Raw genomic sequence first — 55,953 nt, 5'->3', positions numbered from 1 at the left:
GTTTAATAATACCCGTCGCTCATGGCCTTGCGTTCGCTTATGGAGTGTTTCAACATTTTCGAAAAACACGGTCCCGGCCCGTCCCGTTATTGGCGTAATGTCATGTTGTAGCGATGTGTAGGCGTCTTTGTCGCTCATGCCTCCATCAAGGAGTGTACGAAGTGTTATACGTTTATGTGAGCCAGCGATAGCCACATGATGGGAGCTTGTTATGCTGACATCGGTCAGATAGACAAAGACGTTGAGCGACTGCCAGCCTGCGTAATCGAAATGAAAGTGATTTTGAGAAAGCGGTTTTTTACCGGCCTCAGGGTTGGTGACAAATAGAGACGATTCAATCAGCACCGGTTCACATTGTAAATATTCACTGACCACATTGAGGATTGCAGGGTCGCTGGCAATTTTCGCCACATGCTGGCTGACCTCGTGGGACTGGTGATATTCAGCGGCTGGAAGCTGGTCTGTGATTTTTGTCATACTTTGTGTAAACGACCGCGGCAACGTACCCGCTTTGTACACGCCGTTGGTGTGAAGTGCAGATGCGATTGTCTTGGCATTGAGTCCGTGCATCAGCGACACGTTGGTAGGACGCCAGCGGGCCGGACCGCGAAAAAACTGAATCAGGGCAATGATGCTGTATCGCCATGGTCCGAAGTGGATAAGCTGACGAGCAATTCGGATGGTTTCTGACAGATGAAAACGTCGTGTGGTGCGACGTGCCCAGTTAAATAACCGGGAAAAGATTCTCGTGCGAGAGGCGGGATAGTAAAACATAGTGCCGTTCCGTGGTACAACGCATCTTCCTGATGCAAACTGGCTACTAGCTTGTGTGAAAATCAATCAAAAAGCAATAGAAATGCGTTCAGTGACAGCTATGTGGAAAACGGCCTTCCATGGCAGTTTTCATCAATGACAACAATCAGACTGAGAAGGTGATGAACGAAAGTGTTCTCTTGCCTGAGAGACCACTGTTTTTGCCATTAGTAATGCCAGTGCGATAGCACTCGCGGCATAAAGAAACTGCGTATTGTCGCCATGTTCGTGCACGCTGCCGGCAGTTACAATCAGCGATTGCCAGGAAAAGGCGGATACTGCCCAGTTCAGGGCGTAGCCCAGCCCGATACTGGCGGTAAAGACGGCGAAGAGGTACAACATCAGTGAGCGCCGGCCCAGCTCTTTTACTATCATTCCCATGGTCGATACGTTAGTCGCCGGGCCCGCCAGTAAAAATACCAGCACCGCGCCGGGCGACAGGCCTGCCGCCAGAAACCCAACTGCCAATGGCGTTGAGGCGGTGGCGCAGATATACATGGGAATACCGATAACTGCCATGATTATCATAGCTAGCACGCCATCACCCCATTGAGTGAGAAAGTCGGTCGGAACCCAGGTTTGGATCGCGGCAGCCAGTGCCAGACCGAATAGCAGCCAGACAGTAATGTCCGATAGCAATTGACCTGTACCAAATTCCCACATCGCTTTGGCTTTATCCTTTGCCGGTGTTTGCCTTAGCGTTGGATGACCGCTGCTGCACGAAGTGGATGATGCTTCTTCGGTGTCACAGCAGCTGGCTGTTGTGACCGCTGGCTCAGACGCCGCACTACTACAGCATGAAGATGTGTTTGCAGATGCTGCCACGGGTGTCGCTGGCTTATCGGCAGGCGCAAAAAATTTAACTAATAAGCCGGCATAAATCGCACTGAAAATGGCGGCAAACGGGCGCACGATAGCGTATAGCGGGCCAAGCAGGGCATAAGAAACTGATACAGAATCAACACCTGTTTCCGGCGTAGAGACGAGAAACGACACGGTGGCCGGTTTTGATGCACCACTTCGACGCAGCCCCACCGCAGCAGGGATGACACCACAGGAGCACAGCGGCAGCGGCGCGCCGATAACCGCAGCTTTGGCAACCGCGCTCATACTGTTACTTCCCATATGACGTTGCAAGAGCGACACCGGAACCAGTTCATGCATGATAGCGGCAACCAGTAAGCCCAGCAGCAGCCAGGGGGCTGATTCCATAAATAGCGCAATAAAATTTTCAGCTAACAAATACAGATCATTCATAACGGGTTATCCGACTCCAGTAACTGCAGAATTGAGCAATGTTGAGCGCTTTGCGCGCCTCCGCCACAGGCGGCATAGAGCGTTTTTAGTGAGCGCTGAATGCGTTCAAGCTCAGCGATTTTTTCACTGACTGTCTGAAGTTTCTGCGCAGTACGCTGCTTAACTTCTTCACAGGTATGATCATAAGGGTGAAGTTTTAAAGCGAGTAATTCGCCAATTTCATCTAAGGTAAATCCGAGCTGTTTGGCACGCTGGATAAATAACAGGCGCGCTTTATCCTCGTCACTAAACAGGCGATATCCGCTGGCTGATCGCATGGTTGCGTTAATCAGCCCTTTGCTTTCATAAAAGCGAATAGTATCCACCGAGACGTTTGCCTGCCGGGCCAATTCGCCAATTTTTAACGTAGCCACAGTATTCATGGTGGCAAGTATAAACCCTGGAGTAAACTCCAGGGTCAACAAAAATTATTAAATTAGTGATTTTTACTGCTGGCCGAAGACCAAAATGCTATAGGGCAGCAAGGTGGTACTACCTTCTTCGACAGCCAGTGTGTCGGTCACATCCTGATGTTGCCAGGCGAACAGACATTGTGGTTTCTCGGGTAAACCGGATAATGAATAATTGTCCAGTTCGCGGTTAGCCAAAGAAATATATACCCATACCGGTTGAGCGTTATGCTCATCAGTACGCATAAAGCCCACAACTTTGTTTTCATCATCCTGATGTACGATTTCGGTAAATGCACCGGTTAATCCGGCGCTGTTTCCATTTTCGTTGGTACGCAGGTTTATCAGTGCGGTAAATGCGGCAACGATGTCATCAAACTGTTCGCGTCGTTCCCAGTCGATATCATGATCATCACTAAACCAGCCGTGCTGCTTAAACTCCTGCCCCTGAAACACCATCGGAATGCCGCATGAGGTCAGCACTAAGGCAGCTGCGACCACCGCTTTGTTGTGCGCAAAAAAATCATCATCGACATTGCCGGGTGCGACTTCCTCTACAACCCTTGCGCGACCGTTGGCTACTTCATCGTGCGATTCCGTGTAGACCACTCTGGAAAACGGGCGTTGGCTGTAAGTATGTGAGATAGCCGTCACTACCGCATTAACATCAATTGCGCTGTCATCGGTGGCGATAAGTGCCTCCCTTATCGGGTGCACAAAGCCAGCATCCCATTGCGCGGTGTAGCCGCAGCCATCCGGCGGCGGGTCGGTAATAAAGTGATGACTGTGCAGGTCTTCGGCGATAGTCACTTTGTTATCAAACTCATCAGCGACCATCTGGTTGATTTGCTTAATCATGGTGTAGGCTTCAGGAATGTCGTCACTGCCATCATCAATGCCTGATACGCTGCGCATATAGGGCACCATATCCATACGCAGGCCATCAGCTCTGAATTCACTTAACCACATGCGCGCATTATCGATAAAGTAGCGACGTACTTCCTCGCGTCCGTAATCCGGCCGGGTGTCACCCCACGGTGTACTGCTGCGCTCGTCATTGTAGAAGTAAATGCCGCCTTTATCATTTTCACTCCAGCCATCAAACTGCCAAAGATCCAGATCGCTGGGGCCAAGGTGGTTATACACCACATCTAGAATCACGCCGATACCACGCTGGTGGGCAGCATCAATGAAGCGTTTGAGTCCGTCCGGTCCTCCATAGGCTTCTTCTACCGCGAAGGGATAGGCCGGGTTGTATCCCCAGCTTTGGTCGCCGGCAAATTCATTGACTGGCATTAGTTCAATCATTGTAATACCAAGCTTTTTCAATGCATCCAGACGGCTGATAACCGAGTCGAATGTGCCGAAGGTATCACCGTTTTTACCAAAGGTGCCGATGTGCATTTCGTAAATAACATGCTGATGAAGGGCAGGTGGCTGAAATTCCCGGGTCTGCCACTGGTAATCATCATCATAAATAAGACTGTTGCCGACGCTGTTGGTCAGATGCCGGGCCCTGGGATCGTTTTTCTGACTCTTATTGCCTGCGCTGTCTTCAATAACAAACTTATATTCATGACCATTGCGGGCGGCGTCGCTGACGCACCACCAAATCCCGCCTTCAGCAGGTTCCATCGGCTGGTCTTCCCAGTCATTAAATGTGCCTGTCAGAGCGACAGCGTTTGCATTGGGGGCCCATACTGAAAACTGATAACCATTTTCAACAGGGATAACGCCGAGTTGTCCATCAAACGCAGACATGATTGTTCTCCAAATAATACGCCACAGGTCGGCGTGGATTTGCTCAGCAATTGTGGTGCCACTGATGAAGTGAGGGGAAATTGCTTTAGTTTCAGGCTACGGCGTGCTCAGCGCGGAGGTGTGCCGTTAGTCATACTGCAATAACGGCACAGTAAACAGAATAATTTACCGAAGATACTGTGTAAAAATTCGCCCTTATCCGTCAGTGTCCAGCACCGTTTTTTCCTTGGTTTGTTTGCTGTGCGAGAGGGCATGATTCATTTCGCTGAAGGGGAAAAGGACCGGGTCATCCACGACTATAAGGCCTGTCTGAATATCTTCAAGCAATGACTCACCATCTTTCATCAGCGCTGTCCAGGCAGCTTCGTCGCCATACTGGTGAAGCGCACCAAGCGCTACCTCATGGTAAGAAATCGTACGTGTGAATGCCGGGTCGACAGGTTTTTCAATTCTTCCCTGGATACACACAATATGACCGTTCGCCTGAAGCCGCGATACGAGCTTTGTTGCGTTGTCGGCGCTTACCGCATCAATCACGGCAAAATATTGCTGTGGTAAATCTTCGGCATCGCGAAAGACCGATGTAATACCCAGCGCATTCGCCTCACTCTCTTCCAGACTTCCTGATAAGGCGTGCACCTCGTAATCGGCACGCTTTAAAAACTGAACCGTAAGCTTGTTCACCGCGCCCATACCAGCTACCAGGACTTTTGCACCCGGGCTTGGCGGCAGCTTGCTCACTGCCTGCCATGCGGTCAGCATGGGGCAGGGAAGAGCCGCCGCAAACTCAAACGACATATTGTTCGGCAACTGCATCACCCTGTTGGCCTTAACAACGGTGAACGCTGCAAAACTGCCATCATGTTGCAAGGATTGGTGGTAGGTGATCTGCTGACCAATCATCGCTTCATCAATACCGGCGCCTGTTGCCACCACTTCGCCGGCACCGTCCACACCGGGAATGCGTCCTTTGGGCCAGTTTAGCGGGTCATCTTCAATGAATTTCCAGTCTACCGGATTTATACCACTGGCTTTGTTTTTAATAAGGATCTCGTCCGACGCAAGGTCGGGCAGTGTCGTGTCTTCCTGATAAAGCGCGCGTCCTGCCCGGTCAAAATGCCAGGCCTTATTCGTTGTAACAGTCATATTAGAATTCCTGACAGCGGCACGGTGCATAGCGCAGTACCGCTGTGTGTTGGTGTTAACGATATCTGTTACTTAAACGGACGACATTGCCCGGTCGATTTATCCTGAACGTAAATACTTTTTTAGATTCAGGCTTTGGCTGGCACGAAACTGCCAGCTTCGCGTTGATCAAGATACCCGGAAATCCGTGTTAACAGCAGCGCGCTGAACGTAATGATTGCACCAATCCAGGTGGTATCTGATAACGACAGCTGTTCAACTATTGCGCCGCCAGTGACAGAGCCGATGGCAATGCCGACATTAAACGCAGCGATATTAAGCCCTGATGCCACATCCACTGCATTGGGCGTAAAGCGCTGTTATCGGACCGTGCTTATCAGTCAGCTGTCCGCTCGGATATTTCCGCTGGCAACCGATACACCGTAAATCAGCGCTATGATTGCGGTCGCCGATGCGGCTAAGCCGGTCTCCTCGCTTTAAAATAGGCGTCAGATAGGTGAACGCTGTGAATGTGACGCCATAGCACAGCGCGGAAGTAGGCAAAACCAGTAACAGCCGTTTTTATAGGAATAGCTGTAACTGTTCAGTTAGCGTAGATGGCTGTGTTTAAACGGTCAGGGCATTGCGCTGCTGTCCAACTTTATGTGTCGTGATGATATTAACCAGCACCGTCTAACAGAAGTGCTGCCCGCGCAAATAGCCAGCCCTAACCGCCGCGAATCGGTCAATGCGGTATTTTATAAAAACAGCGCTGTATCGTCGCGCATCAGTGCATTTTTAGACTTCATACAGCCAAGGTTAACACTGTAGGTAGACAGTGCTGCGCATAACAAATATGATATTCCATATATCTGGTTTTTCGTATTTGTTCTATGTCACCCTTATTGTTCTATAAATGTCTGGCGGATGACACCCGTCTGAAAATTTTGCTATTGCTGGTCTCGCATACTTCTCTATGCGTGTGCGATCTGATTGACGCACTCTCGCTCAGCCAGCCGAAAATCTCGCGCCATCTGGCATATCTTAGAAAATGCAATATTGTTCAGGCCGAGCGGCGAGGTAAATGGATGTATTATGCGCTCAACAATGCCTTGCCCGAGTGGGCCTTTTCAGTTTTAAAAACAACGGAATTCGCGAATCAGGAATACGTGAAAGAAGCGAATAGTCGATTAAAAAATGCCATGTCTACTAACTGTCAGGATTCATCATCATGAAGATTCTATTTATCTGCACACACAACCGCTGTCGAAGTGTGCTAAGCGAAGCCATTGTAAACAAAATCGCCGATGGTGAGATCGTCGCTAAAAGCGCGGGCAGTGAGCCTGCCGGAGAGGTGCACCCGTTAACATTAAAGTTCCTGGATGAAGCCGGTTACCCGACAAAGGGTTTGAAAAGTCAGTCGTGGGATGACTTTGAGCAGTTTCAGCCCCGTGTTGTTATTACCGTGTGTGACGCTGCAGCGGGCGAGACATGCCCGATGTACTTTTCCCGCGCACTCAAAGTGCACTGGGGGCTGCCCGATCCATCAAAGGTCACCGGTTCTGATGAACAGAAAAAACGTGCGTTTGAAGATGTGATCAGTGAAATTGAAACGCGCGCCCGCGATTTAATAGCGATTGCCCGGGCGGATTTGGAAGGGGATGCATTACGTGTGGCCCTGAATAAATTAGGCGCGCAGTAAAAGGAGCTGTAAATGGGTTTTTTCGAGCGCTATTTGTCGTTGTGGGTAGCTCTTTGTATTGTAATTGGCGTGGTGGCAGGCACTGTGGCTCCCGATTTTTTCGCCGCAGTCTCACAGTTTGAGGTTGCCCATGTCAATCTGGTGGTGGCAGTGCTTATCTGGCTAATGATTTACCCCATCATGATTCAGGTCGATTTTGCCGCGCTTAAGGATGTGGGCAAAAAGCCAAAAGGGCTGATGCTGACTCTGATAATAAACTGGTTGGTCAAGCCGTTTACCATGGCATTGCTGGGGTGGCTGTTTTTTAAAGGGTTGTTTGCCCAGTGGGTCGACCCGCAAACCGCCAGTGAGTATATCGCCGGTATGATTTTACTGGGTGTGGCGCCTTGTACGGCGATGGTGTTCGTATGGAGCCATCTGACCCGGGGGGATGCTAACTACACCCTGGTTCAGGTGTCGGTAAACGATGTCATTATGATTTTTGCGTTTGCGCCTCTGGCCGGTCTTTTATTGGGCGTATCAGATATCACAGTGCCATGGGATACGTTGCTCTTATCTGTGCTGCTTTACGTGATATTACCGCTAGTGGCAGGATTTATTACCCGTACTCTTCTGCTAAAACGCGGAGAGCAGACAGTTATTTCGCTGGTTGATAAGTTAAAGCCGCTTTCCATTGTAGGATTACTGGCGACATTAATACTGCTTTTCAGTTTTCAGGCGAATACGATAATTGAAAAGCCGCAGAGCATAGTACTTATTGCGATACCGCTATTGATACAGACGTACGGAATCTTTGCTATTGCATACTATCTGGCGAAACGCCTGAAGTTACCGCACAATGTGGCAGCTCCCGCTTGCATGATAGGCACATCAAACTTCTTTGAACTGGCCGTTGCTGTGGCCATTTCACTGTTTGGGCTGCATTCAGGCGCCGCGCTGGCAACCGTGGTGGGTGTGCTGGTGGAGGTGCCGGTGATGTTATCGCTGGTCTGGTTTGCAAACCGTACCCGCCACTGGTTTGCTTAATAGCCGCGGGGACGGAGTTTTCCCCGTTTCCAGAATGAGGCGCCTTCATAGGGCGCTTCATCCTCTACTTCAAATGTCTTGTCAGCGACGATTCGACCGTCCAGTTCCAGCGTCATCCTCCAGGGACCCGTTTTATTGGCAACAGGCTCCCACAACGTATCGCCCAGATAAAAATCCCAGTCGTTATTACCTACGAACTCTGTGCCGTCGAATGGTGGCATGGGGGTACCGTCTTCATCAGGGATATCCGGGTGGTAAATGCAGTATCTGAGTTTCGCGTTTTTTGCCCGCTTGATATTAACAATATAGCCAAACTCTATATCCAGTTCGCAGGGGATTTGGGTAGTAAACCGGTCAATTTTAGGTAAGGCTTTAGAGTTGGCATCCCAGTGTTTATAAATACCATAACTAACTATTTCAACAGTGGGTTTTTGTTTGGCCATACCGCGCTGACTCCTGTGCTGGTGAGCGAGAGAGTATAACAAAAGCTGATGGTTGGAACGAGAATGCCCGGCACAAAGCATACCGGGCATAATACTTAGTTAACCCATTTTTCCGTCACTTCAAGCACGCGCTTGGCATAAGCTTTGGCGGTATCCAAATCGCCCTGACAAGGAGCTTCGTCTGCATCGGCATCTGCCGGCGATTGGGCCATTAACCCGATAAATGCACCGACGTAGTTGATGTCGTTACGATCAGCATCTTTGGTATTGGCAGGCTTCATGCCCATATTTGCCCACATCATGCCATGCTGACCCGCCAGCGTGACAAAATAGTGTAGGGTTGAATGCTTATCGCCATTCATCGAGCCTGAGTTGGTGAAGCCGCCTGCCACCTTGTTGCGCCATTTATCTTCAAACCATCTTTTGCTGGATTGGTCAGCAAATTTCTTAAATTGCCAGGATGCCATGCCCATATAAGTGGGTGAGCCGAAAATGATGGCATCAGCATCATCCAGCACAGACCATTGGCCGTCGGTGATATCCCCATTCTCGTCGATTTCAATTAACGTATTTTGGGCAGCGTCGTGCTGCTCCAGCTCTTCGAAAAATGCATTGGCCAAACGTTTTGTGTGGCCATAACCACTGTGAAACACCACTGCTATCTTCATATCGTAACCCTCCAATTAACATTGTTAAGCCATTACGAATCAGATGAGAAAATGGTGCTTATTTCGACATAAATGTGGAAGGAAACGGACTATCCTTGATGCAAGCAGATTTTACTATCAAAACAAAAAAAGCCGCGCTAATGCGCGGCTTTTTAATTATCCTTCATCAAACTATTAGTTTGATTTACCCTGATTAGCGACAGAGTTTACCATCTTCTTAATTTCTTCCGGATCGCCCAGATACTCTTTGGAAATAGGCTTCATATCGTTGTCCAGTTCATATACCAGTGGTACACCAGTAGGGATGTTCAGCTCCAGTACTTCCTCTTCACTCATGCCATCCAGATATTTCACAAGTGCACGTAAACTGTTCCCATGAGCAGCAATGATTATACGCTTGCCATCCTGAATGCTTGGGCGAATGACATCATGCCAATACGGCAGAACGCGTTCAATGGTTAGTTTCAGACTTTCCGCCCGCGGCAAAATCTCAGGGTCGACATTGCTGTAGCGACGATCGTGGGCTGGGAAGTGTTCGCTGTCGGTGTCCACTGACGGCGGTGGCACATCGAAACTACGACGCCACATTTTAACCTGCTCATCACCGTGTTTTTCAGCCGTTTCTGCTTTGTTCAAACCCGTCAGCGCCCCGTAGTGACGCTCGTTCAGACGCCAGTGGCGCTCAACAGGCAAGTAGTGCTGACCCATTTCTTCCAGGGCCAGGTTCAACGTTTTGATAGCACGAAGCAGCACGGATGTATAAGCCAGATCAAATTCAAATCCTGCCTCTTTTAACAACTTACCAGCGTTAGTTGCCTGTGCGATACCGGTGTCTGTCAGATTCACGTCATGCCAGCCAGTGAATCGGTTTTCAAGGTTCCATTGGCTTTCGCCGTGGCGGATAAGTACCAGTTTATACATATAAAATGACCCTTTGAGGCTTAGTTTGAAGAAAAAATTTGCCCGGAATGCATGTAAATTTCCAGTCTGATTCTTTAAATCAGACTATCATCTACTATAGTGGCTGAAAAATCCAGCCAGCACCATGCGAGTTACCGTGGCACAAGTACTGCATAGTCAATAGCGTTAGATAATAAAATAGTTTACGTCAGCTAGGTTCTCTCCGACGACATCGAGCGTTTAACCGGTCTGCTCGATGCGCAAAGTGTAATCAGGACCGGTAGATTTATCAGCTTACGCACCACAGCAGCGAAAGCTGATGCCATGGGCAGAGGTAGTTATGTGTTTTCGATATACGTTAAGCAAATCCCAGGTACGCGAGCCAGTAGAGTCAGGCGATGAAGCTCAGGTATTAAAGGCGGCAAAACGCTACCATTATCGTCCCAGGGGCACCCGAACGTCTCCAGTGGTGAGAAAACCGGTTAAAAAACAGGTTAAACGCCCACACTAAACACGAGTGCAGGCTGGGGCACAAATAAACACCTGATGCGATTATTTCTCGGATGAGGAATCAGCCGGGTCGCTACCTTGCGACTTCCTCACAACCGCCTCTAAGAATGGCGATTTGAATCTGTCGAAATCTTCAATGTGCGGCAAATGTCCCAGATCTTTTAGTTCAACAACAGTAATCTCCGGATTCCTTTCTTTTACTTCTGCGCCCAGTTTGTCATAACGACCTAATTCCCGGCTCACGCCCGGTTTTTTAAGATCTCTGCCCGGCGCTGTTCGGTCACGTGTACCAAGAATCAGAGTGACCGGCATATCAAGATATTTAAGGTCCTCAATCACTGGCTGGGTCAACAGCATGTCGTAGGTCAGGGCACTGACTTTTGCCAGTATTGGCCAGTCCGGGCCCTGAACCCAGCCAATCAGAAACTCTGCGTGTTCGGCAAAGCGGTCATTCCAGCGCCCATCGTAATAGTTCTTTTTCTGATAGCTGATAATGTCTTCCGGCATTTTCTTAAGTTCACTACGATAAAAGTTGTTTACATCGCGATACTCTTCGTACACCAGATAATTTTCTAATCCGATAGGGTTAACCAGTACGAGACGCTGGGCGGTTTTACCAAACATCAGAGAAAAACGGGTAGCCAGCATGCCTCCCATAGAATGACCGACTACCACGGTCTTGTTAATGTTTAATTTTTCCATCAGCGCTTTGGTGTTATTGGCCAGCGCTGCAAAGCTATATTGATAATCGGTCGGCTTGGATGACTTGCCGAAACCGATCTGATCTGGCATCAACACGCCGTAACCCTGATCGTGCAGCCAGCTGGCCGTTTTCTGCCAATAAGCACCGTTAAAATTTTTGCCATGAAATAGCGTTACCACCGGAAAATCATCTTTAGGCGGAAGATACATATAGGCCATGGTCAGATCGCTTCCCTGTGAGCTCAGCGCAAACTCGCTGACTTCAAAAGGATAGGGCATGCCCGTTAGCTGAGCATCATATTTAAGCTGCTCGTAAGCATTTGCTTCATTTTCTTTTTGTGCCTGTGCCGGCATTATCAATAAAAGGCTCAACAGCCCGATATACCATGCTTTCATTTTCTTTCCCTGGGCGATCTAATAATCCATTTATACCAAAATCAGTAACCGAGGTTCATTTTGCCAGCCAAATAAATACGCGAAATATAGCGAAAAGAATAGTGAAAACGGCCTCTTAGCAATCCGTACGGAGACATTAGCGCGTACCTAAGCATAATGACGTTAACTTTAATGAGGATCCAATGTCCGATAACTATCATTATTATGAGCCCATCAAGGGTCATGGTTTGGCCCATGACCCTTTCAATGCCATTATCGCCCCTCGTCCAATAGGCTGGATCGCCAGTCAGGATGATGCGGGTCAGGTGAATCTGGCACCATACAGCTTTTTCAATGCTTTTAACTATGTACCGCCGATTATCGGGTTTGCCAGTGTCGGGTATAAGGACTCTGTCAGAAATATCGAACAAACCGGAGAGTTTTGCTGGAATCTGGTAAGTGAACCATTAATGGAAAAGATGAATCAGACCAGTGCTTCGGTAGACCAAAATGTGGATGAATTTGATGTAGGTAACCTCAAAAAAGCGTCGTCCCGATGCGTGGCCGTGCCGCATGTTGCCGATAGCCCGGTAATAATGGAATGTAAAAAAACGCAAATTGTCCGGTTAAAAGACAAAGCGCAGCATGATGTTGATACCTGGATGGTGTTCGGAGAAGTCGTCGCGGTGCATATTAATAAAACGATGATAAAAGACGGCGTTTATCAAACCGTTGCCGGGCAGCCGGTATTACGCGGTGGTGGTACGGGAGACTACTTTACCATTGATGAATCGGGCAAACGTATTATGCCGCGTCCTGATTAAGCAGACTGACAATGCAGGCAGAGCACCTGACTACAAGTCAGGCGCCTTGCCAGTGTCAGAATGAGGTGCCTGGCCGTTTGCGGTCAGGTTTATGAATGGTTCTGACAATATTGATAGAATGTGTAGCCAGTCTCACTTCCACAAGAAACAGAACCAACGCGCATATCAGCAACAGCATAGCCAGCACAAACAACACAATAATCGGCATTTTTAAGTCGATTATCAGCAGGGAGCCGGCGAATAACAGACCAATTACCAGACAAATCATCAGCCCGGATGCCACGCAAAACCCGATGGCCCAGTTAGCGGCTCTCACTCTGCTCCACAACACGATAATTTCCTGTTTTGAGCGTTCCACAAGCTGTGGATCTGCCAGTGTTTGAATTTGCCGTTCTGCAATTCTGACACGATCAGAGATTCTTCCTAACCGTCCGGACATAACACTTAAAAATCCGGCGATACCCGTTAACAAAAAAACAGGCGCGACGGAGAACTCAATCAGTTGTGACAGACTGGGAATTAACGTATCCACAATTCGATGTCCTTTGGTTTACAAGCTTTGCTGCCGCCCGATGCAAGTGTCTGGCCTTTTTTGAAACGAAGGGCCTGAACGGAATAAATCTGAGAGGATCGTTGGTGCGCTAAGCAATGATCCCGACCAGTGAAATTCTTTAAATTATCTGTATTTTCAATTTGATAAGGGTTTATTCGCGCCGGACTGCGTTTTAGGTCAATATAAAGAAGAATCAAAGAGACTGATCAATGTATCTTGCCGTACATACAACAAGGACTGACAGCGACGGTTAACCTGAGTGTCGCCCCAGCCATACATATTCATTGAGTGTATATGGCTGGAACGATTACAAACAGGTTTGATTATGAAACGGATAGTTGTTGTTGGCGGCGGCGCCGGCGGACTGGAGCTGGTTACCCGGCTTAGCAAATCATTAGGTAAATCAGAAAAAGCGGAAATAATTCTGGTCGACCGCTCACGGACCCACGTGTGGAAGCCGTTACTGCATGAAGTCGCTGCAGGCGTGATTGATAAAAGCTCAGATGGTGTCGATTATCGCATGCACGCGGTAAAGCATCACTACCGCTTTGAGCTGGGTGAACTTACCCATATAAACCGCAATGATAAGCAGATTGTGTTAAACACTCTCAAAGATGAAAAAGGACACGAAATATTGCCAGAGCGTCATATTAGTTATGATTATCTTGTACTGGCGATGGGCAGTGTTTGCAATGACTTTGGAACGCCGGGCGTGAAAGATTTCTGTTTCACGCTGGACTCATTGGATCAGGCAGAGCAATTTCACAGGGCACTATTGAATCAGCTATTACGTATCAACCAGTCAGAAGTGGATAAGACCACACTTCAGGTGGGGATCGTCGGAGCGGGTGCAACAGGCACTGAGCTTGCTGCCCAGCTTCACCATATTGCTAACCTCGCGAAAGCTTACGGTATGCCGGAAATGTCATCAGAGCGTCTGAATGTCACTATTATTGAGGCTGGTCAACGTATTCTTCCGGCATTGCCAGAAAAAATCGCCGGCTCTGCTAAACAGGCGCTGACAAAACTGGGTATTACCCTGCGTGAAGGCACCATGGTATCTGAAGCAACGGAAGAAGGCTTTATCACCAGCGACAATGAGCTCATAAAAGCGGATCTGATGGTGTGGTCGGCAGGGGTAAAGGCGCCTGATTTTCTGGTCGAGATGGATGTTTTCGAAACCAATAAAGCCAATCAGATTCTGGTAAACAAATACCTGCAGAGCACCGTTGATGAGTACATTCTTGTCATCGGAGATTGTGCTGGTTTTGAACAGGAGGATGGCTCCTGGGTGCCGCCTCGCGCGCAGTCTGCCCACCAAATGGCCAGCACAGCAGGTAAAAACATTATTAATATGTTCAAAAATAAGTCGCTGGAAACTTTTACGTATAAAGATTACGGGTCGCTGGTGCATTTAAGTCGTTACAGCACCGTAGGCAGCCTGATGGGCGCGCTTTCCAACAGTAGTATGTTTATTGAGGGAAGACTGGCGAAACTGGTGTACGTGTCGCTGTATAACAATCATCAGTTTACAGTACATGGACGGCTAAAAGGCCTGATGACGTTGCTTAGCCGCAAAGTCAGCAATATCGTAAGACCCAAATTTAAACTGCACTAATGGTGTTACCGCTGTAAGGGGCAGTAACTGTGCCCCTGTCTTTTTAGTAAACAGGGATCGACGCGATTAACAGAACATTTATTCAGACCAGCGGCTGCTGAAAAATGCATCATCGACCTTATACTCATAATTATGAACACAAATCCTGCATCGATAGCGTAGAATGAAACACTGGATACTGGTTGTTAGCTTACTACTACTATTGCCCATTGAGGGCAGTGGTCAGGGTCTGTCTGACAGTCGTCTGGATCTTCAGCGCGTTGCTTCTGCTGACAGTTGTTTTGATGAACTTCTGAAAGAAAAGAGCCATCAGGAGGAAGAGTCTGATAGTGATGGCTTACTATCATCGTTTTCACTGGCTTTATCGCAACAGTCTTTTGCTGTTTCAGACAGCAGTGTGGTTGCTGCGGCGCAAACCCTACGCATAACGCCGCCCATACGCGCTCCGCCTCATTTCATTTAATTGCACCTGGCGACATGCCAACGAAAAAAAAGCTATTAAATGAAATATATGAGGATTTTCCTATGCATACTTTATCCCTGTTTAAAACTGAACCTTCAGACACACTGGCATGGCCACATGCAAATGATCAGATATCGCCTAATTCACCCGCTCGCGATGTTATGGCCGACTTTGCCGAGCATGCGCCTTACCGACTGAGCGCAGCAACACCTGCAGTTAGTCTACTGCCCTTGTTAAAGCAGTCTCATGTCAATGCGGCACTGGTTACAGACAGCAATGAGCGGTTTTGCGGCCTGATTACCCGCGATGACGTCAGCGAAGCAAGGTTGTTGCAAATAGTGGCAGAAGGCACACGACGCGAAGACATTGTCGCGGCTGACTGTATGCAACCAAGAAATACGCTACACAGTGTCGCCTTTGAGGAAATTCAGCGGGCAAAGGTAAAAGATGTTCTGGAAACATTGCGGGCATCCGGACAACAGCATTGTCTGGTTACCGACCAGAAAAACCATGAAATACGCGGGCTTATCTGCGCACGGGATATCGCTGAATTGCTGAACCTGAAAGTGGATATTGCAAAACCTGCAACATTTGCTGAATTATCTCGCATTCTTGCTGCCTGATATAAACAGAGGCTGAAGTGCACGCGTGCCGTTACACAGGTAACGGCATGGTAAAGTGCCATTGGCTGTTCATTGTGGATTAGAAATTGCACAGTGAAACAGCACAATGTTATTCGGGCATAGTGAGTTACCAGCAACAGAAGGAGTACGGTCATGAGAATGGCAAATAATCCACCCGCTGTAGTAATGAAGGCGTTTACCTGGGCATATGAAGAATTACGTTTAACCACCCTGGAAGCTGCGCAGTTGTTGGGCGTAAGCGAAAATGCGTTAAAAGAAACATCACTGGTAGGCTTTGAGAGCACCTCTGATGAAAGTGAAATTCAGATCGCATTTATCCGTATGTACCATTTACTTTATGCTATGTCAGATGGTGATACCGAACAAATGATTGGCTGGTTTAACCGACACAACCCCCATCTTGGTGCGATACCAAAAGATGCCTGCCACAATCTGGCTGGGGTAAATTACGTCAGTGATTATCTGGAGTCAGAACAAAAAGAGAAACCCGTCGCTCCTCCCTCTTTCATGATACCTGGTCAACCCAAGAAACCTATCCGCAAAGTTGCTCTACGTCGCTAGTATTAAATAAAAGATGCCAGGGAACGCATCTTTTATAGTTCAAACCGCTTTATCAGAACTGCCAAAAGCAGCGGGGTACGACACCTCACCTTTTGGAAAACTTTTGCTGAAAGATCGTGCCAGAAAATATCCCTGAGGAATACCTGAAAACGTCAAAGAGTTAACCTGCTCAAACCCGAAACGCGTGTAATAGGCAGGATCGCCAACCAAAACGCATCCTTTAGCGCCACTTTCTTCAAGTTGATCAAGCGTGCTTTGAATTAACCGGGAGCCACCGCCCTTACCCTGATATTCTGGTATCACAGAAACAGGTCCAATCCCGAACCAGCCTTTGTGTCCGTGGGAAATTTGAACACGACAAACAGCAATATGACCAATCATCTGGCCGTCTCTTTCTGCTACCCGGGACAGATATAACTCATTAGTTTCACGCAGTGCATCCACAATGGCGTGTTCGCGCTGATTGGTGTACTCCGCGTGGTGAAATGCCTGTTTGACTATCTCGCGTATAGGCGAAATGTCTGCAGGCTGCTCTGGTCGAATCGTTAGTATCATAACGGGCCAACGCTTCCTTAACGTTAAATACGAATAGATAGCATCATCGCGAAAGGCACCTTTACATTCTTAGTGAGGCCCGCCTTCCACCATATGCTGATAATTCAGTCATGCCAAAAACGCACCACATCCTCTGCTTGTGATAAAACCTTTTAAATCATGGAGGTAAGTGGCCTGTAACACAGCGAGGCGGAAATTAAGGTTTTTTCAACGCACCACACCAGATACAAGTGTCGCTTATTGAGCACATCCAATGTGAGGCGGGTACCTGAATGACAGGCATAAAAAAACCGAGGCTTGGAGGACCTCGGTCAATAAATTGGAATACACATGGTTATCGCCACGGCTAGAGATGGGATACCGAAGCGATGAAAAAACTATAGCAATACAAATATGCTGGTTCGCTCTGAATATTCATATATAAGTATTTACCCTTATACCTTACCTGAATAGCAAATCTGGTATTAATCAATCCTGCTTTACGCCATGTTGTTTTCCATTCAGGATGATTAGCTTTGAGGTGTAAATAGTACACCTGATATGATGTGACGTTCATGCGAAATCAACAGCATACCGCTACAATAAGTTAAAGTTAATTCAAGAAACCGTGCGGTAACAGAAAGTTGTCAGGCCAACAGGTGAAATAGCCCGGCGCTTTTTCTGACCCTCAGATATTGGACGAGTTGGAAGCTTGTAAAGTTCGCAGCAGGTTTATAAGGATTGCCCCTTTCGGGCTGAATAGTAGTACCAGGATAGTAGAGAATGTTCTATGCCGCAGCAAAGTTTTGAAGCGTTTCTGGCAGGTGGCGATCCTGCCAGAGTGGGAAGTGTCGCTGACTTATCAATGCTTCTTGAAGCGATTCGTCGATATCTGAATATGGATGTGGCGTTCACCTCACGCTTTACAGAAACCGATCGACTCGTTGAATTGGTGAGGAAAGGCGAAAATGCCGCCCAATGGTGTGAATTAGAATCGGGCGCCTCCGATCCGCTCGAAGAATCTTTTTGCTTCAAAATTGTGGAGGGGCAGCTTAACAATATCATCAGTGATACCAGTATCGATCCGATTACTAACAAGATGCCGGTAACGACGCAGCTCAACATTGGATCTTACATCGGGGTGCCAATCCCTGTTGGTGACGGCGAGATATACGGCACACTTTGCTGCTATGACAAGTCATCGAATGACTCTTTGGATGAGCGTGACGTGGAACTGCTGCATATTATCGCTGCTTATATCGGCCAGGTGCTGGGGAGAAGCTTCAATAGTAAGAAGAAGCAGGACGCCATTCGCAGACAAGTCCGGTCAGTGATTGATAATGGTCAGATTGATGTGGTTTTTCAGCCAATATACGGCCAGCAAAGCCAGCATTATGAGTATTATGAAGTGTTGGCCCGCTTCAATACAGAACCTTACCGACCACCTAACGAATGGTTACACGATGCTGACCTGGTTGAGTTAGGACTGGAAGTAGAAAGCGCAATTGTTAATAAGGTGGCACAGCGCCTTAAACAAGCTAATGCCAGCGGGCTGGGCCTGAAGGTGGCGATAAACGTCAGTCCGCGGATGATGGAAAGCGGACTGTTGCCAAACTTATTAAGTGAGGTGGATAGTGAGCAGCTTCGTATAGAATTAACAGAACACGTTCGCATCACAAATTACGAAGAATTCCGTACTTTTCTTAAACCGCTCAGTGATAAAGGCTTTAAAATCTGTATTGATGATGTGGGGGCAGGGTTTGCCAGCTTAAAACATATTTTGGAGATCGAGCCGGATGTCATAAAGCTGGATCTGAGTCTTGCCAGCAATATTCATCAGGATAAAAAGCGACAGGCACTGGTGACAGGGTTACTGGCTTTTGCTAATAGTTTTAATTGCGAAGTTGTGGCCGAAGGTATTGAAACCATTGAAGAGTATCGCGCACTGGAAAAGCTGGGCGTCAGGTTTTTTCAAGGCTGGTATTTCTCAAGGCCTGTTGGATTCGACCAGCTATCCTGAATTCCGCTATTTAAAAAAGCCGGCGCATCGATGTGTCGGTTTTTACAAATATAACCGGTATTGGTATTGTAGACAGTTATAGACAGGTCAACAGTGTCCAGGCAAGCGTTCAATTTATGGTTAGGTTTTTATTCTGTATTTGCTTATCTTTGCTCATTACCGGTTGCTCGCAGCGGCCCAGCTATGAAGATATGCAAACTCACTTTGAAGAAAATCAGGCAACGTTTTCTATGATTGCCGCAGTGGCGTGCGAAATTGGCGAAGAAAGTAACGCCAACAGATTGGTTATTGCGCCCGATTCACCTAAAAGCGAAGCATTGCTCGACCTTGCTGGCACTTTGGATGTCGATAGTATCACCTACCTCGAAAAGAATAATAAATGTACGTTATCTATGCCTGTTTATGAGTATGAGGATGACGGTCTCCATCAGCAGTTTGCTTATCGCTACAATATAAGCTCTCCCCGTGAGTATTCGAAGAAAACGCATGTCTACGAGCAGGCGAAAAACGCTGTTCGCAACGGTGCGAAAAGTCAGGTTGCTTTTGACATGAAGCTCGCCCGGCGCTGGTTCTTCTCTTTTTTCTATAAAGATGTTAGCTAAAGTGTGAAAGAAGAGATGGCGGGGTTGGGCGTTGCGCGAACTCTTGCATTACAGACATCAGCCTTCAGACTTTATTTTGATTATCAATAATACCGCAATGATAAGCATAATGATGCCAGCCAGAGCAAACGGGTAGCGGTGATCAACATGATATGCCAGGGCTGATAACGGAGGCCCGACAATATAGCCCATGGCTGGCGTTGCCGTGATCATGCCGGTAACACGGCTTTGACGTTCAGGCAGACAACGCATCGTGGCAAGCGCCGCAAGTGATGGATAAGCCGCTCCCATGCCCAGCCCCAATAATCCCATAGCCAGATAAAGTAACGCTGTATGATGATGCGCGGCAATGATTAGGTAGGCGATTGCTAACAGCGGTACAGCCAGGCATATGAGGGTTTCCGGTCGCATCAGGTGACGCTGAACAATGCCAAATTGAATGACCAGAGAAAATATTGCGCTTACCATCATCGCAGAGCCGGTTAATTGTGCAGCGTAAACCGTATCTGCGCCGTTTTCGTCCATCAGAAAAAAAGCAAGGCTTTGCTGCATCATAGCCATGCACAAAAACAAACAGACGCAACCAATAATAAATAGCCTCACAGAAGTCGAGACGGGCCCTGCATCGGGTGATGAGGTACCGGTTTGTGGTTTGACTTGCGAGTCAAAGGCAGGCAGTTTTCGCCACACCAGAATCAGTGCGATAATCGTGAGCACGAGAATACCGTAAAGCGGCGTGAGTAAACCAAATGTCACCAAAACACCTGCTAAAGGCGGGCCTAATACCTGCCCAAGATTATTTGCTGAGGTAACTTTACTGATGGCGGATGCGCGGTGACGTTGCTCGCTCATGGTAACCACATATCCTACTGCCGAGGGTGGCGTCGCCGACATCACAGTCGATTGCATGCTACGGGCCAGTAACAGGATGACAAATAACAGGGTGCCGCCCAATATGCCTGTCAGACCCGCCCACCACAAAGAGGCAAAAATGAATGTGCCAATGGTATAGCCTGACAGGCCGACCATGAGTAATCGCTTATGACCATATTTTCCCGTCACCCGGCTCCAGCAGTTCGCACCTATGGCGAACACGAAGGCTGAAGATGACATCATTACGGCTACCTGCCATTCTGTCAGTCCCGCTTCACGTCCTAAAGATGGCAATACAGTCAGAAAAACGCTCTGGCCTACCGCTGTGGCAAGCAAAGCACAAAATAAAATCAGATAGGTCATTCAACTACTACAAAAAGGGGGCATTCTGTGAGAACACAGTATTGTATCATGCTCAGTGTAATCATCGGGCTGTTAAAAAAAGCTCCCGCCATTTGGCGGGAGAAATCAGAGGTATAATTGGGCCGGGGTCGGCCCGGAGGGGAGATTAACTGTCAGTTGACAGTTCACTTTTGACGTCGCTTACGTCAGCAGTGTTCTTAGCAATGGCAATAGCCAGATCCCGTTCGCTTGGGTTTCTCACTTTACCACTTAACCTTACTACACCCTGGCTGACATCAACGTCGATATCTGTTCCAGAGAGTTCCGATTCTAATAACAACCGGGTCTTTATTACGGTCGCTATCTTGGCGTCCTTCATATCATTAGTAAATGTATCCCACTTACCTTCATAATCCTGCGGCGTTACCACCGACAAACGGTTATCGACTTCACTAACGCCATCAATAGACTCGGCCAATTCTGTGGCAAGGCGCTTATCGACTTCGCTACCGACTTTTCCCGTCAGAATGACTTTGCCATTATTCACATCAGTATTAATGTCAAATGTGTTAAGTTGACCGTTGAACAACAAGGTAGCTTCTACTTTGCCATCAATCCAGGCGTCATTAGCCGTTGCTTTCCAGTCATTCGAACGTTCATCAGCCTGCGTTGAAAACGATGTGATGGTCGTTATCATCGTAACTAAACAAATGAGAGTTGTCCGTTTCACACATTTACTCACTATATGGCTGGTTGAAAATCAGTCTTATTTTTTTTAAAGCCAAATATATGCCAGCTGCTTATTTTAAGCTAAGTGTTTGATAAATAAATTATTATATATCTTTGTTTAGGTTGTTAAACAACCTGCCGATAATATAGGGTGAACAAATTACCAACACTGTGTCGATTCTTACAGACATTTTTATCCAAAAGTCTACTGGTCACTTTTTTATCTTATATTATTTTTAATATTCTCTGACTGTAATCGTGCAGTTAACACTTCGGAGCTTTTATGTTCAACAATCGTCTGAAATCGGAAATATCGCGCATGCAGGAAGAGCTGCATCATTTGCGTCAAACCCGTAATCGCTTAGATGATGAAATGCTGTATTGTCGCTTAAGTCAATCCGGCAACCTTGAATACGTGAACAGCGTATTTTGCGAAGAGTTGGGGTACAGACAGAATGATGTATTAGACAAAGATATTTTCTCGTTCATTCCTGAGGTTGCGAAGCACACACCTCATTATGAAAAGTTTAAAACAGCATTCAGACAACAATCGCATTACGTCGGGGTCGTGAATTTTACGAAAGCGGACGGCACAGAAGGCTGGTTGAGAACTATCATGCAGCCGGTTAAAAATTTTTCGGGCGAATTGCTACATTTCACACTGCATAGCAGCGATCTTACCCGCACCATTAGTCAGTCAAAAGAACATGAGAATCTGGTTGATGCGCTGCAACGGTCTACCGCTGTGATTGAGTTTGAACCTGACGGTACCATTATCACCGCCAATACGCCTTTCCTTCGGGCAACCGGTTACCGGCTGGAAGAGATTCGCGGTAAGCATCATAAGATTTTTTGCGAATCCTCTCTTGCCGATAGCGATGAATATCGCCAGTTCTGGCAATATCTTAATCAGGGACAATTTCACTCCGGACGCTTCAAACGGATTGACTCAAGCGGTAACGTACTGTGGTTAGAGGCATCCTACAATCCGGTGTTGGACCCTTACGGACGCCTATATAAGGTGGTTAAATTTGCATCCGTGGTGACCGAACAGGTCGAGCGTGAGCAAGCTATCTCCGGTGCCGCGGAAATTGCGTTTAGCACATCACAACAAACGGATAATAGTGCTACCCAGGGTAGCGACGTTATCAGAGAGCTTGTCTCAGTAATGAACTCACTGGCTGAAAGAATGGTGGAGGCCAGTGAAGGGATTACCGAATTGGATGAACAATCTCAACAGATTGCGACCATTATCAACAGTATCAGCGGTATCGCCGAGCAAACAAACTTACTGGCCTTAAACGCTGCGATCGAGGCTGCACGAGCCGGCGATCAGGGGCGCGGCTTTGCCGTGGTGGCTGACGAGGTAAGACAACTTGCGTCACGTACAACGGCGGCAACGGAAGAAATTGTCAGTGTGGTTCAGCGCAATCAATCGCTTACCTCTGATGCGGTGGCACGCGTCAATGCAGGAAAAGAACAGGCGGAGCGCGGGGCAGCGCTGGCCGACGACGCCGGTAAGGTAATTGTTGAGATTCAACGTGGTGCTAAAGAGGTGGTTGATGCAGTCGGACAGTTCAGCCAAAGTCTGAACTAATCGTTGATAACTCTATACTCGTAGGGAAAGTGCTGTAGTCGTTCTTTTAACGCCGAATTAAATTCCGGTATGCCCGGCAAGGGTGGCGTAATCTCAAAGATATCATTATCAGCATCGTATCGACAGTATTTGATATTGACGCCGTTTTCCACTAACCATCGTTTACCGTGATAATCTTCAGGTGAACGATGCTGCGGATAAAAAATCAGAGATTCAAGCTGAGAGCGCTGTTCACCTTTGCTCAGATTTAACTGCTGTTCTGTATAGCGCTTTATCGCCTTGCTAAGTAATTCAGGACCGGCCTGCTTACGCGACTGGCTTTGTGTTAAGGGCAGTAATACAGTGTTAGAAAGCTGACGTGTCGACAGGTTGGTCGTTTGCAGGCAGCTTTGACAGAAAATAGTATTATCCTGTGTCGTGCGAAAACAAGCTCCGCACTGAAAGGTTATTTCACGAAGGCGACGCATTTGTTCGGTCTCTACCAGATAATAACCATAGAGCGTTTCGTTTTTCGCAGAATCCCCCAGTACCCGAAAACTATTGAACAAATGAGCTCCGGGATTGGTCGGGCTGTCATAGGCCACATCTCAGGAGCGTGAATGCAGCGTACTGGTTTCAAGCCAAACCTCGCCGCTCACTACTGGATTTTTCTGTCTCAGGTGATCACTGGCAGGCAGAGTAGTTATAAAAGAGTGTGATGCCGAAAAGGTGGCCTTATTAAACGCCTGGTTTCCGGTAAAAGCAATCACTCTGGTTTTAATAATCGGGTGAGACTCCCGCGCCCGGTGAGTCAGGGCAATGGCTTCAGGCTCTAAACACCGCTTGGGCGTATTGGAATGGCATTGCGGGCAGTTGTCAAAGATAGAAAAGAAGTGGGATGTGTCGACGGAAAACACATAGCGGCAATCCGGGCACCGGTAAAGCTTAGCTGAACGTTTTGCATTCACTTTCATATCCTTAGCACAAAGATGCCCGAAAAAATCCGCCCGGTATTATTAAAATTGTATGGCGAAATCTGAATAGTGAAATTTATTCAGAATATGCAGACCGGGCAATTAGACCAAAGTATGAAATGTAAATGATGTTCTGTTATGCGCTCACCCGTGAAGATGCGCAGGGTTTTGCCACATCAAATGCTACCACATGGGATGATTGTACAATTTCCCACTGATTGCCATATAAGTCCGCTACCATAAATGCACGCCGACAATCAGGCTGATACGGCGATGGCAGAATGGATAAGCCTCTTTCTTCCAGAGTCGTTCGCATTTGAGACATATCGCTGGTCGACAACGATCCTACCGTGCCATCTCCGGCTTGCTGACCGACTAACGCCTGCTGGTCGCGACTCACCGCGCGTTTAAGCACCAACCGCACCGGGCTGGAATCGCTGGGCGCGAGTGTTAACCATCTGGATCCATCAGGTCTCATCGTGTCAGCGACAAGCGAGAACCCAAGTTTGGTTCTGTAAAATTCACTGGCTTCATTTTCGTCATCAACCAGCAGTACAAAAGAGGAGAGGGTAAAGTTTTCAGTCATAGCAAACCTGGAATAACGGGTGGTTACGCGACAGTGTAGTTGCCATGCCCTGCTGGAGCAGGTACATTTTTTTACACACAGGTATCTTGCGTGACGCCTGAGCAGCTAATTGCCTGAAACCACAAAGGACCATACCGGAATACCCAACCATGATAGATTTGCTTACTGCAGGCGGTATATCTGCTGTGTCGGTTTTACTGCTGGTTGCGACCTCATTTATCACCGCACTGTTCACTGCAACACTTGGGGTAGGCGGAGGGGTCTTACTCCTTGCCGTCATGGCGTCGGTGGTACCGGTTCAGGTGTTAATTCCGCTGCACGGGCTGGTGCAGTTTGGTGCAAACGGTAATCGCGCACTGATGACGATAAGGCATCTGGATAAACCGGTATTTTTCTATTTTCTTGCCGGAGCGGTTTTCGGTGCCATACTGGCTTCATTTATTGTTGTACGATTGCCACTTCTTGTTATTCAGTTCGCTGTCGCTGCGTTTATCCTGTTGTTACTTTGGGGACCCAACCCCAAACCCAGACCCAGAAACACCTCTCATCGTGGGAATATCGTTACCGGTGCGGTAACCACCCTCATCGCCATGTTTGTCGGCGCAGCAGGACCCTTAGTGGCGGCCTTCATTCACAGAAAATACGACGACAAACTTACCCTGACCGCCACATTTGCTGCCTGTATGACAATGCAGCATGCGCTTAAAGCCATTGTGTTCAGTACTATCGGGTTTGCGGTATACCAATGGTTACCGCTGATTACACTAATGATTGCCAGCGGGGCGGCGGGCACATGGCTGGGTCTTAAAATGCTGGTGCGCCTTCCCACACATCACTTTAAAACCGCGTTTAAATGGATTGTCACGCTGCTTGCTATTCGTCTGCTTTACGATGCTTTTAGTACGCTGCTCGACTAGCGCTTTCGCGATTCCCTTGCGATAGATCAAATCCTGCTTGTTGTCGATGTGATTCACTTAGCACACAGAGTTTTCATGCCCGTTTGATAACTCGAAGATAAGTACTAAGGAGACACATCATGAGCGATACGTTGGTTGAACTATCGCGCTGGCAGTTTGCACTGACTGCTATGTTCCATTTTATTTTTGTGCCACTGACACTGGGGCTTAGCTTTCTGCTGGCTATTATGGAATCGGTGTATGTAATGACCGGTAAAGAGATCTACCGGGAAATGACTAAATTCTGGGGTAAGCTGTTTGGTATAAACTTTGCCATCGGTGTCGCCACCGGATTGACGATGGAGTTCCAGTTCGGGATGAACTGGTCGTATTACTCTCATTATGTGGGTGACATTTTCGGTGCACCGCTGGCTATTGAAGGTCTGATGGCCTTTTTCCTTGAGTCTACATTCGTCGGGCTGTTCTTTTTCGGCTGGGACAAGATGTCGAAAGTAAAGCATCTGATGACCACCTGGCTGGTTGCTCTTGGCTCGAATTTTTCTGCCCTTTGGATCCTCATTGCTAATGGCTGGATGCAATATCCGGTCGGCGCAGAATTCAACTTTGAATCTATGCGTATGGAGATGACCAGCTTTGCCGAGGTGATTTTTAATCCCGTTGCGCAGGTGAAATTTGTTCATACCGTGTCAGCCGGCTATGTCACCGGCGCTATCTTCGTACTGGCTATCTCCAGTTACTATCTGCTTAATCACAAACATATTGCATTTGCCCGCCGTTCATTTGCCATAGCCGCAAGTTTTGGGCTGGCATCCGTGTTATCCGTCATTGTGCTGGGAGATGAAAGCGGCTATGAGTTGGGCGATGTTCAAAAAGTAAAGCTGGCCGCGGTTGAAGCAGAATATGAGACACATCCTGCACCAGCAGCGTTTACGCTGTTCGGGCTGCCAAATGATGAAAAAGAGCAGACAGATTATGCGTTGCAGGTGCCATGGCTGATGGGATTAATTGCAACCCGCTCACTGGATGAAGAGGTCACAGGTCTCAAAGATCTGAAAGCCAGACATCGTGAAAAAATTCTGTCAGGCATCATCGCTTACGAACATCTGGACAGCGTACGTCGTGGTGAGGCGAGCGAACAGGAGCAGGCTTTGTTCAATCAGCATAAAGCTAACCTGGGCTATGCCATGCTGCTTGAACCTTATACGCAGGATATTACTCAGCCGACCGATGCCGCGATTGCGCAGGCCGTGGACTACAGTATTCCGGCTGTTGCGCCACTGTTCTGGTCATTCCGCCTGATGGTGCTGTGCGGCTTTTTAATGCTGGCGTTATTCATTGCGGCATTTTACTACAGCACCAGGCATCGGATCACCCAGCCGCGCTGGTTGCTAAAAGCGGCGCTGTACGGTCTGCCCTTACCCTGGATTGCCTGTGAGGCAGGCTGGTTCGTGGCTGAATATGGCAGACAGCCCTGGTCCATCGCTGAAGTGTTGCCTGTGCATACCTCTGTCTCAAATCTGAGTGTGTCTGATGTCGTCACAACACTGGTGTTATACAGCGCGTTTTATACCGTCATGTTCATTGTTGCCTTTTACCTGATGAAAAAATTTGCCCGAAAAGGCCCGGTACCTCCGGCTGATGATAATGAGGTCAATGAAACAATTGGTCTGACTACGGACGAAGGAGTAAGAGCATGATTGATTATGAGGTATTGCGTGTAATCTGGTGGTGCCTGATTGGCATATTGCTGATTGGCTTCGCTGTAACTGACGGTTTTGATTTAGGGGTGGGCGCGCTGCTTACCATCATTGGTCATAACGATAAAGAACGTCGCGTGATGATAAATACGATTGGACCGCACTGGGATGGAAATCAGGTCTGGTTTATCACTGCTGGCGGCGCAATTTTCGCCGCATGGCCGATGATCTATGCCACAGCATTTTCCGGCTTTTACCTGGCGCTGGCGTTAACGCTGATTGCCCTATGGATGCGTCCGATTGGCTTTGACTATCGCAGTAAACTTCCTGACGAAAATTGGCGCAAGGCGTGGGACTGGGCGTTGTTTGCTGGTGGCTTCATTCCGGCGCTAATCTTCGGTGTTGCGTTCGGTAACTTATTACTCGGCGTTCCGTTTGAACTGGATGACACGCTAAAAGCAACCTATACCGGCAGCTTTTTAGGGTTGTTGTCACCCTTCGCCCTGTTAACCGGGTTGATTTCAGTCGCTATGCTGTTAAATCACGGGGCAGCATGGCTGCAGATGAAAACCGACGGATTTGTGGAGGTACGCGCGCGCGCCACCTCCATCATTTTATCCGTGGTAACCATTACTTTGTTTATTATTGCCGGCGTCTGGGTAGCGCTGGGTATCGACGGCTTTGTCGTTACCTCACAGATTAATACTCTGGGCACCTCCAACCCGCTGCTTAAAAGCGTTGTTACTGAGCCCGGTGGCTGGATGAGAAACTATATTCTGTATCCCTGGATGATTGCTGCACCTGTAGCAGGCATTGGTGGTGGCGTTCTGTGCGCGATATTCTCCAAACTTCATCGTCCTGGCTGGGCCTTTGTTGGCAGCAGCGTGATGATGGCCGGTATCATTCTGACCGCGGGTTGCTCCATGTTTCCGTTTCTCATGCCCAGTACCACAATGCCTGATGCCAGTCTGACAATGTGGGACGCGACGTCCAGCCTAATGACACTGAAAATCATGTTTGCCGTCGCCTGTATCTTTGTACCGATTGTGCTCAGTTACACCGCATATGGTTTTTACGTTATGCGTGGGCGCCTAAAATCAGATGATTTGGATAAATCTCACGCCATTTACTAGGAGGCATTATGTGGTATTTCACTTGGATTCTCGGGGTTCTTCTGGCTTGTGCGTTTGGCATTATCAATGCTATGTGGCTTGAGTCCACCGAAGATATGGATCGCTCTGACAGTCAGCCGTAGGAAAAGCATGATGAGGCAGGACCCGTTAAAACAATGGCTACATCAAGAGGTTGGCAGCGAAACGCTGCCTAAATTAACGCCATTGATAGTAATCGGTGTGTGCAGAGAGTTGGCGCTTATTGCTGCTTTTGGCGCGTTCGCCGCTATTGCACAGCAGTGGGTCATTGACAGTCAGCCTGCCTCACTTTCCTTACTGATGGCCCTGTGCGCTGCGCTGTCTGTCAGCTGGCTATGTCAGGGTGTTGATATGCGGCTAAGCAATGCATCCCGTTTTCGGCAGTTGACTGCACTGGAAGCACGGTTGAGTGCGCAGTTTGCAGCACGCCAGCATGCTCTTGTACGCACCCGGCCGGTGTACCACTGGCAGGTAGTGTGGCAGAAACATCTGCCTGCGCTGGTCAACTGGCGAACAGATTATTGTGTACAGCAATACATCGCGATAATTGTGCCGCTGATTGTGCTGACGGTGATCACTTACCTGAATTATTTTATTGGCCTGATGCTGCTTATAACACTGCCCGTTGTGCCGCTTTTTATGGTGATTGTGGGAAAAGGCGCAGCCAGCTTGCAAAAACGGGAGTTTACAGCGCTGACAAGGCTGGGAAACATTTTTACTGACCGTCTGATGGCCCTGCCGCTGCTCAGTACTCTAGGGGCGCATCAGCGGCAACAGCAGCACATGGAACAAGCCAGTCAGGCGCTAAATACACGCACCATGAAGGTTGTGTCAGTGGCATTTTTGTCTACCACGGTGCTGGATTTTTTCTCTACCCTGACCGTAGCGCTGATTGCTGTTTTTATTGGTTTTAGTTTGTTGGGAGAGCTACAGGTTGGGCCGGAGATATCGTTTTTCTCAGGACTTTGGATCCTCTTATCGGCGCCGCTACTACTCAGTCAGCTTAAAAAGCTCGGGCAGTTTTATCATCAAAAAGCCCAGGCCGCGACTGCTTCTGAAGCCCTGACAGGGCTGTTGAATGAGCCGCCGGCCGCACCTGGGACAATCAGAACATTTACCGGGTTTTATGCCCGTAACTTTACCCTTGATGCACCGTCGTTGCGTGCCTTCGAACTGAGTGTAGCGCCGGGGGACTGGATCCAGGTGTCCGGCGCATCCGGCGCAGGTAAAACGGCATTGCTTGAATCATTGGCAGGCTTTCGGCAGGCCAGCCATACCCTGGGATGTTACTGCGTTACGCTCAGTCAACAGCCGGTGTTTTTGCCGGGCACGTTACGGGAAAACCTGTGCCTGGGCGCACGGTATACTCAAGAGCAGCTAAACAGTGTTCTGCAAGACGTTGAAATGCTGTGTGACATCTATGCGCTGCCGGACGGGCTTGATACTAAAATGGGCGATCAACCCGGGTTGTCGGGCGGTCAGCTACAACGCCTGGCACTGGCAAGGCTGCTGTTAAGAGAGGCGGATGTCTGGTTGTTAGATGAGCCCACAGCACATTTGCCGGTATCTCAGCACAAGGCGCTGTGTGAATTGATTCATCGCTGCTGTAGTCATAAGACCGTCATTTGGGTCTCTCATAAGCCTCTGGAGCAAACCTGGTTTAGCACACACTGGGAAGTTGCAGATCATCAGGTAAAACAACATCGTGGGGATAGTGCATGAAAACGCCCTGGATAACCTTATTACTGGCCATTGCGCACGGCGTAACGGGACTGTTGATCCTGATTATTTCGGCCTGGTTCATCGCTGCCTGTGCGATAGCACCGGTCGGGTTTAATTATATGTTGCCGGCGGTGATTATAAGGGCGTTGGCATTATTGCGCATTGCATCAGGATATGGACACATGTGGGCTGGCCATCGCGATTTGTTGATGCGTACGGCTTGGTTAAGACATCAACTGTTTCGCCGGTTGGCTAACCATCGAATCCAGCGCAAAGCGCAACTTGCGGATGCACTTAGTGCACACACTGAAACGCTTGCCGCTGTCTGGATAGCCTGCATATCGCAACTTGCTACCGCGTTGTTACTGCTACCGGTACTGCTTATTGCAGGGGTTTTCATAGCGTTGCCCGGCACCACATGGTTTGCAGTTCTGGGCATAGGCTGGCTGATTATCAGCGGGTGGGTGGTGATTAAAAGTCTGGCTATTGCTGCTGAGCAGGTCGTGGCACAGACCGCACTTAGCGAACAAAGCGAGGCGTATTTGCGCTGCAGCGCATTGTGGCATTTGTTTGAACAAGCACAACATCAACGCCCATCGGCAAGGCCGGTATGGTCGCTTGAAGCGGGTCTGCATACACTGGCGCAGCAAGCCGTATGGTGCTTGCAAGGACTGTGTTTTGTGATGATTGGCGTTTATATCTGGAAGGCAGGCGCTGAGGTTTACGCCAACCCGATGGCGATGATTGTGCCGCTGGTATTGTTTGCAGCACCTGAGTGGCTGGGGCGCGCATCATCAGCACTAACGTTTGCCGCGCGGTACCACAATGCGCAGGAGGCTGTGACCTCACTGACCATGCGCAAGGTAAGCATACAGCCTGAGGCGTCAGGGTGTATTCGTCTTAAGCATTTCAGCGCTGTTGGCAGAAATGTTCAGCCGGTTACGGCCGTCTTTCCCGCCCATGGTATTGTAACGCTCAGGGGGGCATCAGGTGTGGGGAAGTCCTCGTTGCTACAGGCGATTGCCGGCGACATTCCTTTTCGGGGCAATAAATACTGTGGTGCGAAAGCACTACAGCCGGGGCTTATCAGAAACTGGATGTACCTGGAACAAACCCCGGTTGTACTGCAGGCCACACTCCGCGAAAACCTGGCACCGGCTGGCGCGGTGGCCGATCAGGAAATCCGCCAGGTATTGTCGAAACTTGGATTGAGCTACATGACAAACCTGGGTGAATGGCTGGGGGCCGGTGGCCGTGCATTATCAGGTGGTGAGCAGAAGCGCATCGCCATTGGCAGAGCGTTACTGGCTGAAAAAGACGTGTTGCTAATTGATGAGCCTTTCGAAGGGTTGGATATCTTTACCTGCAAGACGCTCGCCCACTTGTTTAATGATGCAGCCAGGTCAAAACTGCTTGTTATTGCAACACATTGTTATATACCACAGTTGCGGATCGATACTTCCATTGCGCTTCATCAGGCCGACTTGCCGGATAAAAACTATGAGCACGCCTGAAAAGATGTAAAGTTTTTGGCGGTCAGGGCCGATAACAGGTCGTACACTATGGCCTGTTTTTCCCAGCCCCCAATTTGGACTAATGGCCAATAGGTTTTTTTAATAAGTGTGTCAGTATTGGCTGGCATTTTTTTACTTAAGAGGCGGTTATGCTCGTCTTCCGATCTTCCCTTGACGAAAAACAACAGGAAATTGCGCGCCTGGATAAAGAAAAAACAGCGCTGCAGGACAAAATTTATCAGCTTGAAACGGCGCTTGATGAGGAGCGTAGTCGAAACAGTGTATTGCAGAATCAGGTTGAAGCGGGAACGGCAGATGTACTGACGCAGTCGCTGGTTGAGTCCTTGAATCAGGTGGCCAGTATTCGTGAAACGGTGGCCCATTCTTATGAGTTAATAAGCAACGAAAGCAGTAATCTGAGTAATATTGATAACCTGTTTACCTCCAGCTCGGCATCGCTACAGAGTATTGGCCAGGCAATGGAAGCATTAAACGCGCGTATGGGGCAGATGAGTGAGCGTATTGCCGGTTTGTCAGATACCGCCGACAACATCAATAAATTTGTTAGCACAATCACCAGTATTTCTGATCAGACCAACCTGCTGGCACTTAACGCAGCGATTGAAGCGGCCAGAGCTGGTGATGCAGGTCGTGGCTTTAGCGTAGTTGCTGATGAAGTGCGTGCGCTGGCGAACGAAACGAATAAGTCGGCCAGTGAAGTGGCAGAGCTGGTAAAAGGAATTATCCAGTCAACCAAAGCGGCGGTGGGTGCGGTGTCGGAACTGCAGGAAAATAACACGCATCTGACGTCCGGCGTTAATGACCTGAGTCAGGATTATGATCAGATGGTTTCGCATTGCTCAAGCATGAAGGAAACTATCACGCTGGCTTCGCACCAGACGTTTATACAGACCGTAAAGCTGGACCACGTGGCCTGGAAGAGTGAAGTGTACGCTATGATGAATGGTGGCAGTCACAAGCGTATTGAGGAGCTCGTTGACCACCGTTCATGCCGCTTGGGGCAATGGTATCAGCAGCAGGCCGGAAGCGCCCTGGCGCAGACCGATGTTTTTGCTCGATTAGAAGCGCCTCACGCCAAAGTGCATCGCGCTGGTACAGAAGCGGTTTCGGCGTTCCATAATAACCATAAAGATCAGGCATACCGCCTGTTACAGGAAATGGAAAAAGCCAGCCAGGAAACCATGATGCTTCTGGACCGTCTTGCCAACGAAGCCACGCGTTAATTTACATCAGGTGTCGCGGGCGTTACCAGTACGCCCGCTTCCTTCACTTCTGCCTGTGCCATTTACTTTTCTCGAATACTTTAAAAATATCAATTATTACCTATACTTGCGTGATTAGACTTTTGGACTATACGTATAGGCGGGGCGCATAACGTATTTTAAAAAATACTTTAGCTGTTACCTCAGAAGCCGATAATTATCTACAGGACACCTGACTCACATGGTCAGGTACAATTTTCCTTAGATTATCGTTTCCGCCTATCAGTGAAATAAAACACGATTCAAGGGAATGCCGGAGTTCACCTTTTTATGCGCAACAATCAGCCTGTTACCAATAGAGAATATAAATTTCCGTCGGATTATCGCCTGATTTCGTCTACCGACAGACGCGGTGTAATAACACACTGCAATCAGCAATTTATTGAAGTGAGCGGTTTTGACGAAAAGGAGCTGATTGGTAAAAACCATAACCTGGTTCGGCATCCTGATATGCCGCCGGCGGTTTTCAAACAAATGTGGGAAACGCTCGAATCAGGCAACATCTGGCTGGGGCTGGTCAAAAACAGACGTAAGTCCGGCGATCACTACTGGGTATCTGCGTTCGTTACCCCGGTTTACGAAAAGGGCAATATTGTCGGGTATGAGTCTGTGCGTGTGCCGGCTCTGCCTGAAGAGATTCAGCGTGCTGAAAATACTTATCTGCGGCTGCGCCAGGGTAAGTCTGCGGTAAGTGCGATGCGAAGTGGGCGTGACTGGATATCTGCTAGTTTGCCGGTTGTCATTCCCGGCCTTGCAACGACAGCTGTTTGCGCCGCCACTGGCGGTGTTGTGCCTGCAGTGGCAGCCGCCGCCGGATTTGCAGTGGCCGGCATATGGAGTCGCATCAGTCAGCGCCGTGACTGGGAAGGTTTGATAGCACTTAGCCCTGAAAGCTTTAGTGATGAAGTGGTAGCACAAACCTATTTTAACGATACCGGCATAAAGGCCCGCGCCAAGCTTGTGTTGGGTTGCGAACTGGCTCGTTCCCGAACAGCCCTGACTCGTATCGAAGATGCTGCCAACGGCCTTGGGAAAATTGCTGAGCTTACCCATGGACAGGCGGTGAGTGCCAGTAGTGTGGTTAGTCAGCAAAATCAGGCCACACAGCAAATCGCGTCGGCTGTCACGCAGATGTCACAGGCAATCAATGAAGTTGCTGAACGGGTTGAGATGAACGCCAGTAGTGCCCGTACCGCGTCAAAAAATGTCGAAGACGGTAATCGCAAAGCTGATATGGCATTGGAGTCTATCCGCGAACTGAAAGAGGCGGTGCAATCTATATCCACAACCGTGCAGGAACTGGCGCAGTCTACGTCTGATATCGGCGAGGCGGCTAGTATTATCTCAACGATTGCTGAGCAAACCAATCTGCTGGCATTGAACGCCGCTATTGAGGCTGCCCGGGCGGGTGAGCAAGGTCGCGGATTTGCCGTGGTGGCAGATGAGGTACGTTCGCTGGCATCGAAAACCCGTGAGTCAACGGACAAAATTCACAATATTATTCAGATTCTGGCAGAGCGCTCAGAGCGTGCTGTGAAAGTGTCTGATGCAGGGCTTGAAGCAGCCACCCGCGGTACTGATACAGTGGAAGAAACACGCGCGACATTATCTGAAATCAATCAGGCCGTGAGTGTAATTGCCGATCAGACAATTGAGATGTCTTCGGCGGTTGAAGAGCAGAGTAGTGTCGCGGAGCATATTAATCAGCAAATTGTTGAGATTGCAGATGGTGCTAAAGAGACCGAAAAGGCATCGGAGTCATCCCTTCATTCGAGCCAGGAGCTGCGCAACATGGTTACGCAGGTAAACTCTGTTATCACTCGCTTTTCTACAACCGGCAGAGTCGGCGATTAACGCTGACTGAGCCCGGCATGCAGTGCCTGCCTGTAGGCAGCCAGCGCAGGCACAAAGCTACATAGCCACGTAGCAATTAAGACGCTGCCTATGATCACGGCACTATTTCCCGTGAGCAGGGTACCGCTGATAAATAAGCCGAACTTCTCGCTAAGTACAGAGGCCAGCGACACAAATAACACTGAGTCGATACCAAGGGCGGCGATACACCCCACCAGCGCCACAAGTAATGCTTCCGTCTGTATTAGCCATAGAATTGCCAGGGGCCCCGCGCCCATTGCGCGCAACACTGCTATTTCATGACGCCGTTCCCGCATGGTAGCCAGCAACATGGTGATTAAACCGATAAGCGAGGCCGCCAGAATCAGCACTGAGATGCCAAGAAGCAGCTTTTCTACACCGCCCATTAATTGCCACAATTGCGACAATGCCATCCCGGGCAAAATTGCCAGTACCGGCTCGTCATTTTTCTGGTTGAGCTGATACTGCAGTTGAAGTGCAGCTGCCCGGCTGGTCAGGCCCACAAAGATGGCTGTAACCTGCTCAGGCTCGTGCTGGTGGGCACCCTGATTCGTGTCGGCACCAGCGCGAGAGGAAGGCGGGCCATCCTGATCTGCCGGCTTACGGATCCGCATTGAGCGAACAGATGAGCCCGAGGATGCTTTTTCATGCATGGCTTCTACACCATGCAATGTAACGTGCACGGCTTTATCGATAGGTGTACCGGTTGCTGCGAGTATCCCCGTTATAGTGAACGGGTGCTGTTCATGCTGTTTGAAGCTGACGTTTCCCAGACCATGGGAAATCACCAGTTCGTCGCCAACCGTGTAACCCAGAGACTTTGCCACTTCACTACCAATTACCGCCGACATGTCGCCAGTAAATGTTGACCCTGATGAGAGCTCAAGTGACTGCTGATTGCCGTACTGATAATGGGTGAAGTACCGGTTGTCTGTCCCCACTACCCGGAACCCTTTGTGGCTATCGCCTAACGAAACAGGAATGACCCAGTCTACCAGCGCGTGATCATCAAGTTTTTCTACCTGCTCCCAACTGATGCCGTTGGTTGCGTTGCCAATACGAAATACTGAGTAAAGCAGCAGGTTGAGATTACCGGTGGGCGCACCAACGATTAAATCAACGCCGGAAACGGTACGGGTGAAACTTTGCTTTATCTGACCGCGAATAAATTCAACGCCCAGCAAAAGGCTTACGCTGATAATGATGGATATAAGCGTTAATAGTACGGAGGTGCGTCGGTTTTTGAGACTGGCCAGCGCTATCTTTGCAATCATACCTGCCCCTCGTTTGCCTGGTTAAGCGACGCCATATCGATTTGGGTATCGAAATATTGGGCCAGACTCTTATCGTGACTGACAAAAATGACCGCACTGTCTGAGGTTGCTTCAATCAGCAATTGCATAAATTTATCGCGGGCGTCGGCATCAAGCGCCGACGTCGGCTCATCAACTATCACCAGATGGGGCGCATTGATTAGCGCCCGGGCGATTGCCACCCGTTGCTGCTGTCCGACGCTGAGCGTATCTGCTCGCTGTTGAAGTACCGATGAAGGTAATTGTAATTTTTCCAGTAATTGTCTGGCCCGCGCCTCAATATCCAGAGATGTGTTTTTTGCAAAATAGGCTGCAGCGGTGAGATTTTCCAACACAGTCAGGTAATCAATAAGATTGAATTGTTGGAACACAACGCCAATATGCTGCGCCCGAAACGCATCTTTTTGTCGTGCCGAAAGCGCACCAAAATCCGTGTTGAACAGCGTAATTGATCCTGAGTCTGGCTGTAGTGTACCGGTCAGTAAGTTGAGTAACGTACTTTTGCCAGAACCTGACGCACCAGAAACAAATACATGCTCACACTTAGGTAGCTGCCATTTTTTGACAGAAATAACGGGGGGCGCGGACTTGCTGTATGAGTACACCAGGTTCTTGATGTCTACAGCCAGTTCCGCCACTGATGATGCGTGTAAATTGGATTGATGCGACATTGGTTTCTAGGTCATGCTCCGGATGGCGTTGTTATAACAACTCTGACCCGATAAAAAAAGTCGCCGCTGTTATTGTCTGTTAATTCTCATTGCCCGCTTTAAGCTTTACCACTTCTGCGCTGCTGTCTTCCAGTACGCTATCTAAAGAAGTGCCTTTAAGCAGCTTATTCACCTTGTCTTTGTTTTTCGCCAGCAAAATGGAGAGCTCTTCCATCTGTGTATCTTCCATTTTCACACCCATGGCAGCCATGAAGCCAGCAAGGTTATCTGCAGTATCCAGCATTTTATCGTATTGATCTGCGGCTTTTTTGTCCGTGGTCACAAGCTTCTCAACCTCTTTGTGTGTTACGACATATTGTACGGTAATCGCCATGATTCACTCCGATTTGTAATTTGACTTTAACGAGACAACTGCAAATACTGTATATATAAACAGTATAAATTGCAACCAGAGATATGCAGTATGTTAAAAGTAATTCCTGTTTTCGCGCAGGCGGGTATCAGCGGCTTTCAGTCTCCTGCTGCAGAATACCGGCAGCTAACGCTGGATTTAGATGAGCTGTTGATGGAGCACCCCACCGCGACATTTATTGGTCAGGCAAAAGGCGATTCAATGACCGGGGTGGGTATCTTTGACGGGGATCTCCTTATTGTCGATCGCGCGGCCACGGCCTCTTCATTGGATGTCGTGGTGGCAAATTTAAATGGCAGCTTTGTGTGCAAGCTATTTGATCGCAAAGCAAGCCTGTTGCTATCGCCCGGTAGCAATCAGCAGGGCCATCAGCTACGCGAAGGGGATATTTTCGAAGAAGAGGGGATCGTGATTCGCTCGGTCAGACTGCATCGCTATGCCAGACAATTAGCACAATGTTTGCGCTAGTTGATGTAAATAGCTTTTACGCGTCCGCAGAAAAGATTTTCGACCCCTCTATTCGCCAGCGACCAGTGGTTGTGCTGACCAATAATGATGGATGTATCTGTGCGTTATGCGATCAGGCGAAGCTGCTGGGTGTTAAGAAGTTCGGGCCGTATTACAAAGTGCAGGATATGTTGCGCGACCAGGGTGCGGTAATTCGCTCATCGAACTACGAGCTGTACGACGACCTTTCGAACAAAATGATGGAGGTGCTCGGACGATTTGCGCCTCGCCAGCATGTATACAGTATTGATGAATGCTTTTTGGATTTCGGACAATGGGTACCCAAAGAGGGCTGGGCCGATTATGCGTTGATGATCAGAGAAACCGTAGCCCGCGAACTCCGATTGCCAGTGAGTGTGGGTATCAGCCTTACGCCGACTCTGGCAAAGGTGGCGAGTTTTGTGGCGAAAAAGCGCAAGGTTAAGAAAGGAACGGCCGTACTGATTAGTGATGAGATCCGGCGACGTTTATTAGCGCAAATGCAGGTCGGTGATATTTGGGGAGTGGGTAAACGTATTGCGTCACGACTAACGGCTATGAATGTCGACTCTGCATTGGCGCTGGCAGACGCGTGCCCCAAAGCTATGCGCAAGCAGTTTTCTGTGGAGATTGAACGTACTGTACGTGAGCTTAACGGCACATTTTGTTTTGACTGGGAAACGCTGCCAACAGAGAAAAAGCAGACGTTTTCTACCCGCGCATTTGGCTCACCGGTTACGGACTTCACGTCTTTGCGACAGTCGCTCGCCTGGCACGCAGAGCGTGTTGCTGAAAAAGTGAGGCGACAACAAAGTGCAATTCAGGTACTTACGGTATTTGCGCATGCCAATCCATTTGCCAGCAGCGGGCATTATCACCGGTCCGTTCAACATACATTCGCATTTCCGGTAAACGATGTAAGCAGCCTGGTTAGAGTGGTGTCCAAAGCCGCGACGGAGATTTACAAGCCAGGGGTGAAATTTCACAAAAGCGGCGTTGGTGCGCTCGCACTTTGCCCGGCCAGACAAACCCAACCTGACCTTTTTGATGAGTCCAAATCTAAACCAGAATTAATGCAGTGCATGGACCTGATCAATCAAAGATATGGTAAGAATACATTAGGCATAGCAGCAAAAGGTGTAAACGTGCAGTGGTCCATGAAGCGCAACTTCCTGTCGCCTCAGTTTACGACAAACTGGCAGGACATCCCTAAAATTACGTGTTGAGCAGGTAAGGTTAATGATCGATTTTTCTGATATTGACGGTGTTATTTTTGATTTGGACGGTACGCTGGTTGAGTCGGATCTGAATTTTCATAACATCAGAGAGAAACTTGGGTGTCCGAAAGAGGTGGATATTCTGACATTTGTAGAAGATATTCAGGATGATACGCAAAAGGAAGCCGCTGCGGCGTTTATTGTGGAACAGGAACTAGCCGATGCCCATGGCGCACGTTGGCTGACGAAAGGTAAGGCATTGGTGGAAGACTCTCAGGCGCAGGGTGTACCCATGGCGATTGTTACCCGCAACAGCCGAAGTGCAACAGCAATAAAGATTGAGACCAACCAGATACCCATAACAACAGTGATTACCCGTGAAGATGCACCGGCCAAACCTGATCCCACCGCGTTACTCAAAATTGCAGCAAACTGGGGGCTACATCCCAGCCGCTGCTTATATGTGGGAGACTTTGATTATGACCGCATCGCGGCAGAGCGCGCCGGGATGCAGTTTTTGTTAGTTTGAAGGTCCTTTGGGATTGCCTATTGGTGGAATTCTGGGGATTACAGATCCCCCAGTGAAATGAGTCACACTGTAAAGCGTATCGAATGGCTTGCCACCACTCACTACTTTTAGCTCTTTATCAGTTAAAGCTTTCAACTTTTGACTAATGTCCTTATTCATCTTTATTCCCTATATTTAACCTAATTATCTGTAATAACCTCCGGATTGGAAGCTGGAGTAGTGTAGAAGAATTTGAAATCTTCGCTTGCACTTTAAGGACATGGACGTAATCAATGCGCTATTTATCTTCGTTTGTCCCGATTTTTATAGGGCTTTTGCTCTGTCTGAAAACATCAGCTTCAGAGCTTTCTCCCTTAGATATCTCAAAGTCTTTCGCCGGTAATAAAACCGGCCTGATACTTTCTGTTCATGTCTCAGTTTCAGGTGTCTGGCTGGGAACCGAAAATGGTCTTTTTGGTTTGATGGGCCAGAAGGTAATTCAAATTTCAAAAACGAGCAGTGCAGGTCTGCTTCAGAGTAATTACATAACAGATGTTAAAGAATTAGCCGACGGTAGACTGATTTTCGTGGCATACGGTGATGGAGTTTACACGCTCATACCTGGCAATTCAGAACCCAAAAAAATTAGTTACATAGATGAGGGCGTGCACGAGAATGCCTGGAGGCTAAAAGTCGCACAGGATGAACTCTACGTTAACAGCGGCGTTGATATTGCTGTTTTTAATCTCACTCTTAGTAAGCAAACGATGACTCTTTCAAATGTGCTGAAAGGTACCAACCGGAATATCATCTCATTCGATGTTATTCCGGACGCTTCACTCTGGTGGATTGAAGAGCGCAACGGCGTCTTTGCTTTTAACAATACAGATAATGGGATCACCTCTTATTCAATTGAGGAGTTTCTTCCAGAGGCAACCACAGTCACAGCTTTGCTCGTTGAGAAAGATAGCCTCTATATTGGTTCAGATATAGGACTTCATCGTATTAATTTATCTAACAACGAAGTTGTTCATATAGTTGAAAGGCCGGCGTCATCACGTTTCATTAAAAAAGAACCCTTTTTTGAAATTAAGCGTTCACCTGACGGAAAGCTCTGGGCCTCAGCTGAAAAAATATACATTGTTGATGAGCAAGAATATACGCTTGAAACACCTCTGAACCTCTATCCATCATTGCATAAATCTGTAATTAACATTGTTTGGCGCTTCGATTTTGATAAATACGGCAACTTTTACGGTGCAGACACCCAGCGAGGGCTTTTTGTCGTGCCAAAAAGCACGGAAAAGCTGCAGGTGCTGAATCATATGGGGGTTATAGAAACATCTTCTATAAGTGATCTGATTTTCAATAGTAAATCGGCATTCTGGTATATAACGCCAGGTCATCTTAGCCGATATAGCGAATCAAGCGGCGAGTCCTCTCGAATTTCTCTACCAACAAATGCAGAAAGTTGGTTTTTATCTATACAGGGTGAAAGTGTCACTATTGTAAATAAGAAAGGCGAAACCTTTAGGATAGAAAAAGACCTGGAAAGCTTTTCTTCTAAAGGGAATATTTTGGAAGCGAACAGTATTTCAGGAACAATTGTAGATACGGCAATTAGTTCTGCAGGAAGTTTTCTAACGATAAACTCCAAGCGTGGGGTAAATTTATATAGACTGGTTGAAAGTAAACTTATTCCCGTTCCTTTGTCTAATGCCGTAGGTCTGCTTTCACATCATAATCCTGATGGAGCAATTTATGCAGGGGTGGTTGGCGAAGGTGGCTTTCAACTATCAGCTAATAATGATGATATTCGGATAAAAAAAGTTTTCGAAAAACTTGGGTGGGGAACGGACTGCTTACATATCCAAAACGATGAAAAGCTTTGGGCATGCTCAACGGGTGAAGGCGCTGTTCTGCACCCGGAAGAACATGGGGAAAACGTGCGACGTGTTCTTGATGGAAAGGTCATCAGAGGAATAGGGAGCATTTCGGATAATGAAATTCTGGTCGCAACGAATACAGGTTTGTATTATGTCAACACGGACAGTAATCAAAACATCGCACTGGACAGGAGTTTCGGAATCACTGATAGTGACTTTGAGTATGATGCTATCCGCTCTTCAAAATCATTGTCAGTTGTTCAAGGCGACCGCTTTGCCTACGTAATTAATCACGCGTCACTGAAGTTAAATATCAACAACTATCTCGAGAGAGAAAGCTCTATTCATGTTTATGAAGCAGTCTCGTATAGCAATGAAAAGCTCAGCCGACGTGAACATCTCGCTGACCTCAACCTAAATAAGCCAGAGAAAGACTTAATTGTCTTAGATGCCGAATATAATAACTTAGCACTGAAGTTAGCAATAACTGATTATTTAGACTATGAAGAAAAGATAATTAGCTACCGGGTTAAAGGATTAAACGAAAGCTGGAGCCTGGTAAATCAGCAGAAAGGGATATTTCTAGAAAATATCCAGCCAGGCTCATATATATTGCAAATTCGCGGCGAGCCTGAAGCTAGTGAAAAAGAAACAGTTGAACGCTCAATAACCATCATTGTCGCGCCGCCTTGGTGGCTCACGCCTTACGCATATGCCGTTTACTCGCTGCTGAGTCTGCTGATAATTGTTTATGCAATAGTGACCATAAGAGCCCGGGTGGCAGCCTACAAAGAAGCTCTTGCTGGCAAAGTAAATGAGCAAAAGCAGGCACTCGAGCAAAACCAAAGCTACATTCGCACTATTTTAAAAAGAAAGCACCGTGCTCTGCTTAATGTTGCTAAAGAAATTCAGACCCCGCTAACGCTGATACTCGGTCCCTTACAACTTGTACAGGATAATCCTGACGATGCCGACAATCCTCGCCGAATCAGCGTTATTGCCCGCAACGCAAGGCGCCTTCATTTGCTGATTAATCAAATCGCGGAGATTGAGCGATTGGAGTCAGCCAGCTCATTGCCTAGGCAGTCTTATTCAATTAAAGAGCACCTTCCCGCACTTTTGGCCAATCTTGAATCTGAGTTTCAACGCAAAGATGTGAAAATGAACACACGTTTGCGTGCCACCGGGTTTATTTCGTTGATCCCCGGGTCACTGGAAAAAATAGTTTATAACCTTGTCAGAAACGCCGTCGCGGCAAGCCCGCATGGTGGAGAAGTTTCTATTGAAACACGATGTGAAGCATTGCAGCTTATTATTCACGTTAAAGATTCGGGCGAGGCGTTAAGTGAGTCTGACGCGGCTGATATCTTTGAACGTTTTGCCCAAAGTGACGCAGAGACTGACAACCGGTGGTTACCGGGCCTGGCTATTGTGAAAGAAGCCAGTTTGGCTAATTCAGGGTGGATAGGCGTGGATAGCAAACCGGGCCGAGGCAATTGCCTGTCGGTTTATCTTCCCCTCATAAATTTATCTGAAGATATGCCTGAAACACCACCCATGGTGGTAAATATTGTCCCGAGGATCCCCCGCATCGATGACGAACGCCCCATTGTACTGATTGTTGAGGATAATCCGGACATGAGGCAGTACCTCAAAGATACATTGCGCGAATTATATAATTGCATAGAAGCGGCAGATGGAAATCAGGCGTTAAAAACGATGCGGGTGATTGTGCCGGATTTGGTGATCAGTGATCGCTACATGTCCCAATGCGATGGTTTTGCCTTACGTCAGGCGATGAACCAAGAGACGACGCTAAAAGATATTCCTTTTATTCTCATCAACGATGTACAGGATAGTGAGGTGATGGAGCAGTGCGTAGCACTGAATATAGATAGTATGCTGGAGAAACCGGTAGAGGCCGCGACGCTACGCTATACCGCCTATCAATTGCTATCACTACTGTCGCGCAGTAAAAAAGAGGTAATCGGAACTACCGAGCCTTCGCCTTTTGAAGTGCCGGAATTTGCGAATGCTAAAGAGCAGGCATTTTATACCGGGTTCATGCATGTATTATCCAGACACTTTCATGACGAAGCTTTCGGTAAAACTGAAGCCGCAAATTTGATGGCTGTGAGTGAGCGACAGTTATCGCGAAAGCTACAGGCCTTATTTGCAATGAATTTTAGTGAGATTCTGAAACTGTATCGGATATACAGAGCTAAAAAGCTACTCGATGAGGGAATGCAGGTAACGCACGTTGCTTACGAGGTCGGTTTTAGCACCCTTTCTTACTTTAGCCGAAGCTTTAAGATTCAGTGCAATGAGACACCTAGCCAATATCAGGAAAGAGCAGCAAGCTCAGCCCTTAGCTAATCTCATCAATGAGGTTACCGCACCTTTCCGTTTCGGGCTGAAAATGGCGTAAGCGCTCAGCTTCATGTTCGACTTCATTTTGAAGCACCTTTTGAACATATGTCAGACGTTCAAAAAGGACGCGGGATGTTGCACTCACAAATCCATCAGGGTTATTCATAATAAGTAACTGCAGCAGTAATGCTTTCTGGCGAAGCTGGTCAATAACGCCGTGAACCTGATGACCGGTTGACGCTCCGGCATACAAGCCTTTAGCGGGTGAACGTTTTGCTTCTGTGGCTGCCTGTCTATATTGCTTTTGGGGAATGGTGCAAGCTTCAGACGTATGAAGAACCTGTGGCGAATCATATTTGCGTCGACGACGAGAGCTCAGCAATGCATCATGATAAGCGCGGGCATTTTGATGACTGTGCTCTCTCTGGCTCTCAGCATCACTACCAAACGCTGTAGATGTATCACATCGTTGGGGCCGGGGAATGCTATTCGTCGAGAAATAGGTGTCGCGCTGCGCCTGAATCAGGGATGTGGCATAAGTTGGTAGTTGATTTAACGTCATTAGCATTATCTGGCTGAATGAACAGCGCGGCCTGTTTAAGTCTGAACAATCTCGGCGTATGCGGAACATCATTCTTACCCGCCTAATCCCTAATGCATTGAAAGTGCCAAAATATTGACGCGTGATTTTAGATGGTTATCCTTATGATTTTTATGATAAATATTATTTTTCATGGGATCGTCTGATCACTTAGATGCCAAGACTGTGTAAAATACTGACACTTAATGACAACACCAGGTGAAAAATTTGCCTGATGAACTGCCTCGAAGGAGCAGCTATGAAACGTCTGATTTCACTTATTTTTCTGTCTTTGGTTGCGCAAACAGTAAATGCTGATACTGCGCCGCAACCGGTTTTTCGGGCGACATCGCCGCTTACCATTGATGGCAAGGCAGATGAGTCTGAATGGAACTCTGCTCAGTGGTATGCCCTTGATAAGCATATTTTGGGTGAAAAACCGACTGAAAAGGATTTCTCAGGACGGTATAAATTATTGTGGGATGAGGACTTTCTTTATCTGCTTGCTGAAATAACAGACGATGTTCTAATCGACTCGCATCCGGATCCAAAAGTCGCTTATTGGGATGATGACTGTCTGGAAATCTTTATCGATGAGGATGCATCGGGCGGTAACCACCTGCACAGCTTCAACGCCTTTGCTTACCATATCGCACTGGATGGCAATGTGGCTGATTTCGGTAATGAAAACAACGACAATGGCGTGATTCTGCTCAATGAACATATTAACAGTCGCTGGACGCGTCAAACGGAGGCACCCTACAAAATAACGTGGGAAGTCGCTGTTCGTCTGTATCCCGACACGTTTAATACGGCCTCACCAGGTGAACCAGTAAGCCTTGATGCAGAAAAAGTCATTGGCTTTATGCTGGCTTATTGTGACAACGATGGTAGCGAGGAACGTGAACACTTCATCGGTTCACATGACATCGAGCCGGTTAATGGTGATAAAAACCGGGGCTATATTGATGCATCAGTATTTGGCAAACTCGTTTTAAAAAATAGATAGGCGTTACTTTCTCAATCGGGGGCATACCGTACAACGGTTACTGTACTGCCCTCATGAGCGCTAACGGACAATGACGTGCCGGCCTGTTCGACGAGCGCGCCGGATGCTATCACTTTTAGTTTACGCGTCAGGTAATCGGCGGCGGTTTCAGCTTTATCTGTTGAAAAAGGGGCATCAAAAAATCGCGCCAGAGCGCTCAGCGAGGTCTCACCTTTAAAGCACGCAGAACCCTGTATTCGATCTTTTACCATCTCATCTTTAGCCGCAAAAAGCGCATCAAGATAACTCCGCAACTGTGGCTCCAAAGTGATAAAAAGATGATCTCCTGCCTGCATTACTGTATTTTTCTCAGGCGGTAAAACTTCACTATTTCGTACTATCATTGCGATATTCACGCCTATGGGAAGCGGCAAAGCCGCAAGGGTAAAGTCGCAAACGCGGGAGCGCTCGCTAAGTACGATTTCCACGATATCAGCATTGACGCCACCCAATGACGGCACCTCTAACTTTTTAACCGGACTGGCTGGTGGTGCCTGCGTAAGTTTTAGTTTTTTTGCCGCCCATGGCAGGGTTGAGCCTTGCACCGTTGCGGATAACAGGACTACGAAAAAAACCACATTGAACACCAGGCCCGCTTCTTCAATTCCAAATAACAGCGGAAAAATGGCCAGTATGATGGGCACCGATCCACGCAGACCGACCCAGGAAACCAGTGAGATTTCCCGCCGGTTAAAACCGGTCAGTGCCAGTAAAGGCGCAACCGCCAGTGGACGGGCCACGAAGACCAGAATGATGGCTATGACCAGCCCTTCTGCCCAGACCTCGAGCAGTAATGGTGGATTAACCAAGAGTCCAAGCATAACGAACATAGCTATCTGACTGAGCCATGCTAACCCGTCCATAAACAGAAAAGTGGCTTGCTGAAACACAAAGCGGCTGTTGCCTATGATGACTCCGGCGATAAAGGTAGAAAGGAAACCACTGCCGCCCAGTGACGCTGAGATACCGAATGCAAGCGCTCCGCATACTGCGACCAGAACAGGGTAAAGTCCGGCAGCAATCAGCTGAATGCGGTTGATCATTTTAATCGCCACCCAACCAATGAAAAGGCCGGTAACAGCGCCGATACCCATTTGTTTGGCAAAAAGTAGCGCCAGGTCGGCGCCAAGCTTCATCTGATTGGTAATTAATTGTAATAAGCCAACGACCAGAAAGATGGCCATTGGATCGTTTGAGGCGCTTTCTATTTCGAGCGTCGATTTTAAGCGGGGCTTAATATGAATGCCCGCGCTGCGTAAGATAGAAAATACAGCAGCCGCATCAGTAGAACCGACAATGGCACCAAGCAGTAAACCGACCAGTGGTGGTATACCCAAAATGTAGGAGGCAGCTATCCCGGTGATCCCGGCTGTAACAGCGACACCGACGGTCGATAACAAAGAAGCCGGCTTCCAGGCCAGTTTAATGGCGGATAACGATGTCTGTAGTCCGCCGTCAAACAAGATTACTGCGAGGGCTAATGTGCCCAGTGCGTGCGCGGTTTGCGCATCATCAAACTGAATACCCCCAATGCCTGCCTCACCAGCCAGCATGCCAACCAGCAGGAAGATAACCAGCATAGGCAGGCCCAGACGCGGAGAAAGTTTGCTTGAGAGAATGCCGGCGAACAGAAGTAAAGCGGCAATGAGAATTTCAAAATCTACAGCGAACATGAGGCTACTCTGACTTAGTCCGATTTTATGATACGTAAAAACAGCAAACAGGCGCAGTTTTGTCGTTATACAGCCGATAAGGAGAGATGTGCGGTAATAAAAATTGGTGTCGAGTGCGCTAAACCAATAAAAAAGTCGCCGATATGGCGACTTCATCAATATACGTGGAAAACAGTAAAACTGCCTTCTGTATCATTTTCTGCGACGCAGAAAAACACCTGCCAATCCAAGTCCCATCAGACCGGCTGTCAGCGGGGCTGAAACATTTGCCGGTGGTGCGACTACATTTTCAGTAATACCTGCATACAGCACATAAGGCTGGCTAAAGTTATAAAAGCCAAATGAGCCGTTGGAGAACGTGCCACTTATATCAAGCTCAAGTACGTCATTGACATAAACCTGCACCTGATCAGCATTGAAGATTAAGTCGAAGCTGTATGCCGTGTTGTCTTCCCAGCCAGTTGAGCCAAGATTAGCACCGCGCTGAAGCTCAGTTACCGCCCCATCGTGACGCCAGGCATTTTCGACACTTAATGCACCATTAACCTGTGAGATTGAAAGGCCGGCATTTGCATCGCCTGAGAAACTCAGTTCCGGACGGTTATAAAAGCTCTGGTCCGCCTGTTTCCAGTCGATAAGCAAATAACTCGCTTCAGAATCAGTCAGGTCGCCGGCATTGTAGCCAAGCACAAAACCGATAAAGTCGTCATCAGCATCCTGTTCTACACTAATAGTGCCTGACAGTTGCATTCCCTGACTATCCATTCCATTGAAAAATACAGTGGGATCACTATTCGCCGATTGTAATACCGTGCTGTTGTCGCCCTGCGTTGTCCATGTGCCTTCACCTTCGGAAGACCACCCGCTTAAGTCAATCATTGCTGCTGAAGAAGAGAATGAGACGGTCGCAGCGAAACCTAACGATAATGCTAGTAAAGAACGAGATTTCATATAAAGAATGTTCCAGGTTTATTCCTACAACATAGCTGGAATGATTTTAAAGGAATAAACGAGAAGCAATTATTGCTCCCAATTGAAACAAATCAATGAAATCATCAGGATGTAAACGGCGAGCCTGCACGCTTGAGGCGAAAGTGTTAAAAAAACTGACGATCGTGTCAGTAAATTTTACTCGGCGCCGCTGATAATTTGCACCTGTGCAATGTCTGTGTCGCCCTTCAGTGCTTTTAAAAGTGCATCCTGAACCAGTGTTCGCATACCATCATCCATAGCCTGCGATTTCATTTCAGCCACGCTACCTTCTTTATAAATTAACGAGCGTAGTTCAGGGGTCATGCCCAGAAGCTCATGGACGCCTGTCCGTCCACGATATCCGGTACCACCACATTCATCACATCCAGTACCTTTATATAGTGTGACCGCATCATCCATCTTCAACTCATCAATATAGTCATCGCCATACTGACGACGGATAAAAGCTATATCATCCTCAGATGCTTGATAGCTTTCTTTACAATTACCGCATAAGGTCCGTATCAGACGCTGGGCCAGAATACCCACACAGGCGTCAGAAAAGTTAACCGGATCCAGACCCAGGTCCAGCAATCGGGTGATAGTTTCAGGTGCCGAGTTGGTATGCAGGGTAGATAAGACAAGGTGACCTGTCAGGGATGCTTCAATACCCGCATGAGCGGTTTCTTTATCACGCATTTCACCAATAAGAATGATATCAGGGTCCGCCCGTAAAAATGCACGCAGGGCGTTGGCAAACGTAAAGCCAATTTTAGGACTAACCTGAACTTGCTGCAGACCTGACTGTGTGATCTCCACGGGGTCCTCAGCGGTCCATATCTTTTTGTCCGGTGTATTCAGGTAACCAAGTACAGCGTGAAGCGTTGTAGTTTTACCTGAACCGGTCGGGCCCACCACCAACAAAATACCATGGGGCTTTTTAATCATCGTTTGCAGACGCGTCATATTCGACGGCGCCAGATTCATCTTATCGATAGGCATTGCGCCGCCAGAAGCGAGAATACGCATCACCACACCTTCGCCTGCGACCGTAGGAATCGTCGCAACACGGACTTCGACTGGCTGACCGCTCATACCGAAGGTTAACTTACCATCCTGAGGAACCCGTTTTTCGGCGATATTCAGGTTGGCCATAATTTTTATCCGGGCGATAACCGCACTATGGTGACCCTTGGGGATCTGGTTCATGTCTCGGCAGACACCGTCTATCCGCATACGTACCCGTGTCGGGCCCGATTTTTCCGGATCAATGTGGATATCAGACGCGTTCAGTCGTTTGGCATCCTGCAGAATACGACTGACCAGACGAACTACCGCAGGTGCGTCATCAGAAAGCTCATCGGTATGTTCATCAACTTCTTCCGAAGAGCCACCAATTTCATCAAGTATTTCACTCATCTCACCTGGCGTGGCACCACCGCTGCCCTCACCCAGATACTGAAGAATCTGGTTTGGCAAACCAACGGCGATATCGTAAACATCGATACCCATAGCGCTCTCAATTTCCATTAAAAGCGCTGCGTTATTGGGTTCGGCCATCAGTACAATCGGGTTATCGTGAACATCAGCGATGACCGCGACAAAGTTACGCTTCAGATAAGAAAGGTTTAGTTTGCTGTCATTTTGATAAAGGTGGTATTTGTCCGGCAGATAGGCCAGATATGGCACCTGATAATGCACGGATAACGAGTTGCCAATTTGCGCTTCCTGTACACGGTGCTCTGTCATGAGTCGTTGTACAACCTGGCGATGATCTTTTGATGAACTTATAAGTTCTTTAAGTACTTTTTCCTCAATCAGACCCTGGTGCAATATTGAGTCAAACGCATTGGCTGTGCCGCCCAGTTCAAAGCGAAACTTCTGACCCAGAATATCGGTCACCTGACGTGCCATATCTAAATCTGTGTCATTGAACGAGCCGGTTTTCTTATTAATGATTTGCATCACACCAAGCAATACACCAGCATTCAGAATGGGCACGCATAAGATGTTCTGGGTTTTAAATGCACTGGATTTATCGAACTTATCAGCAAACCGAAGGCGCGGGTGGACGCGTGAAAGTTCATCCTTGTCATAGGGGTCACTAATGAGCACGGGAAGCTGAGAAAGTGCGACATAGCCAGCAATAGACAGCGGGCTGATAGGTACTTTAATTTCGGTTGTTTCTTTTCCCGTTTTAAACCGTGCGACCAGGTCCTGATGCTGACGACGACGCTGAAAGATACTCATGCGGGATGCATCGAACAAAGACAGAAGGATTTTCTCCAGTTCTGAGTAGGCACCCATCAGCGTTGAATGCTTGCTAAGGGTCGTTCGTATTTCATCCAGCCTGTGCTGGTCACTGTTCATCATCATCGTAAATCTGCTACTGCGCCGAAACCTATGCTAAATGTATCGTATTACACGTTATCATGACGGGACACCGGTCACTAAAATTCAAAGATTTCTAAGTGTAATCTTCACCTTATACTTATCCAGTACCATCAGCAATCATAATGTCGATTCAATTAAGCCGGTTAAGTTATGCAATATGCCTGAACAGGTATAGCGTCACAATCTTAACGAGCATCGACCGAGCGTTTTTAAAATCCATGGTAAATCGTTACTATAAAATACTTGCCGCGCGCAGCAAACTGTCAGCCAGGCCAGACAACAGGCATTCTGTTCACTTTTTCTGCGAATAAGCCTTGCAAATTAGCGCAACCTCTATATAATGCGCGCCTCTGCCCAAGTTAGGGCAAAAAGTTTTAGCCGCAACCACACTGCTTTTAGGGTGGATGCCAACGTAACGGATACGGTCCATATTGGATTTGAACCTGTTGCCGGCGTGCTAGAAAAAGAACAGGGTTCCGATTTGGAACCACCGGTTTACGCACATCCTTTCTTTCCATTCAAAATAGGGAAGAGAAAGGGTGAATTTTTTTGTTCTTTCGATTGGAGCTTAATCGATGCCAAATCAAAGAATTCGTATTCGTTTGAAAGCGTTTGATCACAAGTTGATCGATCAGTCTACGGCTGAAATCGTTGAAACGGCGAAACGTACTGGTGCTCAGGTCAGCGGTCCAATTCCTCTGCCTACTCGCAAAGAACGCTATACGGTGTTGACATCTCCTCACGTGAATAAAGACGCACGTGATCAATATGAGATTCGTACTCACAAGCGTTTGGTAGACATCATTGAGCCAACTGATAAAACAGTTGACGCGCTGATGCGTTTGGACTTGGCTGCCGGCGTTGATGTTCAAATCAGCCTGGGCTAACAAGAGAGGGTTATAACAATGGCGATTGGTCTAGTCGGTCGTAAAGTGGGTATGACTCGCATCTTCACTGAAGATGGCACATCTATCCCTGTGACTGTTATCGAAGCGACCCCGAACCGTGTTACTCAGTTACGCACTGAAGATACTGACGGTTATCGCGCTCTTCAGGTTACTGCTGGAACCAAGAAAGCGAACCGCATCAACAAAGCTGAAGCAGGTCAGTTTGCTAAAGCAGGTGTTGACGCTGGTCGTGGTCTGTGGGAATTCCGCCTTGAAGACAACGAAGGTGACGATATTGAAGTAGGCAGTGAAATCACTGTTGAAATCTTTAACGACACTAAAAAAATTGATGTGACTGGCACTTCAAAAGGTAAAGGTTTCGCGGGTGCAATTAAGCGTTGGAACTTCAGTTCTCAGCGTATGACCCACGGTAACTCTTTGTCACACCGTGCACCTGGTTCAATTGGTCAAAACCAATCACCAGGTAAAGTATTCAAAGGCAAGAAAATGGCGGGTCAACTTGGTAATAAACAAGTTACTACGCAGTCTTTGGAAGTTGTACGTGTTGACCTGGAAAACAACCTTATCCTGGTTAAAGGTGCCGTACCTGGCGCGACAGGCGGCGATGTAATCGTTAAGCCTGCGATTAAAGCGTAACGTCTGGGGAGTGAACTGATGGAATTAACATTGAAAGACGCGAATAGCGCTCTTGAAGTATCCGAAGCGACCTTTGGACGTGAATTCAACGAAGCTCTGGTACACCAGGTCGTTGTAGCTTACGGTGCAGGTGCTCGTCAGGGTACAAAAGCGCAAAAGACTCGCGCAGAAGTACGTGGTGGCGGTAAGAAGCCATGGCGTCAAAAAGGTACTGGCCGTGCACGTGCTGGTACAATCCGCAGCCCAATCTGGGTTGGCGGTGGTCGTGCATTCGCAGCTAAGCCTCGCGATCACGAGCAAAAAGTTAACAAGAAGATGTACCGTGGTGCGATCAAAAGCATCCTGTCTGAACTGATTCGCCAAGACCGTTTGGTTGTGGTTGAAAAATTCGGTGTTGACGCACCTAAGACTAAAGATCTTGTTGGTAAACTTAACGATCTGGAATTGAACGACGTTCTTATCGTGACTTCAGAAGTAGAAGAGAATCTGTTTCTTGCAGCACGTAACCTGTACAAGGTTGACGTTCGTGACGTAGCTGGTATCGACCCTGTAAGCCTGATTGCATTTGAAAAAGTGCTAATCACTGCCGACGCAGTTAAACAGCTTGAGGAGGCGTTAGCATGAATGAAGAACGTCTACTGAAGGTGCTTAAAGCACCTCACGTTTCAGAGAAGTCAACGCTGGCTGCTGAAACGGGCAACACTGTTGTATTTAAAGTAGCGAAAGACGCAACTAAAGCTGAAGTTAAAGCAGCCGTTGAAAAGCTGTTTGAAGTTGAAGTTGAAGGTGTTCGCACTGTGAACGTTAAAGGTAAGACTAAGCGTCACGGTATGTCTTTCGGCAAACGCAGCGACTGGAAAAAAGCGTACGTATCGCTTAAAGAAGGTCAGGACATCGACTTTGTCGGTGGCGCTGAGTAAGAAGGGGATTAGAAATGCCATTAATGAAAGCTAAGCCAACTTCTGCCGGTCGTCGTCACGTTGTTAAAGTAGTTAACCACGACCTGCACAAGGGTGCACCTTATGCGCCTTTGCTGGAAAAAAACAGCAAAAATGGCGGTCGTAATAACAACGGTCGTATCACTGTACGTCACGTTGGTGGTGGTCATAAGCATCACTATCGCGTAATTGATTTTAAACGTAACAAAGATGGTATTCCTGCCACGATTGAGCGTTTAGAATACGATCCTAACCGTTCTGCTAACATTGCACTTGTACTGTATGCAGACGGTGAGCGTCGTTACATGCTGGCACCTAAAGGTTTGAAAGCTGGCGACCAGGTTCAATCTGGTACGCAGTCGCCTATCAAAGCGGGTAATGCTATGCCTATGCGTAACATCCCGGTAGGTTCCGTTGTACACGCTATCGAAATGAAGCCTGGCAAAGGTGCACAGATTGCACGTTCTGCTGGCGCTTACGCTCAGATCCTGGCACGTGAAGGTAACTACGTTACTTTACGTCTGCGTTCTGGCGAAATGCGTAAAGTATTGTCTGATTGCCGCGCCACTATCGGTGAAGTTGGTAATGCAGAGCATATGCTACGTTCACTGGGTAAAGCAGGTGCAACCCGCTGGCGCGGTATTCGTCCTACAGTTCGTGGTGTTGCCATGAACCCGGTAGACCACCCACACGGTGGTGGTGAAGGACGTACTTCCGGTGGCCGTCACCCAGTATCACCTTGGGGTACTCCTACTAAAGGTAAGAAGACCCGAAGCAACAAGCGTACTGATAAGCTTATCGTACGTCGTCGTAACAAGTAAAAGCGAGGATTCACCATGCCACGTTCTCTCAAGAAAGGTCCTTTTATTGACCTTCACTTGCTGAAGAAGGTAGAGGCTGCAGTGGAAAAGAACGAACGTAAACCAATTAAGACTTGGTCTCGTCGTTCCATGATCATCCCAGATATGATTGGGTTGACCATTGCGGTCCATAACGGTCGCCAACATGTACCTGTCATTATTAGTGACGAAATGGTCGGCCACAAGTTGGGCGAATTCGCGCCAACGCGTACTTACCGCGGTCATATCGCGGATAAGAAAAGCAAACGTTAAGGGGTAGGAAGATGGAAGCATTAGCTAAACACCGTTTTGCCCGCACGTCGGCTCAAAAAGCACGCTTGGTTGCGGATCAGGTTCGCGGAATGCACGTAGAAAAAGCACTTGAGCTTTTAACGTACAGCTCTAAGAAGAGCGCAGGACTGGTTAAGAAAGTACTTGAATCTGCTATTGCCAATGCAGAGCACAATGAAGGTGCTGATATTGACGAGCTGCGTATCGCTAAGATCTTCGTTGACGAAGGTCCAACAATGAAGCGTATCAAGCCACGTGCGAAAGGACGTGCAGACCGTATCTTTAAGCGTAGCAGTCACATCACTGTGGTTGTAGCGGATAACTAGGAGTAGATAATGGGACAGAAGGTACATCCTACAGGTATACGCCTGGGTATCAGCAAACCATGGACTTCTACCTGGTACGCTAATACATCAGACTATGCGGATAATCTGTACAACGATCATCAGGTACGTCAGTATCTGACTAAAAAATTGAAAAACGCTTCTCTTTCTAAAATTGTTATCGAGCGTCCTGCTAAGAGCATCCGTGTGACTATTCACACTGCTCGTCCAGGTGTTGTTATCGGTAAGAAAGGTGAAGACGTAGAAAAGCTGCGTAACCATGTATCTAAGCTGGCCGGTGTGCCTGCTCAGATTAACATTGCTGAAGTACGCAAGCCGGAGCTGGATGGTCAGTTAGTTGCTGATAGCATCTCTAGCCAGCTTGAGCGCCGTGTTATGTTCCGTCGTGCGATGAAGCGCGCGGTACAAAACGCAATGCGTCTTGGTGCTAAAGGTATCAAAGTAGAAGTGAGTGGCCGTCTGGGCGGTGCAGAGATTGCACGTACAGAATGGTACCGCGAAGGTCGCGTTCCTCTGCACACTTTCCGTGCGGATATCGATTACGCGACATCTGAAGCGTCTACTACTTACGGTATCATCGGCGTTAAAGTATGGATCTTCAAAGGTGAGGTTCTGGGCGGACTGCCTACAAACCAGGAGCAGCCACCTGCTCAGCCTAAGAAGAAAGGCCGCAGCGCTAAGCGAGAGGGCTAATCATGTTACAACCTAAGCGTACGAAATTTCGTAAACAGCATAAAGGTCGTAACCGTGGTCTTGCTGTTGCAGGTAGCAAAGTAAGCTTCGGTACATATGGCCTGAAAGCAACTGGCCGTGGTCGTATGACTGCGCGTCAAATCGAAGCAGCGCGTCGTGCTATGACTCGTCACGTTAAGCGTCAAGGTAAAATCTGGATTCGGGTTTTCCCTGACAAGCCAATTACTGAGAAGCCTCTTGAGGTTCGTCAAGGTAAAGGTAAAGGTAACGTTGAGTACTGGGTATGCCAAATTCAACCTGGCCGTGTTCTGTATGAGATGGAAGGGGTTCCTGAAGCTCTGGCACGTGAGGCGTTTGAACTGGCAGCGGCAAAACTGCCATTTAAAACAACCTTTGTAACTCGGACGGTGATGTAATGAAAGCGACTGAACTGAAAGACAAAAGCGTAGAAGAGCTGAATGCAGAGTTATTGAACCTGCTACGCGAACAGTTCAACCTGCGCATGCAACACACAACGGGTCAGCTTGAAAAATCTGACCAGTTGAAAAAAGTGCGTCGTAACATCGCGCGTGTTAAAACCATTCTGACTCAAAAGGCTGATGCGTAATGACTGAGCAAAATACTCGTACAGTTCAAGGTCGTGTGGTTAGCAACAAGATGGATAAAACTATCACTGTTATGGTAGAACGTTTTGTTAAGCATCCTATCTATGGGAAGTTCATCAGACGTTCAACTAAGTTGCACGCTCACGACGAAAGCAACACTGCCAATCAGGGCGATATCGTGACTATTCGCGAATGCCGTCCTCTGTCTAAGAACAAAACTTGGACTTTGGTAGCCGTTGTAGAAAAAGCAGGCGTTTAATTACTCCGCTTTTCACACTTTAAAAAAGCCGCTCCTGGAGCGGCTTAATTAGATGGTCCGCCTCACCTCTGAGCTTCTACGCTTAGAGTTAGGCAAACAAAGAGGCGAACCATCATGTCTT

At 48.0% G+C, this 55,953-nt stretch carries 58 protein-coding genes and 2 pseudogenes (1 of these 60 only partly in view); 36 read left to right on the top strand and 24 right to left on the bottom strand.

Going from position 1 to position 55,953, the window contains the following annotated elements; genetic code table 11:
* The 6 genes and pseudogenes from HHX48_RS07625 to HHX48_RS19140 all read right to left on the bottom strand — a co-directional run.
* Nucleotides 1–774, bottom strand: partial view of a phytanoyl-CoA dioxygenase family protein gene (locus tag HHX48_RS07625; protein WP_191023820.1) — the 5' portion only. The gene continues 132 nt to the left of window position 1, outside the view; 774 of the gene's 906 nt are visible here — the first part of the coding sequence; its start codon is at nt 772–774; its stop codon lies beyond the left edge, outside the window.
* Between the two features lie 132 nt (nt 775–906).
* Entirely contained in the window at nt 907–2,070 is a 1,164-nt protein-coding gene (locus HHX48_RS07620) for an SO_0444 family Cu/Zn efflux transporter (protein ID WP_191023818.1), read from the bottom strand.
* Nucleotides 2,067–2,492, bottom strand: coding sequence for a Zn(2+)-responsive transcriptional regulator (gene zntR / locus HHX48_RS07615; RefSeq protein ID WP_191023816.1), 426 nt, complete (start codon nt 2,490–2,492; stop codon nt 2,067–2,069). The genes HHX48_RS07620 and zntR overlap by 4 nt, the downstream gene beginning before the upstream one ends.
* A 63-nt stretch (nt 2,493–2,555) precedes the next feature.
* Nucleotides 2,556–4,280, bottom strand: a complete 1,725-nt coding sequence (locus tag HHX48_RS07610) for an alpha-amylase family glycosyl hydrolase (RefSeq protein ID WP_191023814.1) — start codon at nt 4,278–4,280, stop codon at nt 2,556–2,558.
* 195 nt (nt 4,281–4,475) lie between these two features.
* A complete protein-coding gene (locus HHX48_RS07605; protein WP_191023812.1) occupies nt 4,476–5,426 on the bottom strand; it encodes an alcohol dehydrogenase catalytic domain-containing protein in 951 nt (316 codons plus the stop codon).
* Nucleotides 5,427–5,554: 128 nt separating this feature from the next.
* Nucleotides 5,555–6,026: pseudogene (locus tag HHX48_RS19140) on the bottom strand (MFS transporter); the annotation flags it as partial.
* Between HHX48_RS19140 and HHX48_RS07595 the strand changes: the two are divergent.
* The 4 genes and pseudogenes from HHX48_RS07595 to arsB all read left to right on the top strand — a co-directional run.
* Nucleotides 6,021–6,236 (top strand): annotated as a pseudogene (locus HHX48_RS07595) (LysR substrate-binding domain-containing protein); the annotation flags it as partial. The pseudogenes HHX48_RS19140 and HHX48_RS07595 overlap by 6 nt on opposite strands.
* A gap of 62 nt (nt 6,237–6,298) precedes the next feature.
* Nucleotides 6,299–6,640, top strand: a complete 342-nt coding sequence (locus HHX48_RS07590) for a metalloregulator ArsR/SmtB family transcription factor (RefSeq protein WP_191023806.1) — start codon at nt 6,299–6,301, stop codon at nt 6,638–6,640.
* Nucleotides 6,637–7,107, top strand: a complete 471-nt coding sequence (locus tag HHX48_RS07585; protein WP_191023804.1) for an arsenate reductase ArsC — start codon at nt 6,637–6,639, stop codon at nt 7,105–7,107. Before HHX48_RS07590 ends, HHX48_RS07585 begins: the two co-directional genes overlap by 4 nt.
* A 12-nt stretch (nt 7,108–7,119) precedes the next feature.
* Complete coding sequence (gene arsB / locus HHX48_RS07580) at nt 7,120–8,133, top strand: ACR3 family arsenite efflux transporter (protein WP_191023802.1); 1,014 nt, start codon at nt 7,120–7,122, stop codon at nt 8,131–8,133.
* Here arsB and HHX48_RS07575 read toward each other — a convergent pair.
* The 4 genes from HHX48_RS07575 to HHX48_RS07560 form a co-directional block, all read right to left on the bottom strand.
* Nucleotides 8,130–8,576 carry a DUF3859 domain-containing protein gene (locus HHX48_RS07575; RefSeq protein WP_191023800.1) on the bottom strand — a complete coding sequence of 149 codons (447 nt, stop codon included), beginning with the start codon at nt 8,574–8,576 and terminating at the stop codon, nt 8,130–8,132. The genes arsB and HHX48_RS07575 overlap by 4 nt on opposite strands.
* Before the next feature lie 95 nt (nt 8,577–8,671).
* Complete coding sequence (locus HHX48_RS07570) at nt 8,672–9,244, bottom strand: flavodoxin family protein (protein WP_191023798.1); 573 nt, start codon at nt 9,242–9,244, stop codon at nt 8,672–8,674.
* 174 nt (nt 9,245–9,418) lie between these two features.
* The gene (gpmA, locus tag HHX48_RS07565; protein ID WP_191023796.1) at nt 9,419–10,165 is read right to left on the bottom strand and encodes a 2,3-diphosphoglycerate-dependent phosphoglycerate mutase; all 747 of its coding nucleotides are present in this window, start codon (nt 10,163–10,165) and stop codon (nt 9,419–9,421) included.
* 531 nt (nt 10,166–10,696) lie between these two features.
* Complete coding sequence (locus tag HHX48_RS07560) at nt 10,697–11,752, bottom strand: alpha/beta fold hydrolase (protein WP_191023794.1); 1,056 nt, start codon at nt 11,750–11,752, stop codon at nt 10,697–10,699.
* A gap of 182 nt (nt 11,753–11,934) precedes the next feature.
* Here HHX48_RS07560 and HHX48_RS07555 point away from each other — a divergent pair, with 182 nt between their 5' ends.
* Nucleotides 11,935–12,555 carry a flavin reductase family protein gene (locus tag HHX48_RS07555; RefSeq protein WP_191023792.1) on the top strand — a complete coding sequence of 207 codons (621 nt, stop codon included), beginning with the start codon at nt 11,935–11,937 and terminating at the stop codon, nt 12,553–12,555.
* Between the two features lie 55 nt (nt 12,556–12,610).
* Here the strand turns inward: HHX48_RS07555 and HHX48_RS07550 are convergent, their stop codons facing one another.
* Complete coding sequence (locus HHX48_RS07550) at nt 12,611–13,087, bottom strand: DUF2721 domain-containing protein (RefSeq protein ID WP_191023790.1); 477 nt, start codon at nt 13,085–13,087, stop codon at nt 12,611–12,613.
* 346 nt (nt 13,088–13,433) lie between these two features.
* On the opposite strand from HHX48_RS07550, the gene HHX48_RS07545 reads away from it, so the two are divergent.
* The 4 genes from HHX48_RS07545 (at nt 13,434) to HHX48_RS07530 (ending at nt 16,394) form a co-directional block, all read left to right on the top strand.
* A complete protein-coding gene (locus HHX48_RS07545) occupies nt 13,434–14,726 on the top strand; it encodes an NAD(P)/FAD-dependent oxidoreductase (RefSeq protein WP_191023788.1) in 1,293 nt (430 codons plus the stop codon).
* Nucleotides 14,727–14,889: 163 nt separating this feature from the next.
* The gene (locus HHX48_RS07540; RefSeq protein WP_191023786.1) at nt 14,890–15,189 is read left to right on the top strand and encodes a hypothetical protein; all 300 of its coding nucleotides are present in this window, start codon (nt 14,890–14,892) and stop codon (nt 15,187–15,189) included.
* Nucleotides 15,190–15,251: 62 nt separating this feature from the next.
* Complete coding sequence (locus HHX48_RS07535; protein ID WP_191023784.1) at nt 15,252–15,812, top strand: CBS domain-containing protein; 561 nt, start codon at nt 15,252–15,254, stop codon at nt 15,810–15,812.
* Nucleotides 15,813–15,965: 153 nt separating this feature from the next.
* Nucleotides 15,966–16,394 carry an antitoxin Xre/MbcA/ParS toxin-binding domain-containing protein gene (locus HHX48_RS07530; RefSeq protein ID WP_223858172.1) on the top strand — a complete coding sequence of 143 codons (429 nt, stop codon included), beginning with the start codon at nt 15,966–15,968 and terminating at the stop codon, nt 16,392–16,394.
* 39 nt (nt 16,395–16,433) lie between these two features.
* Here HHX48_RS07530 and HHX48_RS07525 read toward each other — a convergent pair whose 3' ends face one another.
* Complete coding sequence (locus HHX48_RS07525; RefSeq protein WP_191023782.1) at nt 16,434–16,949, bottom strand: GNAT family N-acetyltransferase; 516 nt, start codon at nt 16,947–16,949, stop codon at nt 16,434–16,436.
* A gap of 769 nt (nt 16,950–17,718) precedes the next feature.
* Here HHX48_RS07525 and HHX48_RS07520 point away from each other — a divergent pair.
* Both HHX48_RS07520 and HHX48_RS07515 read left to right on the top strand, forming a co-directional pair.
* Entirely contained in the window at nt 17,719–18,948 is a 1,230-nt protein-coding gene (locus HHX48_RS07520) for a sensor domain-containing phosphodiesterase (RefSeq protein WP_191023780.1), read from the top strand.
* A 191-nt stretch (nt 18,949–19,139) separates the two neighbouring features.
* The gene (locus HHX48_RS07515) at nt 19,140–19,550 is read left to right on the top strand and encodes a hypothetical protein (protein WP_191023778.1); all 411 of its coding nucleotides are present in this window, start codon (nt 19,140–19,142) and stop codon (nt 19,548–19,550) included.
* 57 nt (nt 19,551–19,607) lie between these two features.
* Here HHX48_RS07515 and HHX48_RS07510 read toward each other — a convergent pair whose 3' ends face one another.
* Entirely contained in the window at nt 19,608–20,786 is a 1,179-nt protein-coding gene (locus tag HHX48_RS07510) for an MFS transporter (protein ID WP_191023776.1), read from the bottom strand.
* 145 nt (nt 20,787–20,931) lie between these two features.
* Nucleotides 20,932–21,495, bottom strand: a complete 564-nt coding sequence (locus HHX48_RS07505; RefSeq protein ID WP_397541070.1) for a BON domain-containing protein — start codon at nt 21,493–21,495, stop codon at nt 20,932–20,934.
* Nucleotides 21,496–21,777: 282 nt separating this feature from the next.
* Here HHX48_RS07505 and HHX48_RS18940 point away from each other — a divergent pair, with 282 nt between their 5' ends.
* A complete protein-coding gene (locus tag HHX48_RS18940; protein ID WP_191023775.1) occupies nt 21,778–23,091 on the top strand; it encodes a methyl-accepting chemotaxis protein in 1,314 nt (437 codons plus the stop codon).
* On the opposite strand, the gene HHX48_RS07495 is transcribed toward HHX48_RS18940, so the two are convergent.
* The 3 genes from HHX48_RS07495 to HHX48_RS07485 all read right to left on the bottom strand — a co-directional run bounded on the left by HHX48_RS07495 (nt 23,088) and on the right by HHX48_RS07485 (nt 24,630).
* On the bottom strand, nt 23,088–23,639 hold the full coding sequence (locus HHX48_RS07495; RefSeq protein WP_191023773.1) for a hypothetical protein: 552 nt from the start codon (nt 23,637–23,639) through the stop codon (nt 23,088–23,090). The genes HHX48_RS18940 and HHX48_RS07495 overlap by 4 nt on opposite strands.
* 39 nt (nt 23,640–23,678) lie before the next feature.
* Complete coding sequence (locus tag HHX48_RS07490; RefSeq protein ID WP_191023771.1) at nt 23,679–24,038, bottom strand: zinc ribbon domain-containing protein; 360 nt, start codon at nt 24,036–24,038, stop codon at nt 23,679–23,681.
* A gap of 142 nt (nt 24,039–24,180) precedes the next feature.
* Entirely contained in the window at nt 24,181–24,630 is a 450-nt protein-coding gene (locus HHX48_RS07485; RefSeq protein ID WP_191023769.1) for a VOC family protein, read from the bottom strand.
* Nucleotides 24,631–24,779: 149 nt separating this feature from the next.
* Here HHX48_RS07485 and HHX48_RS07480 point away from each other — a divergent pair, with 149 nt between their 5' ends.
* The 8 genes from HHX48_RS07480 (at nt 24,780) to HHX48_RS07445 (ending at nt 34,768) form a co-directional block, all read left to right on the top strand.
* Nucleotides 24,780–25,547 carry a sulfite exporter TauE/SafE family protein gene (locus tag HHX48_RS07480; protein ID WP_191023767.1) on the top strand — a complete coding sequence of 256 codons (768 nt, stop codon included), beginning with the start codon at nt 24,780–24,782 and terminating at the stop codon, nt 25,545–25,547.
* 119 nt (nt 25,548–25,666) lie between these two features.
* The gene (locus tag HHX48_RS07475) at nt 25,667–27,244 is read left to right on the top strand and encodes a cytochrome ubiquinol oxidase subunit I (protein WP_191023765.1); all 1,578 of its coding nucleotides are present in this window, start codon (nt 25,667–25,669) and stop codon (nt 27,242–27,244) included.
* Nucleotides 27,241–28,377, top strand: coding sequence for a cytochrome d ubiquinol oxidase subunit II (gene cydB, locus HHX48_RS07470; RefSeq protein ID WP_191023763.1), 1,137 nt, complete (start codon nt 27,241–27,243; stop codon nt 28,375–28,377). The genes HHX48_RS07475 and cydB overlap by 4 nt, the downstream gene beginning before the upstream one ends.
* A gap of 8 nt (nt 28,378–28,385) precedes the next feature.
* Nucleotides 28,386–28,499 (top strand): cytochrome bd-I oxidase subunit CydX, encoded by a 114-nt coding sequence (cydX, locus tag HHX48_RS07465; protein ID WP_191023761.1) that lies wholly within the window; start codon nt 28,386–28,388, stop codon nt 28,497–28,499.
* Between the two features lie 7 nt (nt 28,500–28,506).
* Complete coding sequence (locus HHX48_RS07460; protein WP_191023759.1) at nt 28,507–30,117, top strand: ATP-binding cassette domain-containing protein; 1,611 nt, start codon at nt 28,507–28,509, stop codon at nt 30,115–30,117.
* Nucleotides 30,114–31,631 carry an ATP-binding cassette domain-containing protein gene (locus tag HHX48_RS07455; RefSeq protein WP_191023757.1) on the top strand — a complete coding sequence of 506 codons (1,518 nt, stop codon included), beginning with the start codon at nt 30,114–30,116 and terminating at the stop codon, nt 31,629–31,631. Before HHX48_RS07460 ends, HHX48_RS07455 begins: the two co-directional genes overlap by 4 nt.
* A gap of 149 nt (nt 31,632–31,780) precedes the next feature.
* Nucleotides 31,781–32,875, top strand: coding sequence for a methyl-accepting chemotaxis protein (locus HHX48_RS07450; RefSeq protein WP_191023755.1), 1,095 nt, complete (start codon nt 31,781–31,783; stop codon nt 32,873–32,875).
* 309 nt (nt 32,876–33,184) lie between these two features.
* Nucleotides 33,185–34,768: a methyl-accepting chemotaxis protein gene (locus HHX48_RS07445; protein ID WP_191023753.1), complete on the top strand. Its 1,584-nt coding sequence runs from the start codon at nt 33,185–33,187 to the stop codon at nt 34,766–34,768.
* On the opposite strand, the gene HHX48_RS07440 is transcribed toward HHX48_RS07445, so the two are convergent.
* The 3 genes from HHX48_RS07440 to HHX48_RS07430 all read right to left on the bottom strand — a co-directional run bounded on the left by HHX48_RS07440 (nt 34,765) and on the right by HHX48_RS07430 (nt 37,146).
* Nucleotides 34,765–36,063 carry an ABC transporter permease gene (locus tag HHX48_RS07440; RefSeq protein WP_191023751.1) on the bottom strand — a complete coding sequence of 433 codons (1,299 nt, stop codon included), beginning with the start codon at nt 36,061–36,063 and terminating at the stop codon, nt 34,765–34,767. The genes HHX48_RS07445 and HHX48_RS07440 overlap by 4 nt on opposite strands.
* Nucleotides 36,060–36,773 (bottom strand): ATP-binding cassette domain-containing protein, encoded by a 714-nt coding sequence (locus tag HHX48_RS07435; protein WP_191023749.1) that lies wholly within the window; start codon nt 36,771–36,773, stop codon nt 36,060–36,062. Before HHX48_RS07435 ends, HHX48_RS07440 begins: the two co-directional genes overlap by 4 nt.
* A 79-nt stretch (nt 36,774–36,852) precedes the next feature.
* Nucleotides 36,853–37,146: a YebG family protein gene (locus HHX48_RS07430; protein WP_191023747.1), complete on the bottom strand. Its 294-nt coding sequence runs from the start codon at nt 37,144–37,146 to the stop codon at nt 36,853–36,855.
* Nucleotides 37,147–37,236: 90 nt separating this feature from the next.
* Here HHX48_RS07430 and HHX48_RS07425 point away from each other — a divergent pair, with 90 nt between their 5' ends.
* The 4 genes from HHX48_RS07425 to HHX48_RS07410 all read left to right on the top strand — a co-directional run bounded on the left by HHX48_RS07425 (nt 37,237) and on the right by HHX48_RS07410 (nt 43,658).
* Nucleotides 37,237–37,653, top strand: coding sequence for a S24 family peptidase (locus HHX48_RS07425; protein ID WP_191023745.1), 417 nt, complete (start codon nt 37,237–37,239; stop codon nt 37,651–37,653).
* A complete protein-coding gene (locus tag HHX48_RS07420) occupies nt 37,641–38,897 on the top strand; it encodes a Y-family DNA polymerase (protein WP_191023743.1) in 1,257 nt (418 codons plus the stop codon). Before HHX48_RS07425 ends, HHX48_RS07420 begins: the two co-directional genes overlap by 13 nt.
* A 13-nt stretch (nt 38,898–38,910) precedes the next feature.
* Nucleotides 38,911–39,417, top strand: a complete 507-nt coding sequence (locus tag HHX48_RS07415) for an HAD family hydrolase (RefSeq protein ID WP_191023741.1) — start codon at nt 38,911–38,913, stop codon at nt 39,415–39,417.
* A gap of 272 nt (nt 39,418–39,689) precedes the next feature.
* On the top strand, nt 39,690–43,658 hold the full coding sequence (locus tag HHX48_RS07410) for a helix-turn-helix domain-containing protein (protein WP_191023739.1): 3,969 nt from the start codon (nt 39,690–39,692) through the stop codon (nt 43,656–43,658).
* Here HHX48_RS07410 and HHX48_RS07405 read toward each other — a convergent pair.
* Nucleotides 43,651–44,214, bottom strand: a complete 564-nt coding sequence (locus HHX48_RS07405) for a hypothetical protein (RefSeq protein ID WP_191023737.1) — start codon at nt 44,212–44,214, stop codon at nt 43,651–43,653. The two genes, HHX48_RS07410 and HHX48_RS07405, sit on opposite strands and share 8 nt — an antisense overlap.
* Before the next feature lie 277 nt (nt 44,215–44,491).
* Here HHX48_RS07405 and HHX48_RS07400 point away from each other — a divergent pair, with 277 nt between their 5' ends.
* Complete coding sequence (locus HHX48_RS07400) at nt 44,492–45,241, top strand: CBM9 family sugar-binding protein (protein ID WP_191023735.1); 750 nt, start codon at nt 44,492–44,494, stop codon at nt 45,239–45,241.
* Nucleotides 45,242–45,252: 11 nt separating this feature from the next.
* Here HHX48_RS07400 and HHX48_RS07395 read toward each other — a convergent pair whose 3' ends face one another.
* The 3 genes from HHX48_RS07395 to HHX48_RS07385 form a co-directional block, all read right to left on the bottom strand.
* Nucleotides 45,253–46,953, bottom strand: coding sequence for a potassium/proton antiporter (locus tag HHX48_RS07395; RefSeq protein WP_191023733.1), 1,701 nt, complete (start codon nt 46,951–46,953; stop codon nt 45,253–45,255).
* A 192-nt stretch (nt 46,954–47,145) separates the two neighbouring features.
* On the bottom strand, nt 47,146–47,904 hold the full coding sequence (locus HHX48_RS07390) for a PEP-CTERM sorting domain-containing protein (protein WP_191023731.1): 759 nt from the start codon (nt 47,902–47,904) through the stop codon (nt 47,146–47,148).
* Between the two features lie 177 nt (nt 47,905–48,081).
* Nucleotides 48,082–50,298: an ATPase, T2SS/T4P/T4SS family gene (locus HHX48_RS07385; protein WP_397541074.1), complete on the bottom strand. Its 2,217-nt coding sequence runs from the start codon at nt 50,296–50,298 to the stop codon at nt 48,082–48,084.
* A gap of 596 nt (nt 50,299–50,894) precedes the next feature.
* On the opposite strand from HHX48_RS07385, the gene rpsJ reads away from it, so the two are divergent.
* Genes rpsJ through rpsQ form a run of 11 tightly spaced genes read left to right on the top strand, consistent with a single transcriptional unit; the run spans nt 50,895 to nt 55,832 of the window.
* Complete coding sequence (gene rpsJ / locus HHX48_RS07380) at nt 50,895–51,206, top strand: 30S ribosomal protein S10 (protein ID WP_006012796.1); 312 nt, start codon at nt 50,895–50,897, stop codon at nt 51,204–51,206.
* Nucleotides 51,207–51,224: 18 nt separating this feature from the next.
* Nucleotides 51,225–51,863: a 50S ribosomal protein L3 gene (gene rplC, locus HHX48_RS07375; RefSeq protein ID WP_139757596.1), complete on the top strand. Its 639-nt coding sequence runs from the start codon at nt 51,225–51,227 to the stop codon at nt 51,861–51,863.
* 18 nt (nt 51,864–51,881) lie between these two features.
* Complete coding sequence (gene rplD, locus HHX48_RS07370; protein WP_191023727.1) at nt 51,882–52,487, top strand: 50S ribosomal protein L4; 606 nt, start codon at nt 51,882–51,884, stop codon at nt 52,485–52,487.
* Nucleotides 52,484–52,783, top strand: coding sequence for a 50S ribosomal protein L23 (gene rplW, locus HHX48_RS07365; RefSeq protein WP_139757594.1), 300 nt, complete (start codon nt 52,484–52,486; stop codon nt 52,781–52,783). The genes rplD and rplW overlap by 4 nt, the downstream gene beginning before the upstream one ends.
* Nucleotides 52,784–52,797: 14 nt before the next feature.
* On the top strand, nt 52,798–53,622 hold the full coding sequence (rplB, locus tag HHX48_RS07360) for a 50S ribosomal protein L2 (protein ID WP_139757593.1): 825 nt from the start codon (nt 52,798–52,800) through the stop codon (nt 53,620–53,622).
* Nucleotides 53,623–53,637: 15 nt separating this feature from the next.
* Nucleotides 53,638–53,913 carry a 30S ribosomal protein S19 gene (rpsS, locus tag HHX48_RS07355; protein ID WP_018982447.1) on the top strand — a complete coding sequence of 92 codons (276 nt, stop codon included), beginning with the start codon at nt 53,638–53,640 and terminating at the stop codon, nt 53,911–53,913.
* An 11-nt stretch (nt 53,914–53,924) separates the two neighbouring features.
* A complete protein-coding gene (gene rplV, locus HHX48_RS07350; RefSeq protein ID WP_139757592.1) occupies nt 53,925–54,257 on the top strand; it encodes a 50S ribosomal protein L22 in 333 nt (110 codons plus the stop codon).
* A gap of 9 nt (nt 54,258–54,266) precedes the next feature.
* Nucleotides 54,267–54,968, top strand: a complete 702-nt coding sequence (rpsC, locus tag HHX48_RS07345) for a 30S ribosomal protein S3 (RefSeq protein ID WP_139757591.1) — start codon at nt 54,267–54,269, stop codon at nt 54,966–54,968.
* A gap of 2 nt (nt 54,969–54,970) precedes the next feature.
* Nucleotides 54,971–55,384 carry a 50S ribosomal protein L16 gene (gene rplP, locus HHX48_RS07340; protein ID WP_137168350.1) on the top strand — a complete coding sequence of 138 codons (414 nt, stop codon included), beginning with the start codon at nt 54,971–54,973 and terminating at the stop codon, nt 55,382–55,384.
* Entirely contained in the window at nt 55,384–55,575 is a 192-nt protein-coding gene (gene rpmC / locus HHX48_RS07335) for a 50S ribosomal protein L29 (protein WP_191023725.1), read from the top strand. The genes rplP and rpmC overlap by 1 nt, the downstream gene beginning before the upstream one ends.
* Nucleotides 55,575–55,832: a 30S ribosomal protein S17 gene (gene rpsQ, locus HHX48_RS07330; protein ID WP_191023723.1), complete on the top strand. Its 258-nt coding sequence runs from the start codon at nt 55,575–55,577 to the stop codon at nt 55,830–55,832. Before rpmC ends, rpsQ begins: the two co-directional genes overlap by 1 nt.
* The last annotated feature ends 121 nt before the right edge of the window (nt 55,833–55,953 follow it).

Source organism: Salinimonas profundi, assembly GCF_014750655.1.
Classification (GTDB): Bacteria; Pseudomonadota; Gammaproteobacteria; order Enterobacterales; family Alteromonadaceae; genus Alteromonas; species Alteromonas profundi_A.
This window is presented reverse-complemented; position numbering and strand designations above follow the sequence as displayed.

What these genes read in the sequence shown, in the direction of transcription:
- HHX48_RS07620 (WP_191023818.1), bottom strand. Translation starts at nt 2,070, where the DNA reads ATGAATGATCTGTATTTGTTAGCTGAAAATTTTATTGCGCTATTTATG.
- zntR (WP_191023816.1), bottom strand. Translation starts at nt 2,492, where the DNA reads ATGAATACTGTGGCTACGTTAAAAATTGGCGAATTGGCCCGGCAGGCA.
- HHX48_RS07610 (WP_191023814.1), bottom strand. Translation starts at nt 4,280, where the DNA reads ATGTCTGCGTTTGATGGACAACTCGGCGTTATCCCTGTTGAAAATGGT.
- HHX48_RS07605 (WP_191023812.1), bottom strand. Translation starts at nt 5,426, where the DNA reads ATGACTGTTACAACGAATAAGGCCTGGCATTTTGACCGGGCAGGACGC.
- HHX48_RS07590 (WP_191023806.1), top strand. Translation starts at nt 6,299, where the DNA reads ATGTCACCCTTATTGTTCTATAAATGTCTGGCGGATGACACCCGTCTG.
- HHX48_RS07585 (WP_191023804.1), top strand. Translation starts at nt 6,637, where the DNA reads ATGAAGATTCTATTTATCTGCACACACAACCGCTGTCGAAGTGTGCTA.
- arsB (WP_191023802.1), top strand. Translation starts at nt 7,120, where the DNA reads ATGGGTTTTTTCGAGCGCTATTTGTCGTTGTGGGTAGCTCTTTGTATT.
- HHX48_RS07575 (WP_191023800.1), bottom strand. Translation starts at nt 8,576, where the DNA reads ATGGCCAAACAAAAACCCACTGTTGAAATAGTTAGTTATGGTATTTAT.
- HHX48_RS07570 (WP_191023798.1), bottom strand. Translation starts at nt 9,244, where the DNA reads ATGAAGATAGCAGTGGTGTTTCACAGTGGTTATGGCCACACAAAACGT.
- gpmA (WP_191023796.1), bottom strand. Translation starts at nt 10,165, where the DNA reads ATGTATAAACTGGTACTTATCCGCCACGGCGAAAGCCAATGGAACCTT.
- HHX48_RS07560 (WP_191023794.1), bottom strand. Translation starts at nt 11,752, where the DNA reads ATGAAAGCATGGTATATCGGGCTGTTGAGCCTTTTATTGATAATGCCG.
- HHX48_RS07555 (WP_191023792.1), top strand. Translation starts at nt 11,935, where the DNA reads ATGTCCGATAACTATCATTATTATGAGCCCATCAAGGGTCATGGTTTG.
- HHX48_RS07545 (WP_191023788.1), top strand. Translation starts at nt 13,434, where the DNA reads ATGAAACGGATAGTTGTTGTTGGCGGCGGCGCCGGCGGACTGGAGCTG.
- HHX48_RS07540 (WP_191023786.1), top strand. Translation starts at nt 14,890, where the DNA reads ATGAAACACTGGATACTGGTTGTTAGCTTACTACTACTATTGCCCATT.
- HHX48_RS07535 (WP_191023784.1), top strand. Translation starts at nt 15,252, where the DNA reads ATGCATACTTTATCCCTGTTTAAAACTGAACCTTCAGACACACTGGCA.
- HHX48_RS07530 (WP_223858172.1), top strand. Translation starts at nt 15,966, where the DNA reads ATGAGAATGGCAAATAATCCACCCGCTGTAGTAATGAAGGCGTTTACC.
- HHX48_RS07525 (WP_191023782.1), bottom strand. Translation starts at nt 16,949, where the DNA reads ATGATACTAACGATTCGACCAGAGCAGCCTGCAGACATTTCGCCTATA.
- HHX48_RS07520 (WP_191023780.1), top strand. Translation starts at nt 17,719, where the DNA reads ATGCCGCAGCAAAGTTTTGAAGCGTTTCTGGCAGGTGGCGATCCTGCC.
- HHX48_RS07515 (WP_191023778.1), top strand. Translation starts at nt 19,140, where the DNA reads ATGCAAACTCACTTTGAAGAAAATCAGGCAACGTTTTCTATGATTGCC.
- HHX48_RS07510 (WP_191023776.1), bottom strand. Translation starts at nt 20,786, where the DNA reads ATGACCTATCTGATTTTATTTTGTGCTTTGCTTGCCACAGCGGTAGGC.
- HHX48_RS18940 (WP_191023775.1), top strand. Translation starts at nt 21,778, where the DNA reads ATGTTCAACAATCGTCTGAAATCGGAAATATCGCGCATGCAGGAAGAG.
- HHX48_RS07485 (WP_191023769.1), bottom strand. Translation starts at nt 24,630, where the DNA reads ATGACTGAAAACTTTACCCTCTCCTCTTTTGTACTGCTGGTTGATGAC.
- HHX48_RS07480 (WP_191023767.1), top strand. Translation starts at nt 24,780, where the DNA reads ATGATAGATTTGCTTACTGCAGGCGGTATATCTGCTGTGTCGGTTTTA.
- HHX48_RS07475 (WP_191023765.1), top strand. Translation starts at nt 25,667, where the DNA reads ATGAGCGATACGTTGGTTGAACTATCGCGCTGGCAGTTTGCACTGACT.
- cydB (WP_191023763.1), top strand. Translation starts at nt 27,241, where the DNA reads ATGATTGATTATGAGGTATTGCGTGTAATCTGGTGGTGCCTGATTGGC.
- cydX (WP_191023761.1), top strand. Translation starts at nt 28,386, where the DNA reads ATGTGGTATTTCACTTGGATTCTCGGGGTTCTTCTGGCTTGTGCGTTT.
- HHX48_RS07460 (WP_191023759.1), top strand. Translation starts at nt 28,507, where the DNA reads ATGATGAGGCAGGACCCGTTAAAACAATGGCTACATCAAGAGGTTGGC.
- HHX48_RS07455 (WP_191023757.1), top strand. Translation starts at nt 30,114, where the DNA reads ATGAAAACGCCCTGGATAACCTTATTACTGGCCATTGCGCACGGCGTA.
- HHX48_RS07450 (WP_191023755.1), top strand. Translation starts at nt 31,781, where the DNA reads ATGCTCGTCTTCCGATCTTCCCTTGACGAAAAACAACAGGAAATTGCG.
- HHX48_RS07445 (WP_191023753.1), top strand. Translation starts at nt 33,185, where the DNA reads ATGCGCAACAATCAGCCTGTTACCAATAGAGAATATAAATTTCCGTCG.
- HHX48_RS07440 (WP_191023751.1), bottom strand. Translation starts at nt 36,063, where the DNA reads ATGATTGCAAAGATAGCGCTGGCCAGTCTCAAAAACCGACGCACCTCC.
- HHX48_RS07435 (WP_191023749.1), bottom strand. Translation starts at nt 36,773, where the DNA reads ATGTCGCATCAATCCAATTTACACGCATCATCAGTGGCGGAACTGGCT.
- HHX48_RS07430 (WP_191023747.1), bottom strand. Translation starts at nt 37,146, where the DNA reads ATGGCGATTACCGTACAATATGTCGTAACACACAAAGAGGTTGAGAAG.
- HHX48_RS07425 (WP_191023745.1), top strand. Translation starts at nt 37,237, where the DNA reads ATGTTAAAAGTAATTCCTGTTTTCGCGCAGGCGGGTATCAGCGGCTTT.
- HHX48_RS07420 (WP_191023743.1), top strand. Translation starts at nt 37,641, where the DNA reads ATGTTTGCGCTAGTTGATGTAAATAGCTTTTACGCGTCCGCAGAAAAG.
- HHX48_RS07415 (WP_191023741.1), top strand. Translation starts at nt 38,911, where the DNA reads ATGATCGATTTTTCTGATATTGACGGTGTTATTTTTGATTTGGACGGT.
- HHX48_RS07410 (WP_191023739.1), top strand. Translation starts at nt 39,690, where the DNA reads ATGCGCTATTTATCTTCGTTTGTCCCGATTTTTATAGGGCTTTTGCTC.
- HHX48_RS07405 (WP_191023737.1), bottom strand. Translation starts at nt 44,214, where the DNA reads ATGACGTTAAATCAACTACCAACTTATGCCACATCCCTGATTCAGGCG.
- HHX48_RS07400 (WP_191023735.1), top strand. Translation starts at nt 44,492, where the DNA reads ATGAAACGTCTGATTTCACTTATTTTTCTGTCTTTGGTTGCGCAAACA.
- HHX48_RS07395 (WP_191023733.1), bottom strand. Translation starts at nt 46,953, where the DNA reads ATGTTCGCTGTAGATTTTGAAATTCTCATTGCCGCTTTACTTCTGTTC.
- HHX48_RS07390 (WP_191023731.1), bottom strand. Translation starts at nt 47,904, where the DNA reads ATGAAATCTCGTTCTTTACTAGCATTATCGTTAGGTTTCGCTGCGACC.
- HHX48_RS07385 (WP_397541074.1), bottom strand. Translation starts at nt 50,298, where the DNA reads ATGATGAACAGTGACCAGCACAGGCTGGATGAAATACGAACGACCCTT.
- rpsJ (WP_006012796.1), top strand. Translation starts at nt 50,895, where the DNA reads ATGCCAAATCAAAGAATTCGTATTCGTTTGAAAGCGTTTGATCACAAG.
- rplC (WP_139757596.1), top strand. Translation starts at nt 51,225, where the DNA reads ATGGCGATTGGTCTAGTCGGTCGTAAAGTGGGTATGACTCGCATCTTC.
- rplD (WP_191023727.1), top strand. Translation starts at nt 51,882, where the DNA reads ATGGAATTAACATTGAAAGACGCGAATAGCGCTCTTGAAGTATCCGAA.
- rplW (WP_139757594.1), top strand. Translation starts at nt 52,484, where the DNA reads ATGAATGAAGAACGTCTACTGAAGGTGCTTAAAGCACCTCACGTTTCA.
- rplB (WP_139757593.1), top strand. Translation starts at nt 52,798, where the DNA reads ATGCCATTAATGAAAGCTAAGCCAACTTCTGCCGGTCGTCGTCACGTT.
- rpsS (WP_018982447.1), top strand. Translation starts at nt 53,638, where the DNA reads ATGCCACGTTCTCTCAAGAAAGGTCCTTTTATTGACCTTCACTTGCTG.
- rplV (WP_139757592.1), top strand. Translation starts at nt 53,925, where the DNA reads ATGGAAGCATTAGCTAAACACCGTTTTGCCCGCACGTCGGCTCAAAAA.
- rpsC (WP_139757591.1), top strand. Translation starts at nt 54,267, where the DNA reads ATGGGACAGAAGGTACATCCTACAGGTATACGCCTGGGTATCAGCAAA.
- rplP (WP_137168350.1), top strand. Translation starts at nt 54,971, where the DNA reads ATGTTACAACCTAAGCGTACGAAATTTCGTAAACAGCATAAAGGTCGT.
- rpmC (WP_191023725.1), top strand. Translation starts at nt 55,384, where the DNA reads ATGAAAGCGACTGAACTGAAAGACAAAAGCGTAGAAGAGCTGAATGCA.
- rpsQ (WP_191023723.1), top strand. Translation starts at nt 55,575, where the DNA reads ATGACTGAGCAAAATACTCGTACAGTTCAAGGTCGTGTGGTTAGCAAC.